We start from the raw sequence: 57,671 nt of genomic DNA on the forward strand, positions 1-57,671 counted from the left end.
TATTTGTAATGGAAACGCTATCAGTCATCCTGCAGGTAGGTTCTTACAAATTACGTGGTCAGCGTATTTTCCGTATGGCACCAATTCACCACCACTACGAATTGAAAGGTTGGCCAGAACCTCGCGTAATCGTGCGCTTCTGGATTATTTCTATGGTTCTTGTTCTGATTGGTCTTGCGACATTGAAAGTGCGTTAATCGCGCTTTCCAAGAACAAGATTTACAGTGTGATCAAATATGGAACGTTGGCAAAACATACATAGTGTTGTCGTCGTAGGGCTCGGTATTACCGGGCTCTCTGTCGTTAAACACCTAAGAAAAAATCAGCCACAACTTGTGGTCAAAGTCATTGATACTCGTGTAAACCCTCCAGGTGCAGAGCGCTTGCCGGAAAGTGTTCAACTGCATAGTGGTGGTTGGAATACGGACTGGCTTTCTGACGCGGATCTTATCGTGACCAACCCTGGTATTGCGCTAGCGACACCAGAGATCCAAGCCGTCTTAGCAAAAGGTACGGCAGTAGTTGGTGATATCGAGTTATTCGCTTGGGCGGTGCAGAAACCCGTAATTGCGATTACGGGCTCAAACGGTAAGAGCACAGTAACCGACCTCACAGGTGTGATGGCTAAGGCTGCAGGTTTGGATGTTGGCGTTGGTGGTAACATCGGTGTGCCTGCTCTGGATTTGTTAGAACAAGACGCAGACCTATATGTACTCGAACTCTCGAGCTTCCAGTTAGAAACGACGTCAAGCTTAAAGCTCAAAGCCGCTGCGTTTCTGAATCTTTCTGAAGATCATATGGATCGTTATCAAGGCATGTCTGACTATCGACAAGCTAAGTTGCGTATTTTTAACCATGCTGCTCTTGCAGTCGTGAACCGTGATGATCAAGAAACCTTCCCAGACGCAGAGATGCCATTGGTGACATTTGGCAGCGACAATCAGGACTTTGGTCTCGAGGTGGATGGCAACCGTACTTGGCTGCTCGATCACGGTCAACGAGTTGTCGCAAGTGATGAGCTTAAGTTGGTTGGTAAGCACAACTTATCTAACGCTCTGGTTGCTTTAGCGCTATTAAAAGCTGCGGACGTAAACTATCACAAAGCATTGAATGCACTTAAAAATTACACGGGACTGACACACCGATGCCAGGTGGTTGCGGATAATCAAGGCGTCAAATGGGTGAATGACTCTAAAGCAACTAATATTGCCAGCACTATGGCTGCGCTATCTGGTTTGGAATCGACAGGCAAGCTCTACTTACTCGTTGGTGGTGTTGGCAAAGGTGCTGACTTCTCGCCATTAAAACCGATCTTCGCGACGCTTAACTTGCAACTGTGTTGCTTTGGCGCTGATGGCGATGAATTTATGCCACTGCATGAATCTGCAATACGTTTCGACACTATGGAAGATGTGATTCAACAAGTATCTTCGCAGTTAAAACCAGGTGATATGGTGATGCTGTCTCCTGCATGTGCTAGCTTTGATCAATTCGACAACTTTATGGCAAGAGGTGATGCTTTCGCTGCTCTTGCTCAGAAATATGCATAATTAAAGGTTACACACTTCGTGGGTTTAGGTAACGTTAAACGCAGTATTGGCAATTGGCTCAAGCATCCAGCCCCAGAGGCGATGTTTGATCGTCAGTTAGTGTGGATTGCACTGGGTTTGATGTTGACTGGTTTGGTCATGGTAACCTCTGCATCATTTCCAATCAGCTCTCGATTAACGGAACAGCCGTTCCACTTTATGTTTCGTCATGCGACGTTTCTCGTGCTGGCGTTAGGGACCTCCGCTGTTATTTTGCAAGTGCCTTTGCAAGAGTGGTTTAAGAAGAGCCATTACTTACTTTGGGCTTCTTTCGCACTGTTGATCATCGTGCTCTTGGCGGGTAAGTCGGTTAATGGTGCGTCTCGTTGGATTCCCCTTGGGCTGTTTAACCTTCAGCCAGCGGAAGTCGCGAAGCTATCGCTGTTTATCTTCATGTCTGGTTACTTAGTTCGAAAGCAAGACGAAGTACGACAAACGTTCTTTGGTGGCTTTATGAAGCCAATCATGGTGTTTGCCTTCTTCGCAGTATTACTACTTGGTCAGCCAGACTTGGGGACGGTCGTCGTGATGCTGGTCACGCTGTTTGGCATGCTTTTTATCGCAGGTGCAAAACTAACCCAGTTTCTCGCCTTGATGGTGGCAGGTATCGGCGCTGTAGTAGGTTTGATTCTCGTCGAGCCATACCGTATGCGACGAGTAACCTCCTTCCTTGACCCGTGGGAAGATCCATTTGGCAGTGGCTATCAGTTGACTCAGTCTTTGATGGCGTTTGGTCGTGGTGAATGGTTCGGACAAGGTCTCGGTAATTCAATTCAAAAACTGGAATATCTACCGGAAGCGCATACCGACTTTGTGTTTGCCGTACTTGCTGAAGAGCTTGGTTTCGTAGGCGTAGTGCTGGTCTTAATGCTGATTTTTAGCTTGGTGCTAAAAGCGGTTTACATCGGCAAGCGTGCATTTGAAGAAGGCGAAATGTTCGGAGGTTATCTGGCTTTCGGAATTGGTATTTGGTTTGCGTTTCAAACCTTGGTTAATGTTGGAGCTGCCGCCGGTATTGTTCCAACTAAAGGTTTAACACTTCCACTCATCAGTTATGGTGGTTCTAGTCTAATAATTATGTCCGTCGCAGTGTCCATACTACTGCGTATCGATTACGAATGCCGCTTGAAACGCGAGCAACAACAATCAGAACAACAAGCTAATGAAACAAAATAAACGTTTGATGGTGATGGCTGGTGGTACTGGCGGTCACGTATTCCCAGGTTTGGCGGTAGCAAAACAGCTTCAAGAGCAAGGTTGGGAGATCCGTTGGTTAGGTACGGCGGATCGAATGGAAGCGGATTTGGTGCCAAAACATGGCATTGAAATCGACTTTATCAAAGTGAAAGGGTTACGAGGTCAAGGCGTTAAACGTCTTCTTGCAGCACCATTTCAAATTATCAATGCCATTATGCAGGCTCGTGCTCACATGAAACGCTGGCAGCCAGACGCAGTGCTTGGTATGGGCGGTTATGTTAGCGGCCCGGGCGGTATTGCCGCTTGGATGAGTGGCATTCCTGTTGTTCTGCATGAACAAAATGCAGTAGCAGGTTTAACGAACCAATGGTTATCGAAAATCGCTAAGAAGGTTTTTCAGGCTTTCCCAGGCGCTTTTCCAAATGCCGAAGTGGTTGGGAACCCAGTTCGTGAAGATGTGACTCAATTAGCAGCGCCAATTGAGCGCATGCAAGAGCGCCAAGGTCCAATTCGCATTTTGGTGATGGGTGGCAGCCAAGGCGCACGTATTCTTAACCAAACTCTGCCAGAAGTGATGTCGAAATTGGGCGAAGATTACTATGTTCGTCATCAAGCGGGCAAAGGTGCCGCCGAAGAAGTGAATGCAGCATACCAAGCTAATGGTGTGGTAAATGCAGAAGTAATGGAATTCATTGATGACGTTGCAGAAGCTTACGCATGGGCTGACCTTTTAGTTTGTCGCTCTGGAGCGTTAACCGTTTCTGAAGTCTCGGCGGCAGGTGTAGGCGCTATTTTTGTTCCATTCATGCACAAAGACCGCCAGCAAGCACTTAATGCAGACCACTTGGTGGATTGCGGCGCGGCGAAAATGATTGAACAACCAGATTTAACCGTTGAGTCTCTGACTCAGCAGATCCAACAATTGGATCGCCAAGCTTTACTTACAATGGCTGAGCAAGCGCGTGGCGCTGCAAAATTGAATGCTGACCGAGTTGTCGCACAAGCCATTGTCGCTTTGACCGAAAAGCGTTAACCGAATTATTGAGAATAGAATTGATGACAATCCAACATACACAAGACTTAGCTCAGATTCGCGCAATGGTGCCAGAGATGCGCCGCGTGAAATCCATCCACTTCATCGGTATTGGTGGTGCGGGCATGAGCGGCATTGCAGAAGTGCTGTTGAACGAAGGCTACCAAATCACAGGTTCTGATCTATCAGAGAACGCTGTGACAGAGCGTTTGGTATCAAAAGGTGCGACGGTATTTATTGGTCATCAAGCCAGTAATGTAGAAAAAGCAAGTGTGGTTGTTGTGTCAACGGCGATCAACGAAGAAAACCCAGAAGTGATGGCGGCACGTGAATTACGCATCCCTATTGTACGCCGCGCAGAGATGTTGGCTGAATTGATGCGATTCCGTCACGGTATTGCCGTTGCGGGTACACACGGTAAAACCACGACGACCGCTCTTGTCACTCAAATCTATTCTGAAGCCGGTCTTGATCCAACGTTTGTGAATGGCGGTTTGGTGAAAAGCGCAGGTACAAATGCGCGTCTAGGCTCGAGTCGTATTCTAATTGCAGAGGCAGATGAAAGTGACGCGTCATTCCTGCACTTGCAACCAATGGTGAGCATTGTTACCAATATCGAGGCCGATCATATGGATACCTATGGTGGTGACTTTGAAACCTTAAAGCAAACCTTCATCGATTTCCTTCATAATCTACCGTTTTACGGCCAAGCAATTGTTTGCATTGATGATCCTGTGGTTCGAGAGTTAATCCCACGTATTAGTCGTCAAGTGATAACTTACGGTTTTTCTGAAGATGCCGACGTACGTATTGAAGATTATCGTCAAGAGGGGCAGCAAGGCAAATTTACGGTAGTACGTAAAGGGCGAGCTAACTTAGATATCACGCTGAATATTCCAGGTCGTCACAATGCATTGAATGCGTCTGCTGCGATTGCGGTTGCTACTGAAGATGACATTGAAGACGATGCGATCCTAAAGGCAATGGCTGGTACGCAAGGTACGGGAAGACGTTTTGATCACCTTGGCGAGTTTGATACTGGCAACGGCCATGCAATGCTTGTTGATGATTACGGCCATCATCCAACAGAAGTGGATGTAACCATTAATGCAGCACGCAGTGGTTGGCAAGACAAGCGTTTGGTGATGATTTTCCAACCGCACCGTTATAGCCGTACTCGTGATTTATACGATGATTTCGCGAATGTGCTTGAACAGGTGGATGTATTGATCATGCTGGATGTTTACGCAGCGGGTGAAAAGCCGATTGCAGGTGCTGATGGGCGCGCTTTATGTCGCACAATTCGCAGCCGAGGCAAGGTAGATCCGATTTTTGTTCCAGAAATCGAGCAATTACCTTCAGTTTTAGCTAACGTTATACAAGACGGCGACCTAATCTTAACGCAAGGTGCGGGTGATATTGGTAAAGTGGCGAAACAGCTGGCAGGTCTTAAATTGAATATAAACAAGATGCTTGGCTGACACATATTGTTGATGCGAAGGACAGATAAAGACTCAGATCTCGATTTTGCGTCAATATCATTGTGATTTATTGCTATCAGTGTTTGATAGTTTACAAGAGCTCAGTATAATCCCAAGGTTAAAGTCAAGACTTTTACCTCTGCGTAATTATATGGGTAAAAAGTACACGACAAAAGTCAGGAAACGAAGACGTTGTTGAATATTGCACTGAATGACGAGCGACCAAACACGGGTAACAACCGTGGTCGCCAAGAAAAAATCTTGGGTGCGTTATTTTTCGTTGTGGTTGTGACTTTAATTAGTTCTGTTTTGTACGCGGCGATCAGTTGGATGTGGGATGACCAAAGGTTACCTCTCTCCAAAATAGTACTTCAGGGGAAACTGGAGTATGTCCAAGCTGACGATGTGCAGGCTGCATTTAGTCGAATTGATCACATCGGTACATTTATGTCTCAGGATATTGATGTATTACAGCAAAGTGTCGAAGCTCTGCCATGGGTAGCGCATGCCGCAATCCGAAAGCAGTGGCCGGATACAGTAAAAGTTTTTTTGACGGAGCATCAACCAGAAGCCATTTGGAATGGCAACGAACTGTTAGATAAAAACGGGTTCGTTTTTGATGGAGATGTTGCTCTGTTGCAAGAAGAAAAAGTGAAGCTGTACGGACCCAAAGATAGCGGACCGGAAGTCTTACAGACTTACCGTGATTTGAGTCCTAAGTTTCAGCAATTGGGTTTAGCGATATCGTCTCTGGTATTAAACGAGCGACGAGCTTGGCAAATCATCCTTGATAACGGTATTCGATTAGAGCTCGGAAAAGAGTCTCTTCTTGAGCGTATAGAGCGCTTTTTTAAGCTCTATAACAAGCTTGGCAGTGACACGCAAAGAATCAGTTATATCGATCTTAGGTACGATACAGGAGCCGCAGTTGGTTGGTTTCCTGAACAAGAGTTAGAAGAGAGTACAGATGACTAAGGCCGCTGATGACAACATTATTGTTGGTCTTGATATAGGCACTGCAACCGTATCGGCTCTAGTGGGTGAGGTTTTACCAGACGGTCAAATTAATATTATTGGCGCAGGTAGTAGCCCCTCACGCGGCATGGATAAAGGTGGCGTGAATGATTTGGAGTCGGTTGTAAAATCAGTACAACGTGCAATTGATCAAGCTGAATTAATGGCAGAGTGCCAGATCAGCCGAGTCTTCATTTCGTTGTCTGGTAAGCATATCGCAAGCCGAATTGAAAAAGGTATGGGCACGATTTCTGATGAAGAGGTGTCTCAAGAAGACATGGATCGCGCTATCCATACCGCAAAATCGATTAAAATCGGTGATGAACAGCGAATTCTTCATGTGATCCCGCAGGAGTTCACCATTGATTACCAAGAAGGAATCAAAAATCCGCTTGGTTTATCTGGGGTAAGAATGGAAGTGAGTGTCCACCTTATCTCATGCCATAATGACATGGCACGCAATATTATTAAGGCGGTAGAACGCTGCGGCCTTAAAGTAGAACAACTCGTATTTTCTGGGCTTGCTGCTAGTAATGCAGTAATCACCGAGGATGAAAGAGAGCTTGGAGTTTGTGTGGTTGATATTGGCGCCGGCACGATGGATGTGGCCATCTGGACTGGCGGTGCGTTACGTCACACAGAAGTATTTTCGTACGCAGGAAATGCTGTAACCAGTGATATTGCTTTTGCTTTTGGTACGCCAGTGAGCGATGCTGAAGAAATAAAAGTCAAATATGGCTGTGCTTTGAGTGAACTGGTCAGTAAGGATGACACGGTTAATGTACCAAGCGTAGGTGGACGACCATCACGTAGCCTGCAACGTCAAACGTTGTCAGAAGTGATTGAGCCACGCTACTCTGAGCTTATGGGACTGGTTAACCAAACTATCGACTCTGTACAAGCAAAATTGCGCGAAGAGGGTATCAAGCACCATCTGGCTGCGGGAGTTGTACTCACCGGCGGTGCTGCGCAAATGGACGGAGTGGTAGAATGTGCGGAACGCGTATTCCGCAATCAAGTAAGGGTCGGCAAACCGCTCGAAGTCAGCGGATTAACTGACTATGTAAAAGAGCCGTACCATTCTACGGCAGTTGGATTACTTCATTACGCAAGAGACATGCAGTCTAGCGACGATAGCGATTATAATGAACCTAAACGCTCATCTGTAACTGGCTTTTTCGATAAATTGCGTAACTGGATACAAAAAGAGTTTTAACCTGAGTTGCAGGATAAACGGAGACAACACATGTTTGAACCGATGATGGAAATGTCTGACGATGCAGTAATCAAGGTCGTTGGGGTTGGTGGCGGCGGTGGTAACGCCGTTGAACACATGGTGCGTGAATCCATCGAAGGTGTGGAATTCATCAGCGTCAACACTGATGCGCAAGCACTTCGTAAGACAAGCGTTGGCAATGTTATTCAGATCGGTGGTGATATCACTAAAGGTCTGGGTGCAGGTGCTAATCCACAGGTTGGCCGTGACGCAGCTCTCGAAGACAGAGATCGAATTAAAGATTCCCTGACTGGCGCCGATATGGTGTTTATCGCAGCTGGTATGGGTGGCGGTACCGGTACTGGTGCAGCGCCTGTTATTGCTGAAGTGGCTAAAGAGCTTGGCATTCTAACAGTAGCGGTAGTAACTAAACCGTTTAGTTTTGAAGGTAAAAAGCGTTTGGCATTTGCTGAGCAAGGTATCGATGAGCTCTCTAAGCATGTTGACTCTTTGATCACGATTCCAAACGAAAAGCTACTTAAAGTACTTGGTCGTGGTGTAACACTACTAGAAGCTTTTGCAAGCGCTAACGATGTTCTTAAGAATGCCGTTCAAGGTATTGCTGAGCTAATTACTCGCCCTGGCATGATCAACGTCGACTTTGCGGACGTAAGAACTGTAATGTCTGAAATGGGTCACGCAATGATGGGTAGCGGCATCGCCAAAGGTGAAGACCGAGCTGAAGAAGCGGCTGAAATGGCAATTTCTAGCCCACTTCTGGAAGACATCGATCTAGCGGGCGCTCGTGGTGTTCTTGTCAATATTACTGCTGGTCTGGATATGCGTCTTGACGAGTTTGAGACGGTTGGTAATACAGTGAAGGCATTCGCTTCTGACAATGCGACTGTTGTTATCGGTACTTCTCTAGACCCTGATATGACTGACGAAATCCGCGTAACAGTTGTAGCGACAGGTATTGGTAATGAGAAAAAGCCAGATATCACGCTAGTTGCGGGTGGTAAAGCGAAAGTGGCACCGACGCCGCAAGCTCAACCACAGCAACAAGCAGCGGCAACGCAAGCTGAAGAAAAACCGGCACAGACCTTGCAAAATAATCAAGTGCAAGAGAAGCCACAGGTAACTCCTCAGCCGACAAACACTGCTTCTTCTTCTCCAGCTTCGTCGAGTCAAAGTTCTGCGGCTCCAAAGCAAGAAAAGGAAAGTGGTTATTTAGATATACCGGCATTTTTGCGTCGTCAGGCTGATTAATCTTTAACCCATAAATTTGACATGGCTCAAAATTATGGTAGCATTCACGGTCGACGTTACAGACGGCCGTGTTTTGTAGCAAATTTTTGAGAGGCAAGCAGATGATCAGACAACGTACTCTGAAAGAAATAGTGAAAACAACTGGTGTGGGTCTCCACTCTGGTCGTAAAGTCACACTTACTCTGCGCCCGGCTGCTGCAAATACAGGTATCATTTACCGTCGTACAGATGTAAATCCACCTGTAGATTTTCCAGCTGATCCAGCTTCGGTTCGTGACACCATGCTTTGTACTGCATTGGTAAACGATGAAGGTGTGCGTATTTCAACTGTTGAGCACTTGAATGCGGCACTTGCTGGTATGGGCATCGATAACATTGTTGTCGAAGTAGACGCACCTGAAATTCCGATCATGGATGGTAGTGCAAGCCCATTTGTATACTTGCTACAACAAGCAGGTATCGAAACGCAAAATGCGCCAAAACGCTTCATCCGTATCAAAAAGCCAGTTCGTTTTGACGATGGTGATAAATGGGCAGAATTTGTACCATTTAACGGCTTCCGTATGGACTTCGAAATTGAGTTTAATCACCCAGCGATTGAATCAGACGAGCAACGTTTGCTGTTTGATTTCTCGTCAAAAGGCTTTGTTCGTGAGATTTCTCGAGCACGTACGTTTGGCTTTATGCGTGATATCGAATATCTACAATCTCAAAACCTAGTTTTGGGTGGTAGTTTTGACAATGCTATCGTTTTGGATGATTACCGTATTCTTAATGAAGAAGGTCTACGCTTTGAAAATGAGTTTGTGACTCACAAAGTGTTGGATGCGATTGGTGACCTTTACATGTGTGGCCACCCAATCATTGGTGAATTCCGTGCCTTTAAATCTGGCCACGGTTTAAATAACCAACTGTTACGTGCTGTTCTTGCAGATCAGGAAGCGTGGGAGTGGACTACATTCGAAGAAGAAGTCGGCTCACCAGTAGCATTCGCAGAACCAAATATGGTGCTTGCGTAAATACTTGGCATTAGAATTAATAAAAAACCAGGCTTATGCCTGGTTTTTTGCTATTTGGCTTTAATCCTGGATTTATCAATAACATTCAAGCTTTCAGCATATTGAAATAACGTTCACTTACGATCTTCCTTTTCTGCCATATCGGCTAATCGTTTTAAACGCTCTTGAATTTTCGGTGGCGCCATGTCGGCAATCGTCATTAATGACTTTGCTGCAGATTCTGTTAGTGGTGGACGCTTAGGTCTGTCGTCTTGTTGAAAGCGGTTTCGATATAGTGAAGGATTGATCCTCACTTCAACGCTCATCAGCTTGGCAAAGCCTTGAGTACGAAGTTTATTTAGGATCATGAGGCGATCGTAATCGATCTTCATTTTGATCGCGGCACTAGAGACATCGATCAATAGATGGCCGTTACGAACATTCGCTACTCGGCAATGATCGGCCGTCCCCGTGGGTAAGACCTCTTGCAAAGCTTGGTTAAGCTGTAAGATTTCTCCAGCATGTTCTTGAATCTGCTTGAACTGTGACTCAGCAATAACATCTTCAGTCGAGGTTGGACGGTGATCACGCATAGGTAAAATCTAATTTTGTTGAGATATAGCTATTCTAGAGCAGCTTTCTATCAAGGTATAGTTTACATTAACGTCTTTAGCTTCAGTTTTACAATGTAGCAAGGTAAAAAGCAAAGTTTGCTCTGGATGGATTACACATATTGCGGTATGCAATATCGGCTAATCAGTCACCACTTTAAGTAAAAACTTCAGAGTGCTTCAAACAAATACGTCTATTTATGGTTGTATCGATTAAAAATCCTTACACTAAGCCACATTGTTTCAAAACTTAGCCTTGAAATATGGATGTTTGAACTCAATATCTTTGATAAATGATTTATCTCAGTATTCTTAGTTCCAAACTGGCAGAGACTGAAGGCATTATGAGTAGATCGGGAACGGTCTGAATAAAGAGAGATTCACGAAAAATGATAACTAAGCTACTGACAAAAGTGATTGGCAGTCGCAACGACCGAACACTGCGCCGCCTTAGAAAAATTGTAAAAGAAATTAATAACTATGAGCCAACATTCGAGGCTCTAAGTGATGAAGAGTTAAAAGCAAAGACGGTTGAATTCCGTGAGCGCCTAGAGAAGGGTGAAACTCTTGATAAACTACTTCCAGAAGCTTTTGCTACGGTTCGTGAAGCATCTAAGCGTGTCTACGGTATGCGCCACTTCGACGTCCAGCTTATCGGCGGTATGGTTCTAAATGCGGGTCAAATCGCGGAAATGCGTACGGGTGAAGGTAAAACGCTGACGGCAACGCTTCCTGCTTACCTAAATGCCCTAGCTGGTAAAGGCGTTCATATTGTAACAGTGAACGATTATCTAGCTAAACGTGATGCAGAGACAAACCGCCCTCTATTTGAATTTTTAGGTATGACTGTTGGCGTAAACGTGCCAAACATGCCTCCTCAAGAGAAAAAAGAAGCGTACCAAGCTGACATCTTGTACGGAACGAACAATGAATTTGGTTTTGACTACCTTCGTGACAATATGGCCTTCCGTAGCGAAGACCGTGTACAGCGTGATCGCTTCTTTGCAGTTGTCGATGAGGTGGACTCAATCCTAATTGATGAAGCTCGTACTCCTTTGATCATTTCTGGTCCTGCTGAAGATAGCTCTGAGCTATACACCCGAATCAACCTTTTGATCCCGCATCTTAAAAAGCAAGACAAAGAAGACTCTGAAGAATATCGTGGTGATGGTCACTACACTGTTGATGAGAAATCAAAGCAAGTATACCTCACAGAAACGGGCCAAGAGTACGTTGAAGAACTGTTGGTGAAAAATGGTCTTATGGAAGAGGGTGACACACTTTACTCTCCGACTAACATCAGCATGTTACATCACGTGAATGCCGCTTTGCGTGCTCATGTGTTGTTTGAGCGCAACGTTGATTACATCGTTACTGACGAAGGTGAAGTAGTAATTGTTGATGAACATACTGGTCGTACAATGCCAGGTCGTCGTTGGTCTGAAGGTCTTCACCAAGCAGTAGAAGCGAAAGAAGGCGTTAAGATTCAAAACGAAAACCAAACTTTGGCTTCGATTACCTTCCAGAACTACTTCCGCTTATACGAAAAACTGTCTGGTATGACAGGTACTGCGGATACTGAAGCGTTTGAGTTCCAATCTATTTATGGCTTGGAAACGGTGGTTATCCCAACCAACAAACCAATGATTCGTAACGATATGCCGGATGTGGTGTACCGTACCGAAGCTGAGAAGTTTGCTGCAATCATTGAAGATATCAAAGAGCGCGTTGCGAAAGGTCAGCCAACATTGGTTGGTACAGTATCGATTGAAAAATCAGAACTTCTTTCTAACGCATTGAAGAAAGCGAAGATCAAACACAACGTACTGAATGCGAAATTCCATGAAAAGGAAGCGGAAATTGTTGCTGAAGCGGGTATGCCTGGTGCGGTAACTATCGCGACCAACATGGCCGGTCGTGGTACGGACATTGTGCTTGGCGGTAGTTGGCAATCAAAAGTGGAAGCTTTGGAGAACCCAACTCAAGAACAAATCGATGCGATTAAAGCAGAGTGGAAAGTGGTACATGATCAAGTACTAGATGCTGGTGGTCTACACATCATTGGTACTGAGCGCCACGAATCTCGCCGTATTGATAACCAGCTACGTGGTCGTTCTGGTCGTCAAGGAGATGCGGGTTCATCTCGCTTCTACCTATCTATGGAAGACTCTTTGTTACGTATTTTCACTTCTGATCGTATGGCGAGCCTTATCCAAAGTGGTATGGAAGAAGGTGAAGCAATTGAATCGAAAATGCTTTCTCGCTCAATTGAAAAAGCACAGCGTAAAGTGGAAGGTCGTAACTTTGATATCCGTAAGCAGCTACTAGAATACGATGATGTGGCGAACGATCAGCGTAAGGTTGTCTACGAGCTGCGCGACGAATTGATGAACGTTGAAGACATCAGCGGTATGATCGAGCAAAACCGTGAAGATGTGCTAACCGCGGTTATTGATGAGTACATCCCGCCACAATCACTAGAAGATATGTGGGACGTTGAAGGTCTGCAAGAGCGCTTGAAAGCAGACTTCGATCTTGATGCGCCAGTGAAGCAATGGCTTGAAGAAGACGATAAGCTTTACGAAGAGGCGCTACGCGAGAAGATCATCAATCTAGCCGTTGAAGTGTACAAAGAGAAAGAGGAAGTGGTGGGTGCGCAAGTGCTTCGTAACTTCGAGAAATCGGTTATGCTTCAAACTCTGGATACGCTTTGGAAAGAGCACTTGGCAGCAATGGATCACTTGCGTCAGGGTATTCACTTACGCGGCTATGCGCAGAAGAACCCGAAACAGGAATACAAGCGTGAATCGTTTGAACTGTTTGAAGGTCTACTAGAAGCGCTGAAAACTGATGTGATTACTGTTCTATCTCGCGTTCGAGTCCAGCAACAAGAAGAAGTTGAACGTATGGAAGAGCAACGTCGTGCGCAAGCTGAAGAGGCCGCTCGTCGTGCTCAAGCGCAACACGCAGCAGCACAAAACCCTCTTTCTGAAGGTGAAGAATCTGAAGAAGGCTCAAGTCAGCCAATGGTACGTGATGAACGTAAAGTAGGTCGCAATGAGCCTTGCCCTTGTGGTAGTGGTAAGAAGTATAAACAGTGCCACGGCAAGATCGACTAACGTATTAGTCAGATAATTTTTTAAAGAGTCGCCTAGGCGGCTCTTTTTTTAAGCAAATTCTGTGGCTGTCGAATTTCATAAGTTTTGATAGCATCGGATAGTTTTAGAGATGCAAAGACCGTTGAAGTGTAACGGCTTGAGAGTTAGGAACCCCTATGAAAAGAATTCACATAGTCGCGGCTATTATTTTTAACCAAGACAAATCAAAAATTTTTATTACAAAGCGTCCAGACGACAAGCATAAAGGCGGGTTTTGGGAGTTTCCCGGCGGGAAAGTCGAGTCAGGAGAAAGTATTGAACATGCTCTAGCAAGAGAACTTGAAGAAGAAGTAGGAATTGAAGTTACTGAGCAAGCCCTTTTCGAGCATTTGGAATATGACTATCCAGACAAATCACTTAAGTTTGATTTTATTACGGTATCTAAGTTCAGTAATGAGCCTTACGGCCGAGAAGGTCAAGAAGGTTGCTGGGTTGAGATAAGAGAATTGGGTAACTATGCCTTTCCTGAAGCGAACGTGCCTATCTTGGAGCGTGTCGTAAAAGAGTTCGCTTAAGCCTGATGAACTTGCTTGTGGTAACCACGGTATGTTGTTAGTTTAAATAGATTAAGCGAAACGAGAGAACGAGAGCAAACCTCGTTATCCAGAGAAGGAGAGAAAGCGCAATGGTTCGTATTGCAATCGCAGGAGCAGCAGGCCGAATGGGCCGTAATTTGGTTAAAGCTTCACACCTTAACCCAGAGGCGACAGTGAGCGCGGGATCAGAACGACCTGAGTCCTCACTTGTCGGTGTCGATATCGGTGAACTTTGTGGTGAAGGCAAATTCGATGTGTTCTTAACGGATGATCTTGCTAAAGACGTCGATAATTTTGATGTAATCATCGATTTTACTGCCCCAGTAAGTACGTTGGCGAATCTTGAACTGTGTAAGAAGCATGGAAAGAGTATTGTGATTGGGACGACTGGTTTCAGTGATGCAGAGCGTGAACTGATTGACGAAGCCGCTAAGCAAGTGCCTGTTGTCATGGCTCCTAACTACTCTGTTGGTGTGAACCTAGTATTTAAGCTTCTTGAGAAAGCAGCCAAAGTGATGGGCGACTACTGTGATGTTGAGATTGTCGAAGCACATCATCGTCATAAAGTTGATGCTCCTTCTGGTACCGCTATCGGGATGGGCGAAGCCATTGCTGGTGCGATGGGCAACAAGCTGAATGATGTAGCTGTCTATGCGCGAGAAGGTATCACAGGTGAACGTACTAAAGATGAGATCGGCTTTGCTACAATTCGCGCTGGCGATATTGTCGGTGAGCACACAGCCATGTTTGCTGATATCGGGGAACGAGTGGAGATAACGCACAAAGCGACCGATCGTATGACGTTTGCTAATGGCGCCGTCAAGGCCGCTGTTTGGTTGAGTGCCAAACCAGCGGGCTTTTATACCATGACAGATGTTTTGGGATTGAATGAACTCTAAATACATAATTATTCGCCGGCGGTAGCCGGCTTTTTTATATCTATAGAATTAGTTGTAAATGAAATGATTCTAACAGAAAGTATTTTGGTGCTTACTTTTGTTGTTGTTTTGGTTGTTTTGTGGGTGTTTTGGGTTTTGATGTCTAAAAACTAATGTCTTTTTTGTTGGGTGAACGTTTGCGTGAAAAACTCATACTTTTTTGTGAACTCTAAAAAGTTCAAATTTGTAAAATTCATTAAACCTCTATGCCTCTCTATGTAATAGCATGTAAAAGTTATCTTTTTGGGCCTTACTGATTCAAAATGACCTTACTCGCTAGAAATTAATCATTTATTTTTGATTGTAGGTTGACAGGTTTCGAGTCCAACTTTAGAATACCGCCAATTTGTCTGAAATACCTATTTATGTAGATTTTATAGGTAAAGGAAGGCATGTTTGCAGTTTGATTTATTTTTTTTGCATTTTTATTCTGGAGGTTGTCTTGGGTAAATTAGCACTGTTGGTCCTAGAAGATGGGACAGTGTTCCGCGGAGTGTCCATAGGGGCAGATGGTCTTTCCGTTGGTGAAGTCGTTTTTAATACCTCGATGACGGGGTATCAAGAAATCCTCACTGATCCTTCCTATTCTCAGCAAATCGTCACTCTCACTTATCCTCATATTGGCAATACCGGAACCACTTCCGAAGATGAAGAATCCTCTTCCATTCATGCACAAGGCCTTGTGATTCGCGATCTTCCTCTAATCGCTTCTAACTTCCGTAACGAACAATCCCTCTCTGATTATCTTAAGTCTCAAAATATCGTTGGCATCGCTGATATCGATACTCGTAAGCTCACTCGTATCCTGCGTGAAAAAGGTGCTCAAAACGGCTGTATTGTTGCGGGCAACAACCTAGACGAAGCTTTGGCACTAGCGAAAGCAAAAGAATTCCCAGGCTTAAAAGGAATGGACCTTGCGAAAGAAGTTACAACAAAAGAAGCGTATCAATGGAAGCAAGGTTCGTGGACGCTTGAAGGTGGACTTCCAGAGGCGAAAGATGACAGCGAGCTGCCATACCACGTTGTCGCTTACGACTTTGGCGCAAAACGCAACATCTTACGAATGTTGGTTGACCGCGGCTGCCGCTTAACGGTTGTACCTGCAGAAACGTCAGCGGAAGAAGTTCTGGCACTAAATCCAGATGGCGTATTCTTATCGAACGGCCCTGGTGACCCAGAACCATGTACTTACGCGATTGAAGCAACCAAAGTGTTCCTAGAAAAAGGCCTGCCAATTTTTGGTATTTGTCTAGGTCACCAAATTCTGGCGCTAGCATCAGGTGCGCAAACGGTGAAAATGAAGTTTGGTCACCACGGTGCAAACCACCCAGTAAAAGATTTAGAGCGTAACGTTGTGATGATCACTTCGCAAAACCACGGCTTTGCGGCAGATGAAGCAACATTACCGGAAAACTTACGTGCTACTCACGTATCGCTATTTGATGGCTCTTTGCAAGGTATCCACCGCACAGACAAGCCAGCATTTAGCTTCCAAGGTCACCCAGAAGCGAGCCCTGGTCCACATGACGCGGCACCGCTATTTGACCACTTTATCGAACTAATCAAAAAACACAGCGCTTAATTCGGAGTAGTAGATAATGCCAAAACGTACTGACATTCAAAGTATTCTAATTCTTGGTGCTGGTCCGATTGTTATCGGTCAGGCATGTGAGTTTGACTACTCTGGCGCACAAGCGTGTAAAGCTCTTCGCGAAGAAGGCTACCGAGTTATCCTGGTTAACTCTAACCCAGCAACCATCATGACTGACCCAGAGATGGCAGATGCGACTTACATCGAGCCGATTCAGTGGGAAGTTGTACGCAAGATCATCGAGAAAGAACGTCCTGATGCAGTTCTGCCAACTATGGGTGGTCAGACAGCACTTAACTGTGCGTTAGATTTAGAGAAGCACGGCGTTCTCGCAGAGTTTGGCGTAGAGATGATTGGTGCAACGGCTGATGCAATCGACAAAGCGGAAGACCGTTCTCGTTTTGATAAAGCGATGAAGTCTATCGGCCTTGAGTGTCCTCGCGCAGATACAGCGAAGAGCATGGAAGAAGCTTACAAAGTTTTAGATATGGTTGGCTTCCCTTGTATCATCCGTCCATCGTTCACCATGGGTGGCACTGGTGGTGGTATCGCGTACAACAAAGAAGAGTTCGAAGAAATCTGTCGTCGTGGTCTGGACTTATCTCCGACCAACGAACTTCTTATCGATGAGTCGCTAATCGGTTGGAAAGAGTACGAAATGGAAGTCGTTCGTGACAAAGCGGACAACTGTATCATCGTATGTTCAATCGAGAACTTTGACCCAATGGGCATCCATACGGGTGACTCAATCACGGTTGCTCCAGCACAAACACTGACTGACAAAGAATACCAGCTTATGCGTAATGCATCGCTAGCTGTTCTGCGTGAAATCGGTGTTGAAACAGGTGGTTCAAACGTACAGTTTGGTATCAACCCGAAAGATGGTCGTATGGTCATCATCGAGATGAACCCGCGTGTATCTCGCTCTTCTGCGCTAGCATCAAAAGCAACAGGCTTCCCAATTGCGAAAATTGCCGCGAAACTGGCTGTTGGCTTTACGCTAGACGAACTACAAAACGACATCACAGGTGGTGCAACACCTGCGTCATTTGAACCAACTATCGACTACGTCGTAACTAAGATCCCTCGCTTTAACTTCGAGAAATTTGCTGGTGCAAACGATCGTCTGACAACTCAGATGAAATCGGTTGGTGAGGTAATGGCGATTGGTCGTAACCAACAAGAATCTCTTCACAAAGCACTGCGTGGCCTAGAAGTTGGCGCAACTGGTTTTGATGAGATGGTCGATCTGGAAGCGCCAGACGCACTGACTAAGATTCGTCACGAACTTAAAGAAGCAGGTGCAGAGCGTATCTGGTACATCGCCGATGCATTCCGAGCGGGTATGTCAGTCGACGGTGTGTTCAACTTGACTCAAATCGACCGCTGGTTCCTGGTTCAAATCGAAGAAATTGTAAAACTCGAAGAACAAGTCAAGGCGGGCGGCTACGCAGGTTTGACCAAAGAAGTGCTTCGTCAGATGAAACGCAAAGGCTTCTCTGATGCTCGCTTGTCTAAATTGCTTGGTGTCGCTGAAAGTGAAATTCGCCGTGCTCGTGAGCAGTTTGATATTCATCCGGTTTACAAACGTGTGGATACATGTGCAGCAGAGTTTTCTTCTGACACGGCTTACATGTACTCATCTTACGATGAAGAATGTGAAGCAAACCCAACAGACAAAGATAAGATCATGGTTCTTGGTGGCGGTCCAAACCGTATCGGCCAAGGTATCGAATTCGATTACTGTTGTGTTCATGCATCACTTGCGCTGCGTGAAGACGGTTACGAAACCATTATGGTTAACTGTAACCCAGAAACGGTATCTACTGACTACGATACGTCTGATCGTCTGTACTTCGAGCCAGTAACTCTGGAAGATGTACTGTCTATCGCTCGCGTTGAAAAACCAAAAGGTGTGATTGTTCAGTACGGTGGTCAAACGCCACTTAAACTGGCTCGTGCTCTAGAAGCGGCTGGTGTGCCAATCATTGGTACTAGCCCAGATGCTATCGACCGTGCGGAAGACCGCGAACGCTTCCAAGCCGCTGTTGACCGTTTAGGTCTACTTCAGCCAGAAAACGCGACAGTAACAACGATGGAGCAAGCGGTTGAGAAATCGAAAGAAATTGGCTTCCCATTAGTTGTTCGTCCATCTTATGTACTCGGTGGTCGTGCGATGGAAATCGTATACGACGAGCAAGACCTGCGTCGCTACTTCAACGAAGCAGTAAGCGTATCGAACGAGTCTCCAGTTCTGCTAGACCGTTTCTTGGATGATGCAACCGAAGTTGATATTGATGCTATCTGTGACGGTGAACGCGTCGTTATCGGCGGTATCATGGAGCACATCGAACAAGCGGGTGTTCACTCTGGTGACTCTGCATGTTCACTGCCTGCATACACGCTAAGTCAGGAAATTCAAGACAAGATGCGTGAGCAAGTTGAGAAGTTAGCATTCGAACTCGGTGTACGCGGTTTGATGAACACGCAGTTTGCTGTGAAAGATAACGACGTTTATCTAATTGAAGTGAACCCTCGTGCTGCTCGTACGGTACCATTCGTATCGAAAGCGACAGGCGCTCCTCTAGCGAAAATCGCTGCACGTGTAATGGCGGGTCAATCTCTAGAGTCACAAGGCTTTACTAAAGAGATTATCCCTCCTTACTACTCAGTGAAAGAAGTGGTTCTGCCGTTCAACAAATTCCCAGGGGTTGACCCTCTATTGGGCCCTGAAATGCGCTCAACAGGTGAAGTAATGGGTGTGGGTGCAACGTTCGCAGAAGCTTACGCGAAAGCAGAGCTAGGTTGTGGTGCGGTTTATCCTGAAGGTGGTCGTGCGCTACTGTCTGTACGTGAAGGTGATAAAGAGCGTGTTGTTGACCTAGCTTCTAAGTTAGTGAAACTGGGTTACCAGTTGGATGCGACACACGGTACTGCTGTAATTCTGGGCGAAGCGGGTATTAACCCACGTTTGGTAAACAAAGTACACGAAGGTCGTCCACACATTCTTGACCGCATCAAGAACAACGAATACACCTACATCGTAAACACGGCTGCTGGTCGTCAAGCGATTGAAGATTCGAAAGTTCTACGACGTGGTGCACTGGCAGAAAAAGTGAACTACACAACGACACTGAATGCAGCGTTCGCAACATGTATGTCTCATACTGCAGACGCAAAAGCGTCAGTAACTTCGGTTCAAGAGTTACACGCTAAAGTGAAAGCGAGTCTAGACGCGTAACAGATAAAAATCAGTAAGCTCATTAATCAGGGCTTACATGACAACCTCATTGCCCGCTCATTTGAGCGGGCTTTTTTGTTTTATTAAGCAACTTGTTCTACTTGTTGATATGTTTCATTCGCCTTCGATGCTCTCTACGACTCTGAGCTAGTTCATAGTAAAAGGTTATGAAGCATTTGTAGGAAGGAGTATTCATCAAATAAAGAGCAATAATGGGGAGAGCAAGGGCTATCAACCAGAATAGGTCTCCTAATTTCGCTTCTGAAACCCCAAAACATATCGCAATGAAAATTTGTATCGTGGCATTGAAAATATTGATTGGATTTAGAAACTTTAAACCATGAATAATGATCATCCCAAATGGAATCGTTACCAAAAGTGCACCAATACCCATCATTACTACCCACAAGTAGAATGGACCGTAAGTGTTTGAAATGTCGGTTAGTTGATCCAGAAAGAAAATATTTAATCCTCCCCCCATTGTTAGCAGTATTATTGCACTTAAAGCTGTAGCGATGCTTTTAGCGGACAGAACGAAGACTTCTTTTTCTCTACCATTCAATGGAAAACTCCTCGTATACACCCACTGCAATAGCACCGACGTTGCCGGAGGTTGCACTACCCACGAAACTGATAGTTGCACCAATGGCATCTTTTAGTTGAAGTTGGATGGCATTGCTGATGTCTTGTGAAGAGAACCTTCGTTTTACGCTTCCTGAACGTACTAGTTGTTTATAGGCTTTTGAAGATAAGTTTGGGATGTTTTGTTTCGAAATTTCTTTAGTGAGCCTTGCTCTTTCGTGTCGATTTAAGCCCTTCAAAACTTCACTTAAGCTTTTTCCTGAGCTCTTCTGTAGATTACTTATGGCTTTTATTGTGGCTGTGCCTGATGCCCCAACACCTACCAGAGATATGTAATCGAGGGCTTTAGACGTATTTTGATACCAAGCTTGCGAGTCCAGTTCATCTAGCTTATCAGGAGCAAAACCCTCAGCTCCACTCCTGCCTATGCCGACCATACATTGGACTGTAGAGGCAGCCGCCGCACTGTATCCCAAATAAGTAACGGCAGCACTCGTGCCTCCCGAAATTGGAATCGCACCAACACTACCAATAACAACCATCCAACCTAAAGCTGCTGAAGCACAGCTTAAGCCTGCTCCAATAAGTTCAGAAGCTAACTTAGACTCTCTATTCGAAGACTTAAGTTCTTTGGCGTAGCTATCGGCGGACATAGGAGATGTCGGCTCTTTTAAAATAATGCTGATAGGGTTGACGCGACAACTGGAGTTGAACTTTCGAAGAGAGATTACTGTTGAATCACCTGCTATATAAATAACCCCTGCCCCCGAAGTTTCAGGTCTAGAGTCTATGACTTTGAAGAGCTGTTTTAGATTTACGGTTTGTTCTATACGAGAGCGTAGCTGTTGCTCTTTTATTGAGGGGCGAGTCCTTAAAACATCCATTATTTTCACTCTTGATAAGGTTGAATTTATCAGATTAAGCCAGTGTTTTTCTTGGCCATCAAAAAAATGAAATACTCTTGAGGTGAGGCTCTATATTTTGATGTAATTGATATTTTTAATGTATCATTTTCTAGATTCATTGATTGATGAAAATTAGGAATAGATTGGTGTCTTGACTTTCCATTGGTAGTTTTGTGAATAAGTGCTACCGTTTCTTCCTCTTTGATACCTCTTCAAAAAGGAAGTGTAGTGGAAATCACGGTTGAGATTTTGTTGGCCTTATTTTTGGTTGCGACTGCCGCAGGCTTTATTGATGCGATGGCTGGTGGGGGAGGGCTCATTACACTCCCTGCGCTTTTGGCTGCGGGGTTAAGTCCGACTCAAGCTCTAGCAACCAATAAGTTACAAAGTTCGTTTGGCAGTTTCTCTGCTAGCTGGTATTTCGTGCGTAACGGTATTGTCAGCCTAAAGGAAATGCGTTTCGCGATACTCTGTACTTTTATTGGTGCAGCGATCGGTGCCGAGGCTGTTCAGTTTATTGATGCTAGCGTACTCACCAGTTTGATCCCTGTTCTTTTGATAGCCATTTCCCTCTATTTTTTACTCGCGCCAAGTACGCGAAAAATCGATGGAGAACCAAAGTTATCTGAAGCGATGTTTGCGCTATACATTGGTGGCGGGATCGGTTTCTATGATGGCTTTTTTGGCCCTGGGACTGGATCTATTTTTACTGTTTGTTTTGTTGCACTAGGTCACTTTTCTTTGGTCGAAGCCACTGCTAGAACCAAAATTCTCAATTTCACGTCAAACATTGCGGCACTACTCTTTTTTATCTTCGCTGGGTTGCCCGTGTGGAAGCTTGGCTTAACCATGGCTGTTGGCGGTTTTCTTGGTGCTCAGTTAGGAGCGAAGGTCGTGGTAAGTAAAGGACAAAAATGGATTCGTCCTCTAGTTATAGTGATGTCGATGCTTATGGCAACGAAACTTCTTTGGCAACAACATCAGCAATGGATTCTGTCAGTGCTTTAACTCGTTCGCTACGATATGTGCTGTGACGTAAGCAGATATGTATTGGTCGAACTAACTGATCTAGCTCTTCAAAGTCATAGCAGAACTTAGATGTGATATTAAGTGTCGTTAGGATAGATTTAGGGATTAAAGCGGGAGCCATACCTCCCAAAGCCAGTTGTGCTGCCGCAGTATACGAATCCATTTCCATCAAAGGTTCGATTCCGTGTTTGGATAAAATAGCTTGTTGATATGTGTTGGCAGGGTTAGTTAGGTCATTGGTCAAAATAGCTTTAGGTAGTTGTGAAAGTGAATGTCGACTGACAATTGAGAAAGGTTCATCGGCGAGGTGAAGGCTCATTAATCCATGATGAGGTGGTAGATAGCCAGCGCAAAATCCCAATGTTGCTTTGCCTGATTTCACATTCTCAATAATGCGTGGCGTATGATTGGTCGATATTCGTATGTACTGATCATGGGCAAAGTGTTCTGCCATGATCATGCTGAGGTATCCAGCGACTAAGGTTTCAGAGCAGTCTATCTTGATCAAAGAAGTATCTTCTATTTGTTGTTGATCATAGATCTGACCTCTTAACTCATTGAACGTTGGCTCGATCGTGTTGATGAGCGCAAGGCCATCGGAGGTCAGCTTTATGTGCCGACCATTTGGCTCTATTAATTTTTTTCCTAACTTCTTCTCTAGATTTGAAATACGTTTACTCACGGCAGATTGACTAATATAGAGTTGACTGCCCGTGCGGCTCATGGTTTTTTCTTTACTGAGGACAAGTAACGTTTCAATACCTTCAAGCAACATAATGATTAATGAAAGTTAGGAATGGTTGAGATAATTTAGCGAATTGCCCAAGAATTGGCGAATCAAATGAGCATAAATGAGAGGAGCCGACACTTGGTCGACTCCATGATGAGTGATGTTGTTGGTGTTTAACGGTTAATGGCGAAAGTTGGCAGGGATAGATGCAACGAATCGCACCGAGACGTATAATGAGCGTTGAGATTACACCAGCGAGTAAAGCCGTTGAGTGGTCATAACCCATGTTTACCGCCATCGTATGGAAGATGCCGCCAATAATACATGCCGTAGCATAGACTTCACTTCTTAATACCATAGGAACTTCGCGAGCCAGCACGTCTCGTATAATGCCACCGCCACAGCCAGTAATAACCCCCATTATCACCGCGACCATCCCAGAAGCATTGTAGGCGAGTGCCTTTTCTACTCCTATTCCTACAAATACAGCGAGACCGATGGCATCACAAACGGGTAATACCCACCATGAGAGTCGCTTGGGTCTTCGAATAACAAGCATGGTTAGTAGACACGTAACAAATATCACCCATAAGTAAGTCGTATCTGTTATCCAAAATACGGGAGTGGCACCAAGCGCCATGTCTCGGATTGTTCCGCCACCTATAGCAGTCACACTGCCGAGCACGATAACGCCGAATGGATCCATTTTTAAACGGCCCGCCAGTAATACGCCAGAGATAGCGAAAACAGCGGTACCGAACAAATCGATCATATAAAGCAGCATGGAGTCCATGTTACTTAGTACCTTTAAATAGTGTGAGAAAAAATGGGCGGAAATTGTACGGTATTTGCCACGAAATCGTTAGCGTTTTTGACGAACGCTTTTAAAGTGCTCACACACTTCCTTGATCGCGTTCAATGTGCGTGGTGTCGGACGGTTAATCCAATTAGAGTTTAGGGACCAGATGTGTTTGTTTTTAAGAGCAAGAAGCTCATTACTCCACTCAGCCCACATACCATCGTTACTCATTGCGTGACGAGAAGTAAAAATAACCTCTGGCTGGCGAGTAATGACTTGCTCGATGCTAACTTGAGGATAAGGCGCGCTAGATGCGGCGAAAATGTTCTCACCACCGCAAAAAGTAAAGACTTCACTTGGCCAGTTCTTTCCAGCGACAGTGATGATAGGCTTTTCACTCAACTGATAAAAGTAACGAACTTTCTCGTTCGTGTTGTACTGTTCTTTTAGTGTACTCAGCTGCGTTCTAAAATCTTCAGCGGCCTTTTTTCCTACTTGTGGAGTTTCGCTGTATTGGCTGAGTTGCTCGATATTATTGGCGATATCTTCTAATGAACCTGTAGTGGAGTAATAGATAGGAATACCGAACTGTTTAATTTTCTCCAACTCTTTAGCGGGGTTTCCGGCTGGCCAAGCAATCACTAAGTCCGGCTGAAGAGCAATAATGCGCTCTAATTTAATTCCTTGATAATTTGAGACTCTTTCTAGCTGCTTTGCCTGTTCTGGATAATCGCTCATTTCGCTGACAGCAACAAGCTGGTCTCCTAGCCCTGCTGCAAAGGCAATTTCGGTGGCATGTGGAGCTAAACTTATAATGCGTTGAGCGGGTTGAGCGAAGGTCGCTGTCGAAACAAACAGCGTTAATGCGAAGCATAATTTATTCATCATAATCCTTGATAAATTATTCCTAAAAGCAAACTTTGGATTGCGATCCAAGCCAAGACGCGCCAAACGAGGAGCGTATGTATTTGTGAAAGGTGAATAGCCGATGGCGCAATGCGCCCACCGATTTTTGCGCGCTCTGCACGCACACCTTGATAGATAGCAGGGCCGCATAAAGACAGTTGTAGTTTGTGTCCGATAGTACATAACACCCAGCTAGGTCCTGGTAAGGGCCAAGACTTCGCTTGCTGTTGTATTCCAGAGAGCACATTACTTGTATTCTTTCCGGCAGCTAAAAGTATGGCAAAGAGACGAAGTGGAATAATATCCAGAGTAGCAACCAGTTGAATCACAGGTTTACCAAACGGCAAATATTGGCGTCGGCTAGGGGACCACACTCGCGCTAATTCTGTTGTGAGTCGATACATTAACGCACCAATGCCACCTGTTAGTGCGTACCAAAATAGCACACCGATCACGTTGCGGCTGTATCCTATAATCAGGGTTTCTGAGCCAGCTTTACCTATGCCAACGATCGAGAGGCTACCAGTATCGCGATTAAGGTATGGTCTCAGTAATGCTCGACACTGAGCTTTGTCTTCCGAAGACATACTAGTTACGAGCTGTTTCGTTAACGTTTCGCTGTTGCGCCAGTCTAGCGCAAGGATCAATAGAACCAGTTCATATAAAGGGATTTGCCAAACAAATGGCTTTACTGCAATCAGTAATATCAAACAAGGAAACAGCATCAAGCCTAGTGCAAGACTGCCTGAGATTACACTCTGTGAGTAATTGTGATTATTGTTCACTTTGTTGGCTAGCTGTTCTGCTAGCTTTCGCCATAAAGTGATGGGGTGCGCTGAATGGGGGATTGGCACTAGAAGGTGCAAGAGCAGTGCGCCCCACATTATAAGGAGCGCACCGTTGGCATAAAATGACTGAAAAACTTCTTCCATGAATGAGTCGTTTACTTAATGAGTTCCAGCATTTTGAATACCATTTCGGAAGAGCTTTTTGCTGCTAGAGGTAGAAACTCATCAAAGCTCATTGGTGATTCTTTATCAGCGACATCAGAGATTGCACGCACAACAACAAACGGTGTGTTGAATTGGTGACAAGTTTGAGCGATAGCAGATGCTTCCATTTCTACAGCGATAACAGACGGAAAGTGTTTACGAATAAACTCTTGACGCTCAGCAGTACAAACAAACGCATCGCCAGTACAAATTAGGCCGCGAACCGCATGAGTGTTTTCCATTTGTGCTAGGGCTTTTTCTGCTAAGTCCATTAGCTTGTCATCTGCTTTGAATGCAGCTGGTTGACCGGCCATTTGGCCAATTTCATAACCAAAAGCGGTTACGTCTGCATCGTGATGACGAACTTCTGTAGAGATAACAACATCGCCAAGGTTTAAGCTTGAATCGAAACCGCCAGCAGAGCCTGTGTTAATCACAACGTCTGGTTGGTATTCATCAAGAAGGATTGTCGTGCCCACTGCCGCTGCAACTTTACCGATGCCCGATTGTAGTACGACGACTTCGACATCGTTAATTTGACCAGAGAAAAACGTACAACCTGCTTTATTTACAGTTTTGCAGTTTGTAATTGCTTGCTTCAGGATGGTCACTTCTTGTTCCATCGCACCGATGATACCAACTTTCATAACACTCTCTTTAGGTAAATATTTTAGTTGGCCGAGAGTATAGCACTCCCCGTTGGCAGTTTTCTATTTGATGAGCTTAGCTTGAGTGAGCTTTTGTCGTAATTGATCGGCGCGCTTTCTGTTTACGCCAAAGTCAGAGTAGCCCACACGAGATTCCGAGCGCACAATCAGTTGGTCTCCTGCTATTTTTAGTTCGAGGTCATCCACGAAGCGCATGATTTTAGATGTGCACTCGATACGAAGGTAGTTGCTTTCTTTCACCGCGGTTTTCGCGCCTGGCAGTTCAAGCGCAACTTGCTCAATAGCGTCGATGTTCGCTGAATCAACTAAGATAAATGGCGTTAGGTTGTATTTTTCTCGCGTGTCTTGGGTGGAGACGCAGTTTGGTTTGTCACCACAAGGTGATTGAGAACGATCCGTCATGGTTTTGACTCCTTGGCTACAAGCGGTTAAGCCGAGCAAAGTAATGGAAAGGAGAGCGGCTTTTTTCATTGTATTTACTCTTATGATTTTGCTTCTAATTATATGGATACAAAAGAAAAAGGATCCAATAATAGGACCCTTTTTGTGAGGTTAACTGAGATTAAACTTCGAGGTAATCGAGAATGCCTTCTGCCGCTTTTCGTCCTTCATCAATTGCGGTTACGACAAGATCAGAACCTCGTACCGCATCGCCACCCGCGAAGATCTTTTCATTGCTGGTCTGGAACTGGAACTCTTGCTTCGCTGGGGCTTTGATACGACCCCATTGATCCAAATCGACATCAAACGGTGCTAACCAGTCCATTTTGTGCGGCTGGAAACCAAACGCCATGATAACAACGTCTGCTGGTAGAACGTGCTCGCTGCCTTCAACGGGCTCTGGACGTCGGCGACCTGCTTCATCAGGTTCACCAAGTGCGGTTTTCACCACTTTGACCCCCGAGACTTTGCCTGACGCATCCACTTCCACTCCCAAAGGCTGAAGGTTGAACATGAACTTCACGCCTTCTTCCTTTGCGTTTTTTACCTCGCGACGAGAGCCTGGCATGTTGGCCTCATCACGACGATAAGCACAAACTACGTTGGAGGCACCTTGGCGAATTGAGGTACGAACGCAGTCCATTGCTGTATCACCACCACCCAGTACGACGACTTTCTTTCCTGCCATATCGATAAAGGGTTGGTTACTCTCAAGATCCATGACTTTGTAGGTGTTCGAAACTAAAAATGGCAGCGCGTCATACACACCCGGCGCATCTTCATTATCTAGACCTGCACGCATGTATTTATAGGTGCCAACGCCCAAGAAAACAGCATCGTATTCATCAAGCAGCTCTTGCATTTGGACATCTTTGCCTACTTCCATGTTCATGCGGAACTCGACGCCCATTTCAGTGAACACACGGCGGCGGTTTTCCATCACGCCTTTTTCAAGCTTGAAGGAAGGAATACCGAAGGTCAGAAGGCCTCCAATTTCAGGGTAGCGGTCAAACACGACTGGCTTAACGCCATTGCGCACTAGGATATCCGCGGCAGCCAAGCCAGCTGGGCCAGCTCCAATGATTGCAACCTTTTTATCGGTCCACTCCACCTTGGACATATCTGGCTTCCAGCCCATTTCAAACGCTTTGTCGGTAATGTACTTTTCTATGTTACCGATGGTGACGGCACCAAAGTCATCATTAAGCGTGCATGAACCTTCACATAGGCGGTCTTGAGGACAAACGCGCCCACATACTTCCGGTAGGCTATTGGTTTGATGCGATAGTTCAACCGCTTCAAGAATACGACCTTCATTGGCAAGTTTTAACCATTGAGGGATGTAGTTGTGGACTGGGCATTTCCATTCACAATATGGGTTGCCACAATCTAAGCAGCGATCCGCTTGTGCAGTCGCCTGTTGTTTAGTGAACGGTTCATAGATTTCAACGAACTCGATCTTACGAACTTTGATAGGCTTTTTCGCAGGATCTACACGCTGCACATCGATAAATTGATAAACGTTCTGGCTCATGATTCAAACATCCTCCATGATTACTGTGCTTGAACACGCAGCTCTGCGGCACTGCGGCTCTGGTGACCAAGTAGCGTGCGAAGATCTGCCGCTTGTGGTTTCACCAAATAGAACTTTGGAATCCATTCATCAAAGTTCGCCAAAATATTTTCAGCATGACTCGACCCTGTTTCTTCAAGGTGTTCCGCAATTAGGCCACGCAAATGTTCTTGGTGGATGTAAAGATCGGACAATGAGATGGCTTCGACAGACTCAGTATTAACTCGACCTTCAAAGCTTTGGTTCTCATCCAGAACATAGGCAAAGCCTCCAGTCATACCCGCGCCAAAGTTCACACCTGTCGCACCAAGAATGGCAACAATACCGCCAGTCATGTACTCACAAGCGTTATCGCCAGCACCTTCAATGACGGCTATCGTACCTGAGTTTCGTACGCCGAAACGCTCACCTGCTTTACCGGCTGCAAATAGTTTACCGCCGGTCGCGCCGTACAGACAGGTGTTACCAATGATGGTTGCTTCATTACACTTAAATGCAGTGCCAAGGTGAGGTTTGATAACCACTTTACCACCCGCCATGCCTTTGCCCACGTAGTCGTTCGCATCGCCCGTGAGGTAAAGCTCTACACCACCTGCGTTCCAAACACCAAAGGACTGGCCTGCGGTGCCGTCAAGATAGATTTTGATAGGGGAAGCCGCCAACCCTTGGTTGCCATAGCGTTTTGCTATTTCGCCAGATAAGCGTGCACCAACAGAACGATCAGTGTTGATGACATTGTAGAAGAAACTTGCCGATTGACTGTTTTCGACCGCATGCATGGCATCATCAACGATCTTTTGGTTGAGCTCAGCTTTATCAAACGGTTTGTTTGGCTCTGTCCAAAATAGCGGATGGCCCTCAGGTGATACTGGAGCTTCTAGAATATTGGATAGATCCAGCTTGGTCTGTTTCGCTGTAAATCCCTCTACTGCCTCAAGTAAATCGGTACGACCAATCAAGTCCGTCAGCTTTTCAACGCCAAGTTCGGCGAGTAATCCGCGCACTTCGTCTGCCAGGCCGATGAAGTAATTCATCACCATTTCTGGTAGACCTTTGAAGTATTCTTTACGCAGTGTCTCGTCTTGAGTCGCAACCCCAGTTGCACAGTTGTTGAGGTGACAAATTCGTAGGAACTTACAACCCATAGCGACCATTGGCGCAGTACCAAAACCGAAGCTTTCTGCACCTAAAATTGCGGCTTTAACTACGTCTAAACCAGTCTTTAGACCACCGTCTACCTGTAGGCGGATCTTATGACGCAGACCATTAGCAACCAGAGCTTGTTGTGTCTCTGCCAACCCCAACTCCCAAGGGCTACCAGCGTATTTTACCGAAGTTAATGGGCTTGCTGCGGTACCACCGTCGTAACCCGAAATGGTAATAAGATCAGCGTAAGCCTTGGCTACGCCCGTTGCGATGGTGCCGACACCTGGCTCGGAGACGAGTTTTACCGAAACCAGCGCATTCGGGTTGACTTGTTTAAGGTCGAAGATCAGTTGGGCCAAATCTTCAATCGAATAGATATCGTGATGCGGAGGAGGGGAGATCAGAGTCACGCCTTGTACCGAATAACGCAGTTTTGCGATTTCTGCGGTGACTTTGTGTCCTGGTAGCTGTCCACCTTCACCCGGTTTCGCACCTTGTGCCACCTTGATTTGCAGTACATCCGCATTAGTCAGGTAATGCGGCGTTACACCAAATCGGCCAGAAGCAATCTGTTTGATACGTGAGTTACGCTCAGTACCGAAACGGCGAGGATCTTCACCGCCTTCACCCGAGTTAGAGTAACCACCAAGACGGTTCATCGCCGTTGCAAGTGCTTCATGCGCTTCTGGGCTAAGTGCGCCAATGGACATTGCCGCTGAGTCAAAGCGTTTGAACAGTTCAGTGCATGGTTCTATTTGCTCAAGTGGCAGCGGTGAGTCTGATTTTTTCAGCGACATTAAGTCACGCAGCATGGCAACAGGGCGTTGGTTTACCTGCTTAGCAAAGCTCTGATAGTCGTTACTTTCGCCAGATTTAACGGCCTGTTGCAGCGTGCCGACGACATCCGGGTTGTAAGCATGATACTCACCTCCATGGACGTACTTTAACAAGCCGCCATGATCAATCGATTTGCGTTTCGCCCATGCTTTACGAGATAAGTTTGTAAGATCTTGCTGGAAGTCGTCAAAATTCGCGCCTTCAATTCGAGTTGTGACGCCTTTAAAACACAGATCGACCACATTTTGGCTCAAGCCAACTGCTTCAAACAGTTGTGAGCAGCGGTAAGAGGCGATGGTTGAGATCCCCATTTTCGACATGATCTTGTACAGGCCTTTGTTGATGCCGTATTGGTAGTTTTGCATCACATCGCGGTAGTCTTTCTCTAGTGCTTTATCATCAATCAGTTTACCTAACGCTTCATAAGCAAGGTATGGGTAAACCGCAGTGGCACCAAAACCAAGTAAGACGGCAAATTGGTGTGGATCACGGGCTGTTGCGGTTTCGACAACAATGTTGGCATCGCAACGTAAGTTCGCGTCAATCAGACGAGTTTGAACGGCGCCGACTGCCATTGCTGCAGGAATTGGCAGCTTGCCTTTGACTAAAGCGCGATCTGAAAGCACGACTAGAACCGTGCCTTCACGCACCACTTGTTCTGCTTGCTCACACAGATCATCAATGGCTTGTTTGAGATCTTTCTGTTGTGGATCGTAGTTGATATCGAGAATGGTATTACGGTAATGATCGTCACTCAGCTCTAGTAGTTGCTGCATGTCTGAATAGAGCAGTACTGGAGAATCAAAGGTTACACGATGCGCGTGGCCATCGGTTTCACAGAAGACGTTCATCTCCTGGCCGATGCTGGTCGCCAGCGACATGACGTGTTTCTCACGCAGTGGATCGATTGGTGGGTTGGTGACCTGCGCGAACTTCTGACGGAAGTAATCAGTCACCAAGCGCTCTTTCGAAGAAAGAACCGCCATCGGGGTGTCATCACCCATCGAACCGACGGCTTCTTGCCCCATATCACCGAGGACACGCAATACTTGATCGACTTCTTCATTGCTCATAGCAAACTGCTTTTGATAAGTCTTAAGCAAGTCTTCATCAAAGCTGCGCTCACCTACTTGATCTTCAGGCAGCTGAGAGAACGGTGTTAGTTTGCGAACGTTGTTCTCCATCCATTCGCGATAAGGGTGACGAGATTTCAGGTCATTATCGATCTCGCTAGATTGCCAAAGCTTACCTTTACGAGTGTCGATGACGAGCAATTCCCCCGGACCTACACGACCTTTTTTGGCAACTTCATCTGGGGCGTAATTCCAAATCCCTACCTCAGACGCCAGAGTGATCAACTTGTCTTTGGTAATTACATAACGCGCAGGACGTAGACCGTTTCGGTCTAGGTTACAAGCAGCATAACGACCATCGGACAGTACGATACCTGCTGGGCCATCCCATGGTTCCATGTGTTTGGAGTTGAAATCGTAAAACGCACGCAAATCCGGATCCATGTCAGGGTGGTTTTGCCATGCTGGCGGCACAAGCATACGCATGGCACGGAAGATATCCATGCCGCCAGCTAAAAAGAGATCTAGCATATTATCTAGGCTAGACGAGTCTGAGCCTGTCTCGTTCACAAACGGTGCTGCAGTTTGTAGGTCAGGCAGCAGTGGTGACGAGAACTTGTAAGCACGAGCGCGTGCCCATTGTCGGTTACCTTCAATGGTATTGATCTCACCATTATGAGCAAGGTAGCGGAACGGTTGAGCTAATGGCCAACGCGGTTGAGTGTTGGTAGAAAAACGCTGGTGGAACAGACAGATAGCAGATTCCATACGTAGATCGGCAAGATCAAGATAAAAGCGCGGTAAGTCCGCAGGCATGCATAGGCCTTTGTACACCAAAACTTGAGTCGATAAGCTACAGATGTAGAAATCCGGATCTTCGGTGATTTGTTTCTCGATGCGACGGCGTGCGATGTAGAGACGACGTTCAATGTCGCGTTCGCGCCAACCTGCCGGTGCAGAGATAAAGACTTGCTGAATATTTGGAAGCGAGTTGGCCGCAATTGGACCGAGTACTTCTGAATTAGTTGGTACTTCACGCCAACCAGCCACAGTTAGCGTCTCTTGCGCCAGTTCTTTGTTGACGATGTCTTTAGCGAGTTGAGCTTTGACTGGATCTTGGTTGAAGAAAATCATCCCTACGGCGTATTGCTTGCCAAGGTTGAAACCATTTTCTTCGGCAATAAGACGTAAATAGGAATCGGGCTTTTGTAATAGAAGACCACAACCATCACCAGTTTTACCATCGGCGGCGATACCACCACGGTGAGTCATGCGGTCAAGTGCAGAAATTGCTGTACGTACCAGCTTGTGGCTTTGTTCGCCTTCCATATGCGCGATCAAGCCAAATCCACAGTTGTCTTTCTCAAGACTTGGATCATAAAGAGCCATTGCAATTCTCCCTTTGCTTATCCGTCATCCCGACAGATATATCAACACTGCTTACGTTGATATCGATGACTAACTATGCGTCATCTTTATAGCTTTATGTATAATTATTCAGTAAAAATTGTGAAATATTTAACATTTTTTGAGTGTTTTATTTTCATCAACTTCACAAGCTATAGCTTATTGTAAAAAAGGTCAAGTTATTAGTGGATCATCACGTGAATATACGATTTACCATTTAATAAGCTAAAATAGTTTAATAATTTCAAATAGATAGAAAATTGATTGTTACAAAAAAGTAACATTTGATTCTGTGGGAGATAAAAAAGACCAGCATAAAATGCTGGTCAAAATAGAAAGATTGGAAGGAATTGTTTTCTTTCTTCACCGATAGCCATCGATATTGCTGATGGCTATTAGGCAATTGAAAGAGAGAAGCATGACTGCTTCGTTAAGCAGAAAGCATCAGTGAATCTGCTTTTGCTTCTAGGTTTGTGCCACCCATTAAGTAATCATCGATAGCACGGGCACATTCACGGCCTTCGTTGATACAACGAACAACCAGAGATTGGCCTGTTCGCATATCACCAGCAGCAAATACGCCTTCTTGGTTAGTAGCAAAATCTTGAGTTGCTACGTTACCGCGATCATCTAGCGCGATATCCAGTTGAGCAAGTACACCTGTTGGTTCTGGGTGTAGGAAGCCCATCGCTAGAAATGCCATATCACATGGAATCACACGCTCGCTGCCTTCTACTTCTTTGAAGCTTGGGCGCTCGCCTGGTTTTGCATCTTGCCAAACGATATCAGCAAGACGAAGGCCTGTGACTTCACCTTTGTCATTTCCGATGAACTCTTTGGTCAGGATGTTCCAGTGACGATCGACACCTTCTTCATGAGAGGTCGAAGTACGTAGGATCATTGGGTATTGAGGCCAAGGCATATTGGCTGGGCGCTTCTCTGGTGGAATCGGCATGATTTCCACTTGAGTTACACTTGCTGCGCCGTGACGGTTTGATGTTCCCACACAGTCTGAACCCGTATCACCACCACCGATAACCACAACATGTTTACCCGCAGCGTGAATTTCTTCCGTTTTCAGGTCCATGTTATTGGCGCGACGGTTGTTTTGACCTAGGAATTCCATCGCGAAGTGAACGCCTTTTAGTTCACGACCCGGAACGGGCAAATCACGTGGAACCGTTGAGCCACCGGTTAGTAGAACCACATCGAACTCTTGACGCAGCTGCTGAGCATTCACATCAACACCAACATGTTGGTTAACTTTGAATTCAATACCCGCTTCTGCCATTAGGTTGATCTTACGATCAATCACATCCATACCCAGTTTGAAATCTGGGATACCAAAACGTAGCAGACCGCCTACTTTCTCGTCTCGCTCGAATACCGTCACAGTATGACCAGCGCTGTTTAGCTGCTCTGCTGCCGCAAGGCCAGCAGGGCCCGAACCGATGATCGCAACGGTTTTGCCAGTTCGAGAGCGTGGTGTTTTTGGTTTGGCGTACCCTTCACGATACGCCGTTTCCACGATGGTTTTCTCGATATTACAGATAGTGATTGGATCTTGGTTGATACCAAGTACACAAGCACTTTCACACGGAGCAGGGCAAACACGACCAGTGAACTCTGGGAAGTTATTGGTTGAGCTTAGAATGTTCCATGCTTCTTCCCAGCTATCACGATAAACCGCGTCGTTAAACTCTGGGATGATGTTACCGATAGGGCAGCCGTTATGACAAAACGGCACACCACAATCCATACAACGAGAAGCTTGAGTATTGATTTTGTCACCAAACTCCTCGTTCAGGACGAACTCTTTGTTGTTCTTGATGCGTTCAGCTGGGTCGATCTTCTGTGGTAGTTCACGACCATGCTCTAAAAATCCAGTAGGCTTACCCATTATACGGCCTCCACTTGAGTTTCGTTTCCTTGAGACTGTGCTTCAGCTTTACGCTTTTGAAGAACCGCTTTGTAGTCACGCGGCATTACCTTAACCATAGAGGCTAGGCTTGCTTCAAAGTTGTCTAGGAAAGACTGAGCGACTTCACTTCCTGTGAATTGAACATGCTTAGTTAGCATGTCGAGTAATAGATCTCTGTCTTCTTGCTCGATTGGATCTAGGTCTACTAGCTCTGGGTTCAGTTTTGACTCAAAGTCACCTGATTTATCCCATACGTAAGCCACGCCGCCACTCATACCTGCGGCAAAGTTACGACCTGTTGAACCAAGGATAATTGCTGCACCGCCAGTCATGTATTCACAACCGTGGTCACCGACGCCTTCTACTACTACTTTCGCGCCTGAGTTACGAACACAGAAACGTTCACCAGCCATACCGCGAATGAAAGACTCACCCGAAGTTGCACCGTAGAAACACACGTTACCAACCACGATGTTGTCTTCCGCGACAATGCTTGATTTCGCATCTGGGTAAAGTACTAACGTACCGCCAGATAAGCCTTTACCCCAGTAGTCGTTCGCGTCGCCTTCTACTTCGAACTTCACGCCCTTAGCGAGGAATGCACCGAATGACTGACCCGCAGAACCTTTGAACTTCACATTCATTGGCTGAGGTAGACCCGCATCTTTGTACACTTTCGAGATTTCGTTCGACAGCATGGTACCTGCAGAGCGGTCCGTATTGACGATAGGGAACTCGGCATTCACCGCTTCGCCTTTCTCGAGTGCAGGAATCGCTGCTTGAATCAGCTTGCGGTCTAGCACTTCTTCTAGGTTGTGGTTCTGCTGAGCTTGGTTGAATACACCATCAGCTTCACGTGGTTGCTCAACGTGGAGAACAGGAGACAGATCTAGGTTCTTGTATTTCCAGTGAGAAACGTCTTGGCGAATCTTCAGCTTCTGACCTTGACCGACCATTTCATCGATAGTGCGGAAGCCAAGTTCAGCCATGATTTCACGTAGACCTTGTGCCATGTATTGGAAGAAGGTTACGACGTCTTCAACGCGACCATCAAAGCGCTCGCGAAGCGTCTTGTTTTGAGTTGCGATACCAACAGGACAAGTGTTCTTATGACACTTACGCATCATGATACAACCTTCAACCACTAATGCTGCGGTTGCCACGCCCCATTCTTCTGCACCAAGTAGTGTTGCCACTGCAAGGTCACGAGGTGTCTTCATCTGACCATCTGCTTGAACCACGATACGGTTACGTAGACCGTTCTTCAGTAGCGTTTGGTGCGTTTCTGCCAAACCAAGTTCCCAAGGAAGACCGGTATGACGGATTGAAGACATTGGTGATGCACCAGTACCACCGTCGAAACCTGCGATTAGTACAACGTCCGCTTTCGCTTTCGCTACACCAGAAGCGATCGTACCTACGCCTGCTTCTGATACCAGCTTCACGTTTACGCGACCCGCGCGGTTCGCGTTCTTCAAGTCGTAGATAAGCTGAGCCAAATCTTCGATTGAGTAGATATCGTGGTGTGGCGGTGGCGAGATAAGGCCTACGCCTGGAGTCGAGTGACGCGTTGCACCGATCCAGTCATCTACTTTATCGCCTGGTAGCTGACCACCTTCACCTGGCTTCGCACCTTGAGCCATTTTGATTTGCAGTTCTTCAGCGTTAGTTAGGTAGTAAGAGGTTACGCCGAAACGACCAGAAGCCACCTGTTTGATTGCAGAGCGTTCCCAATCGCCGTTCTCTTTGCGCTCGAAACGCATTGGATCTTCACCACCTTCACCAGAGTTCGATTTCGCGCCAAGACGGTTCATCGCAACAGCTAGTGTGGAGTGTGCTTCGTAAGAAATAGAACCGAATGACATTGCACCGGTCGCGAAGCGTTTCACGATGCTTTCAATTGGTTCGACTTCGTCGATAGAGATAGAACCTGCTGGGTTCTTAATGAATTCTAGCTGGCTACGCAGAGTTACTGCGTTGTCACCTTGTTTATCTACGGCTGTCGCGTACTGCTTGAACTGATCGTAGTTCTTGTTGCGCGTAGACTCTTGCAGTAGAGAAATGGTTTCTGGGTTGAATAGGTGCTTCTCACCACGCTGTTTCCATTGGTAAACACCACCAACATCCAGCATTTGAATTGGGATTTCGCGTTGTGGGTAACCGATGCGGTGACGGATCAGCACTTCTTTGGCGATATCATCAAGGGTTAGACCTTGGATACGAGAAACTGTACCTGTGAAGTATTTGTCGACCACGGATTTGTGGATACCCAATGCTTCGAAGATTTGCGCACCATGGTACGACTGTAGCGTTGAGATACCCATCTTCGAGAAGATCTTCAGAAGACCGCCATTGATCGCTTTACGGTAGTTGTTGAACAGATCACGAGGGTTCGCTTCTGGATCCAACTTCTTCGTACGTTGAAGTTCAATGATGGTTTCAATCACTAGGTAAGGGTTAACCGCATTCGCACCGTAACCAAGTAGCGTTGCAAAGTGGTGCGTTTCACGCGCGTCACCAGTTTCAACCACGATGTCGCACTTCGCACGTAGACCTTTACGGATCAAGTGGTGGTGCACTGCGCCAACTGCCAGCATTGCTGGGATCGCCGCGTGGTTTGAATTCACTGCGCGGTCAGTGAGTAGGATGATTGAGTAACCATCGATAACCGCGTCTTCTGCGTATTGGCAGATACGTTTTAGTGCGCGCTCAAGCTTGCCTTGATCTTCACTAGCTTGGAATACGATATCCAACGTTTTCGCTTGTAGGTGCTCGTTATCGATCGCACGCAGTTTTTCAAGCTCAGAGTTGGCTAGAACCGGCGATTCTAATTCGACTTTCTGACAGTGAAGTGGTGTTTCAGTCAGAAGGTTTTGGTCTTTACCCAAGTAAGTGTTCAGCGACATAACCATGCGCTCACGGATCGGGTCGATCGGTGGGTTGGTTACCTGTGCGAACAGCTGCTTGAAGTAGTTAGAAAGATGTTGAGACTGATGAGATAGAACCGCAAGAGGCCAGTCGGCACCCATAGCTGATAATGGTTCTTTCGCGTCATTCGCCATTGGAACGATGATTTCGTTCACTTCTTCAGTGCTTACGCCAAACGCTTGTTGGCGGTGTAGAAGGTGTTCTGGCTTAGGTTGGCTGAACTGGTTGCTCGCATCTGGCAGCTTCTTCAAGCTCAGTAGGTTTTCTTCTACCCACTTCTCGTAAGGCTGCGCTGTTGCGATGGTGTCTTTCACTTCTTCATCAGAGATGATTCGACCTTGTTCTAGGTCTGCAACGAAGATACGACCCGGTTGTAGGCGACCACGGAACTCAACGTTTTCTGGTTCTATATCCACAACACCAGATTCAGATGCCATCACTAGGAAGTTGTCTTTGGTCACTGTGTAGCGAGAAGGGCGCAAACCGTTACGGTCTAGTGTCGCACCAACTTGAACACCATCAGTAAAACATACTGAAGCAGGACCATCCCATGGTTCCATGATGTTCGCGTGGTACTGATAGAACGCGCGACGTTTAGGATCCATGTTTTTGTTTTCTTGCCATGCTTCCGGGATCATCATCATCAATGCGTGTGGCAGGCTGCGACCAGAAAGAACTAGGAGCTCAAGTGCCATATCGAAGTTAGATGAATCCGAGCTGCCTTCCTGACAGATGGGAAGAAGCATGTCGATTTCAGCCTGAGTAAACAGGTCTGATTCTAGGATTGCTTCACGGGCTTTCATCCAGTTCAAGTTACCGCGAACTGTATTGATTTCACCGTTGTGGGCAATGTAACGGAAAGGCTGTGCAAGACGCCATTTCGGGAAGGTATTGGTAGAGAAACGAGAGTGTACCAGTGCCAGTGCAGTCACCATGGTCGGGTTTTGTAGATCAAGGAAGTACTGAGGTACTTGCTCGGTAGTTAACTGACCTTTGTACACCAATGTCTTGTAAGACATGGAGTTAATGTAGAAGTCGTCACCAATGTTCGAAACGCTTTCTAGGCAAACACGTACAGTATAGTTACGAAGTACGTACAGTTTGCGCTCTAGCTCTTCAGGTGTGATGCCCGGGCCACCAGAGATAAACACATGCTCAAACTGAGGCTCTGTGCTTAGTGGGTCTGCACCGATCATTGAGTTATCGGTTGGCAATACGCGGTAGCCGATAACTTCAAGATCTAGACGTTGTGCGTTACGTTCTAGAATGTCACGGCATTGCTCGCGTTTGTATTCGTCTTTCGGGAAAAGAACGACACCAACACCATACTTTTCAAACGAAGGCAGTTTAATGCCTAGCTTAACGGCTTCTTCTAATAGGAATTCATGAGGTTTTTGTAGCAAGATACCCGCACCATCACCGCTGCATGGGTCACAACCTTGACCACCACGGTGTTCCATGCGAGCCAGCATATCCAATGCTTGAGTCACTACTTCATGAGATTTACGGTTTTTAAGGTGAGCAACAAAACCGATACCACAAGCGTCATGCTCCAGTTCCGGAGTGTACAGGCCCTGTGGATTTTGCTCTCTATCTACCATAGATACATCCTTCCAGTTCAATGTCGACGCAAAAGTACCGGGCAGCAAATACTACCTAGACTATTGATTACGTCTTGTCCTTTATATTTATTATCGCCACCGATCTAGGTTGACCGGTCTTGATTCCTTTCCGTATCTCGCAGGAAAAGTTTTGCGAGAAAAACAATCCTTGGTGGTATCCCTTTATTTATTATCACTATCTAGTGATTTATATAGGTAGGAGTGGGATAACACCGACAAATCCCGCAGTGTGCTTTGTAATAAAAGTCACAAAAATAACGGGGTTGTGTAAGTATCCTACAATTTTGTCACTTCAGAATGCAATGAAAAACTCGGCGTTGTGACCCAATTTTTTCGTTTAATTATGCATTTTTAGTTTAACATTTACGCAACATGAACGATTTTTGCCTTTAATTATGCAAGTTTATTGATTTTGACCCGCATGATGGGTGTTTGAATTGATTAATATTGTGTGTTTTTTCTTGCAGGGATGTAATTTATTTACACAGATCGTAGTGAGATTGATTACGATTTATTGTTGGTGAGAATTTATGCAGTTACATGAGTTGGTCAATACAATCGGCCAAGATCTTCAGCGTCGATACGGTGAAAAGGTTCATAAGTTAACATTGCACGGTGGATTTAGTTGCCCTAACCGCGATGGCACGATTGGGCGGGGAGGATGTACATTTTGCAATGTGGCTTCGTTTGCAGATGAAGAAGTCCAGATAAAAAGCATTCACGAACAGTTAAAAGATCGCGCAGGTGAAATTCACAGAGCGAAGAAGTATCTCGCTTATTTTCAGGCCTACACCAGTACCTATGCAGAAGTACAAGTTCTCAAAAACATGTATGAGGAAGCACTAAAGGCTGCAGACATGGTTGGTCTTTGTGTGGGGACGCGTCCTGATTGCGTCCCTGATGCGGTATTGGATTTACTGTCGGGCTATGTACAGCAAGGTTATGAAATTTGGCTAGAACTAGGTCTTCAAACCGCCAACAATGACACCCTAAAACGTATCAATCGTGGTCATGACTTTGAGTGTTATGCCGAAATCACTAAGCGTGCGCGAACACTTGGAATCAAGGTTTGTACTCACTTAATTGTGGGTTTACCCAAAGAAACCCGCGCCGAAAATATTGAAACGCTGCAAAAAGTGTTGGCCGTGGGAACGGATGGCATCAAGTTACATGGCTTGCATATTGTCGAAGGTAGCACCATGGCGAAAGCTTGGCGTGCTGGAAAGCTAGAAGCCCCTGAATTAGAAGAATATGTTGCGATCGCCAGTGAAATGATTCGTATGACACCACCAGATGTGATTTATCATCGCGTTTCATCAGCAGCTAGGAGGCCCACGTTATTATCGCCTCTGTGGTGTGAAAACCGTTGGCTAGCGATGACGGAAATTGGTCGAGATCTCAGTGCTCATGGTGCTCAAGGGAGCCTTACGGGGAATGCCTTTATCTATACTAAACCGGAATTAATAGCAGATCGCTCAATAAATAACTGATATATTTTAACCAGTGTTCTTTGAAGGTTTAAACGATGGATCAGTTACTCAATTGGCTTTGGGGTGGTCAAGGCGGTTATGGCTATGTCGTCTTGTTATTAATCGCAGGCGTGTGCGCGTTAGCACTGATCTATTTGCACTTTCAGACGTCACTTAAGCAACTAGTAACGGATTCTCCCTATCCAGTCATAGTGGTGGACACTAGCCATGCTCAGCTCTTGCTATCTAACCAGGCTGCGATGCAGTTATTAGGCATTCGCTCTTTGGGAACGGGGTATTTGTATCCTGCTTTATTCGATATTCATGAGCTTGAGCAGTTTCTCGATCGCTTCTCTAGTCGTCATTTTCGTCAGCAGGCTTTTGACTGGCGACTATCTGATAGTGAATCTATTAAAGTGGAGCTGTCAGGCAGAAAGAGTTTATTGCGCAATCATCGAGTTTGGATTCTTTATGCTCAGCCATATCAAGCCACTCACCAAGAGCAGCAACAAGAACTTGCACAATTAATCATCGCACGTTCGGCATTAGACTCACTTTCAGAGCTGATTTGTACCCAAGACCGCCAAGGCAATCTGTTAACGACCAATCGAGCATTTGATCAATTCTGGCAAGGGCGAAGGGAAGAAGCTTGCGCATCCAAGACCTTGGGTGAGATGACCAGAAAAAGCGAACGTAAATGGACAACGGATCCACAAGGTCGAAGTTGCTTACTGGAAGTCAATCAAAACTCTCTTGTTTCGCCGAGTGGTGAGCTTATCGGTACGCTGTCTATTAGTCATGACGTGACTGAATGGCACAAGATGCAACAGAATCTGCGAGATGAAATGGAGCGTCGCAAAGATACAGAGGTGGCGCTAGCGCAAAGAGATACTATCTTACAAACGATTCTGGATGCCAGTCCGGACTCTATTGGTATTTTCAATGAGAACATGGTCTATCAAGCGTGTAATCAGCCTTTTGTTAAGGCGTTAGGAATTTCAAAAATTTCTGATTTGATAGGTAAGCGCCTCCAAGACGTGATTCCTAAAGAGATGTACGCGCGCTTAGCAGACAGTGACTTAGAAGCATTACGCCAGTTAGAGCCAGTTCGATACATAGATAAAGTCGTGAGTAGTGATGGTAAAAGTACGTGGTTTGATGTGGTGAAATCGCCTTTTAAAGATAAAGCATCAGGAACGAATGGTGTGCTGATCATGGCGCGTGATATTTCTGAGCGTTATCTTGCAGAACAAAAGTTGGAAAAAGCCAACCTAGAGTTAGAAAAATTGAGCTTTATGGATAGCTTAACTCAAGTATCGAACCGACGCCGTTTCGATGAACAACTGCAGGTATTGTGGTACCACCATGCTAGAGAAAAGCTGCCGCTCACCATCATGTTATGTGACATCGACTTTTTCAAAGATTACAACGACTGTTACGGTCACCAACAAGGTGATGAAGCGTTAGTCAGTGTTGCTACCGTGTTTACACAAGTCATCAATCGTTCTTCGGATTGTGTTGCGCGTTATGGTGGCGAGGAGTTTGGTTTTATCTTGCCGAATACCACCACGGAAGGTGCGCGCAACGTAGCACAGCGTATTCATGAGAAAATTCTACAGCTTGATATGGAACACGACAGTTCAGAAGCATCTGAACGCCTTACCGTCAGTATCGGTCTGGTCTCTTACATTCCTCAGCATGGTGATGAACCCGAAATGGGCATCGCTATGGCTGACAGTGCGTTATATCAAGCTAAAGCTGATGGACGTAATCGCACTTGTATTCACCCCAGTTCTTGCTAACGCTTTGTGACCGCTTGCTCTAAGTTGATAGCTGATTGTTTAAATCACCGTATTAAACACGTTAAACTTACACAAGCCTGTGCGCTCGTTGGTTTATCTTTTTATCTCGTATCACAAGAGCAGATCGCACCGTGTGTTTTTCACTAATCAAACAGACCTAAATTGCGTTAGGTCGAGTGCATTTACCTGTTTTTCATCATCGAATGGCGCTATCTAGCCACCACCATGGAGTAGTTAATGAAACCCATGAAAAATCTCGCCCAGTATTATGTCGACTTGCTAGTCAAACTGGGGATTGTTCGCTTCTCTATTTTGCTAGCCCTTGCGCTGGTGGCATTAGCTGTTGTGGTGCAGGTAGGGATTACTTTAGCTCTCAAAGGGCGAGTAGATGATATCGACATTGTCCGTTCGGTGTTTTTTGGTCTATTGATCACCCCTTGGGCGGTTTACTTCCTCTCTGTGGTTGTCGATCAACTAGAAGAGTCTCGCCAGCGTTTAACTAAGCTGGTGTCCAAACTGAAGGACATGCGTTCGCGAGATCAAGAGCTGAATTACCAACTTCAACAAAACATTGAAAAGCTTAACCAAGAAATTGAAGAGCGTATTAAAGCGGAAGAAGCACGTGAAGAGGCGATGCAAGACCTCGAAAATGAGGTGTTCCAACGCGAACGTACTCAATTAGAGTTGGCAGAACGTACCGCATTACTGCGTTCATTTATTGATGCCTCACCAGACTTAATTTACTACCGCAATGCGGATGGTGTTTTCTCTGGCTGTAACCGCGCGATGGAAGAGCTAACGGGCAAGAAAGAGCACCAGTTAGTCGGATTAAGCCCTTGGGATGTGTATAGCAAAGAAATCGCCGAGCATATCGTTGATACTGACCAAAAGGTTTTTGCCGATAATCAAGCAATTACTTACGAGCAATGGCTCGAATACCCAGATGGTCGCAAGCATTACTTTGAGCTGCGTAAAGTGCCATTTTACAGCAAAGATGGCCGCCACCTTGGTCTCGTTGGGTTCGGTCGTGATATCACTGAACGTAAGCGCCATGAAGAGTCGTTAGAGAAAGCAAGCCGCGACAAAACTACCTTCATCTCAACCATCAGTCATGAGCTGCGAACGCCGCTGAATGGCATTGTAGGCTTAAGTCGTATGCTTCTAGATAGTCCGTTGACAGAAGAGCAGCGTAAACACATGCAGACCATCAATGTGAGTGCGATTACTCTAGGTAACATCTTCAACGATATTATCGATATGGATAAATTTGATCGCCGTAAGTTAGAACTATTACCTGCGCCACTTAACTTCGAAGACTTCGTCGCAGAGATTGAGAGTATCTCAGCTCTGATGGCGGAACAAAAAGGGTTACGCTTTGACTTAGAACGTTTAAGCGACTTGCCAAAAGCAATTGAAGTGGATGCAACCCGTCTACGTCAGGTGATTTGGAACTTGGTCAGCAACGCAATGAAGTTCACCAAGGAAGGTGGCGTTGTGATGACAGTGAGCGCGGATGTCGAAGACGATTTTGCGACCATTATTATGGAAGTGGAAGACACAGGTATTGGTATCCCAGACGAAGAGCTAGATAAGATCTTTGCGATGTACTACCAAGTGAAATCAGGCAAAGACAACCTGCATGCGGTCGGTACAGGTATTGGTTTGGCGGTATCTAAGCAACTGATCAATATGATGGATGGTGACATTACGGTTACCAGTGAGGAAGGCTTTGGTAGCACTTTTACTGTATCGATCCACGTTCCGATTGTTGAACTAGCTGAGCCAGTCATTGATGCGAAACGCGACAATGTGCGCCTCAACATATTTATGGTCGAAGACATCGAGCTTAACGTAACTGTGGCTAAATCGTTACTAGAGAGCCTAGGGCACTCTGTCACCGTGGCAATGACGGGCCAAGAAGCGTTAGTGAACTTTGTGCCAGAAAAATACGACTTAGCGTTGTTGGATATCCAACTGCCTGATATGACAGGCTTTGATGTCGCCAATTATTACCGCAAGCATTATAACAATCTTCCTCCATTGGTCGCCTTAACTGCTAATGTAATGAAAGATCGTCGTGAATACTTAGATAACGGCATGGATGATGCGATCAGTAAGCCGCTGGCAGTGAATGCTATTCAGTCAGTGATTGATAAATTCTTCGCTCACCAGTTAGAACAACCTAAGGAAGTGGTGAGCGGTCCCGAAACAGTGGAAGAGCCAGTGCCTTCTCCTGTGATTGAGACACATTTGCTCGATATGGATATGTTAGAGTCTTACGTCGACATTGTTGGTGCAAAACCTGTCTACGACAGCATAAAAATGTTTGAAGATATGATGCCAGACTATATCGATGTCTTAGATTCGAACATGACAGCGAAAGATCAAGATGGGATTGTTTCTGAAGCGCATAAAATCAAAGGTGCTGCAGGTTCAATTGGCCTGAAACGTATCCAAAGTGTGGCGCAAAAAGCGCAATCGCCCGATATGCCAGCATGGTGGGAAAACATTTCAGACTGGGTTGAAGAGATCAAAAATGAATACCAAAACGATATTCAAGTCCTCAAAAGTTGGTTGGAACAAAGGAAATAACATGAAAAGAATCGCACCATTGGCATTAGCCATGGCATTGATGGCAGGCTGTAGTTCCGTTCCAAATGTGAATTGGCAACAAAACAGTCAGATTACGATTAATGAGGTTAATGTTGAGCTCAAAAGTAATTTATGGGTGAACCTCATGCCGAATATTGGGGACGTGGAAGAGCAAAGTATTCAAGGTGCACTTTACCTCGAAGGAGATCAGTTACTTCCTGCAAATCTAACGGCAGAAGCTCTTATTATTAAACAGGGGCAAAAAGAGTGGTTGGTGGACAGTGCGTCTTTAGATACTCGAACGCACAGTGAAAGCCGATGGGAGGTGGCGTTCTCGTCTCACATTGATGTGAACACAGAAAAATCGGTTGATATCGCAGTGCTTCTAGACGATGCGGGTAAACAGCGTTGGTTAGTCGAAAAGTACGTGAAGATTAACAAGGTTTATTAACCGCAATGATGTTGCATTAGTCGTTAGACCTAAAACAAAAAGGGCTTGCTCAATGAGCAAGCCCTTTGCATATTAGCGGTTAAATCTAGTCTTCTAGATCGCCACAGAAGCGGTAACCTTCGCCGTGGATAGTGGCGATGATTTCTGGCGTACCTGAAACAGACTCAAAGTGCTTACGGATACGACGAATCGTTACGTCTACAGTACGGTCGTGTGGCTTAAGTTCACGACCAGTCATCTTCTTAAGAAGATCTGCACGAGTTTGAATCTTACCCGGGTTCTCACAGAAGTGCAGTAATGCGCGGAACTCAGAGCGAGGTAGCTTGTAGCTATCACCAGCAGGGCTTACTAGAGAGCGGCTGTTGATGTCTAGTACCCAACCGTTGAATTCATACTTTTCTACCGAGCGCTTCTCTTCTTGCACCGCGTTAGAGCTCATTGAGCGACTAAGTAGGTTACGTGCACGAATAGTTAGTTCACGTGGGTTGAATGGTTTAGTGATGTAGTCATCTGCACCAATCTCAAGACCTAGGATCTTGTCTACTTCATTGTCACGGCCTGTCAGGAACATTAAAGCAATGTTCGCTTGCTCGCGTAATTCACGCGCTAGTAGAAGGCCATTCTTGCCTGGAAGATTAATGTCCATAATAACCAAGTTGACTGAGTTATCAGACAACACTTGGTGCATCTCTTCACCGTCACTGGCTTCAAAAACAGCGTATCCCTCTGCTTCAAAAATACTCTTAAGAGTGTTACGAGTTACTTGCTCATCTTCAACGATAAGAATCTGCGGGGTTTGCATTGGCGGTACCTAAATTTGTGACAAAATTGTGCTAATAGAATAAATTCTAGGCAAAAATATAACATACAGGTAATGTGATTTTGATAATAAATCAAGTTGATCAAAAAAACACTTCTTTCAGTTATCCGCCCTCCATGGAATTTTGCCAACTCACCAGTATCCAATGGCGACGTTTATTCTAAAGGGCTTGTTTACCTTTCATTTCCTGCTTTCAGTGGGGCCTGAAACGTAAACACCCTAAGATATTGAGCGGATTTTATATTGTTAACAGCATGCTAACAATGCTCAAATGTTAATTCCATTCAGTTTGTTGATTTATATCAATTGATGAAATGTAACTGTTATTAATCGTTTAAGACTTATGATAGAAAAAAGTAATAAGAACATAGACGCATCGTTATGGAATGCTTATTCAGAATCTTTTTTCAGATTCGAAGCCGAGTGGCGTGTTTCAAACTATGCTGTGATAACCGCTTGGAACCCATACAGTAACTTGAGGTCCAAAGAAGAGAACAGCATAAACAATCACGCGTTAGAAAAACAGCTACAGCACGTTAATTACGCGCCTGTCACGGTAGGTGATAGCGCTTTTACATGGTATGAGGAAAGCTTTGCCGTCGAGTTGTCGCCAGAGGTAGCCGTTGAATTGGCGAGTGACTTTCAACAAAACGCGATTTATTACGTCATTAATGACCAACTTTATCTTATTGCGTGCTCGCAGCCGAAAGTTTTTCATACGTTAGGCTCCATTAAACCTCGGCTCGTATAGAAGGTATAGAAAAGGATACTGCTCACTGAAGCACCGCTTGGGTGAGAAAATTCACGGAGGAAATATGAGAGACATTACACCCGATATTTGTGACCAATTTGAAGACCAAGTGAGCTTGCTTACTTTACCATTGCAGAACTTTGGTCAACGTAGCGCTTTTTACGGTGAAATCGTTACGGTGCGCTGCTATCTCGATAACTCGAAAGTGCGTGAAGTACTGGGCGAAGATGGAACGGGTAAAGTATTGATTGTTGACGGACATGGATCGTGTCAGAGAGCATTACTCGGCGATCAATTAGCGATACTCGGAATAGAAAATGGGTGGGAAGGTATCATTGTCTATGGTGCAATACGCGACGTAGCACAAATATCTCAAATGGACATTGGCGTTCAAGCTCTTGGAACTAACCCGTTTAAAACAGAGAAACGCGGGATAGGAGAGGTAAACGTAACCTTAACGATGCAAAACCAAATCGTTCAACCTAAGCACTACGTTTACGCGGACTGGAACGGTGTGTTGATTTCTAAGCAAAAGCTGGACTTCTAAAAACGAAAGCCTAAACCAACCTCAAAGCCTTGTTGCCAATCTTGGTAATCAAGAGTCGCGTGAAGATCCAGTTTATCGGTAATTTTTACGCGACTTGATACTTCAGCCGCGAGGCTACTGTCGTCTTGGCGAATACCTTCCGCTGTTTCATTCTTGTAAGAGCGAACTGTACTTTTCAGCGTGACACGATCATTAAAGTGATAGCTGATCCCACTCAAAAAACCACTTTGATTTTTGGTAGGAGAGTTATTGACTCGCGCACCGACATAAACGTCTACCGAATCAAAAAGTTCGTAAGCGTAACCCGTATCGATATTCCAAACATCAAAACTGTCAGACTGATAACTGTCGCTGGAAATGAATAGTTTATGAGGAGAAGGGGATATTTTACCTGGAAGCGGCGGAAGCTCGTTTGCTAGACAAACACCAGGCACAAAAAACAGCAACAGAAAAAGCCCTCTTTTCATGTTCACCACTCCTTGTGTCAACTTTTTTATTAGTATGCGCCCAAAGCTTCCCACTATTAAAGCATAGAATATGAAAGCTAGCTCACCTATTTTCTAAATAATTCGATCCTATGAACATAAGTCACAGTTAAGTTGTTGTTATGTGTCACAACCCTCTCGAATTATTTGATCGTACGTTTTATGGCAAAGATCAGACTAGTTATTAGATAAAAAACCGAACTGGTGATGATGGTTAAGTCCTTTACAAAAACTAACTGTAGATTTTTAAATGATCAATAATGTGTAATTAACTATAAATATCAATGACATTGCTTAGCAGAATTCTCTGAAAGATGGAAAAACAAACAATTTTTTGTTGACTATGTATCAGAAACTCGGTAAACGTAGAGTTAAGCAAACACAATTAACGTTGAATATTTATTTATGCCATCTAACAGCCTAGTAGTAATGACCACGACCATTATTATTACCGACACGACACATGTTGGGGCAGGCTGCTGAGCGAAAGAAATTCACAAAAAAGGCCTGTATCCAACAAGATACAGGCCTTTTTTTATGCTTTTTTATCCAGAATTTAGACAAATTTAAGAAGATATACCGGAGGAAGGGATGCGAGTATTGAAGTTTGGCGGATCATCACTAGCTGATGCAGATCGCTTTTTGAGAGCGGCAGACATTATTGCCAATAACGCTCAACAAGAAGAAGTGGCGGTTGTTCTTTCCGCTCCTGGTAAAACAACAAACAAATTGGTTGCGGTCATTGAAGGCGCATTGCGCAATGGTGAAGCAGAACTACAAATCAAAGAGTTGGAGGAGTCGTTTAAAACGCTCTTCACTCAAGTCCAAGCAGTACTACCCAATATCGATGGTTCAGCTTTCGATAACCAAGTGAAAACTTCTCTCTCTCAATTACGCCAATTCGTTCATGGCATCAATCTTCTTGGCATGTGCCCAAACAATGTTAATGCACGTATTATTAGCAAAGGCGAACGCGTTTCGATTCAATTGATGAAAGCGGTGTTAGAAGCCAAAGGCCAGCCTGCACATCTTATCGACCCAGTTGAATACCTATACGCAAAAGGTGATCACCTTGAAGCCATGGTCGATGTTGAAGTTTCGACTCAGAACTTCCGCCAGAATCCTCTTCCTCAAGGTCATGTGAACATCATGCCTGGCTTTACCGCAGGTAACGAGAAAGGTGAATTGGTAACACTTGGTCGCAATGGCTCTGATTATTCGGCGGCGGTTCTTGCGGCGTGTCTGCGCGCAGATTGCTGTGAGATCTGGACAGACGTAGATGGTGTGTACAACTGTGACCCTCGCTTAGTCGAAGATGCTCGCCTACTTAAATCTCTTAGCTATCAAGAAGCGATGGAGCTTTCTTACTTCGGTGCTTCCGTTCTGCACCCGAAAACCATCGCCCCAATCGCACAGTTCCACATCCCATGTCTGATCAAAAACAGCTTTAACCCACAAGGTGCAGGAACTTTGATTGGGCAAGACACTGGTGAAGACAATCTGGCGATCAAAGGTATCACGACGCTAAACGACCTAACTATGGTTAACGTCTCCGGCCCAGGTATGAAGGGTATGGTTGGCATGGCAAGCCGCGTATTTGGCGCAATGTCTTCCGCTGGTGTGTCTATTGTTCTTATTACTCAGTCTTCTTCTGAGTACAGCATTAGCTTCTGTATTGAGGCAGAAGATAAAGCAAAAGCGCAACAAGTACTGGCCGATGCGTTTGAGTTGGAACTGAAAGATAGCTTATTAGAGCCGGTCGAGTTTATTGATAATGTTTCAATCATAACGTTGGTTGGTGACGGCATGCGTACATCGCGCGGTGTTGCATCTCGCTTCTTCTCATCTCTTGCTGAAGTGAACGTAAACATTGTAGCCATCGCACAGGGCTCATCTGAGCGTGCTATCTCAGCCGTGATTCCTGAAGATAAAATCTCTGAAGCGATCAAAGCGTGTCACGAAAACCTATTCAACTCTAAGCACTTCTTAGACGTATTCGTGGTTGGTATTGGTGGCGTTGGTGGTGAGCTGGTGGATCAGATCGAGCGTCAACAGGCGAAGCTTGCGGAAAAAGGCATCGTTATTCGCGTGTGTGGCTTGGCAAACAGCAAAGGTCTTCTGCTTGATAGTGAAGGTCTGCCACTCGATCATTGGCGTGATCGTATGTCGGCAGCGACAGAAGAGTTCAGCCTAGCGCGTTTGATTTCTTTGGTTCAACGTAACCACATCATCAACCCAGTATTGGTTGACTGTACATCAAGTGAAGATATTGCGAATCAATACGCTGATTTCCTAGCTGCTGGTTTCCATGTCGTTACACCAAATAAAAAAGCAAATACAGCAAGCATGGCTTACTACCATCAGCTTCGCGATGTTGCGCGCAGCTCTCGTCGCAAGCTGATGTACGAAACAACTGTGGGGGCGGGTCTACCGGTAATCGAAAACCTGCAAAACCTAATCTCAGCGGGTGATGAGCTAGAGCGCTTCAGCGGTATTCTTTCTGGCTCTCTGTCATACATCTTCGGTAAGTTAGATGAAGGTATGAGCCTAAGTGAAGCAACTAATATCGCAAAAGAAAATGGTTTTACTGAACCGGATCCTCGTGATGACCTTTCTGGTATGGATGTCGCGCGTAAGCTTCTGATCCTAGCTCGTGAAGCAGGCATGTCTCTAGAACTAGAAGACGTTGTGGTTGATCAAGCACTGCCACCAGGTTTTGATGATTCTGGTAGCGTTGATGAATTTATGGCGCGTTTACCTGAAGCAGACGCCTACTTTAAAGAATTATCTGCAAAGGCAGCGGAAGAAGGCAAAGTACTGCGCTACGTTGGTGAGATTAATGAGGGCAAGTGCACAGTAAGCATCGCTGCGGTGGATGAAAACGATCCAATGTATAAAATCAAGGACGGTGAAAACGCACTGGCATTTTACAGCCGTTACTATCAGCCAATCCCACTAGTGTTACGTGGCTATGGTGCAGGCACCGAAGTAACGGCTGCGGGTGTATTTTCTGACGTGATGCGTACTTTAGGTTGGAAACTAGGGGTATAACAATAATGAGTTCAAGTGATATGGATGTAGTGGTTTATGCCCCAGCATCAATTGGTAATGTAAGCGTTGGCTTTGATGTGCTGGGGGCTGCCGTGTCTCCAGTGGATGGCACACTATTGGGTGACCGTGTATTGGTGAAATCTGGGGCTGACCCGTTCAGCCTTAAAACGGCGGGTGATTTTGTTGAGAAATTGCCAACTGAACCAAAAGAGAACATCGTCTACGACTGTTGGCTTGTGTTTGCTCGTGAGTTAGACAAAAAAGGCGTTGAGCTAAAACCACTTGAGATGACGCTAGAAAAGAACATGCCAATTGGCTCTGGTTTAGGCTCAAGTGCATGTTCTATCGTTGCTGCATTAGATGCATTGAACCGATTCCATGGACAGCCACTTAACGAGACAGAATTACTAGCGCTGATGGGAGAGATGGAAGGCAAGATCTCTGGTGGTATTCACTACGACAACGTTGCGCCATGTTACCTTGGTGGTGTGCAACTGATGCTTGAAGAGTTGGGTATCATCAGTCAAGAAGTACCTTGCTTTGATGATTGGTACTGGGTGATGGCGTATCCGGGTATCAAGGTATCAACGGCGGAAGCGCGTGAGATCCTACCATCTCAATACCGCCGACAAGATATCATTGCTCATGGTCGCCACCTTGCGGGCTTTATTCATGCGTGTCATTCTGGTCAGCCAGAACTTGCTGCAAAAATGATCAAAGACGTGATCGCAGAACCGTATCGTGAGAAACTGCTTCCAGGTTTTGCGAATGCACGTCAATACGCAGCGTCTGCGGGTGCATTGGCAACCGGTATTTCTGGCAGTGGTCCGACACTGTTCAGTATTTGCAAAGAGAAAGATGTCGCTGAGCGAGTTGCTCGCTGGTTAGAACAAAACTACGTACAAAACGAAGAAGGATTCGTCCACGTTTGTCGTCTAGATAAGCAGGGTTCGAAAGTAACAGGAAGTGAGCTATGAAGCTTTACAATATAAAAGAAAATGATGAACAAGTTTCCTTTGGCCAAGCCGTTCGCCAAGGGTTAGGCCGTAACCAAGGTCTATTCTTTCCATCGGAATTACCAAAATTTGAAGATATCGATGCGCTGCTTGCAGAAGACTTTGTCTCTCGTAGCACTAAGATTCTATCGGCGTTAATTGGAGATGAACTTACAGAGGAGCAAGTGAATGCCCTTGTTGATGCTGCGTTTCAATTCCCTGCGCCTATCAACCAAGTAAAAGACGGTGTTTATGCACTGGAACTGTTCCATGGTCCAACGCTTGCGTTTAAAGACTTTGGTGGTCGCTTTATGGCGCAATCTCTTGCTGCGGTTTCGGACGGCGGCAAGATCACCATTCTGACGGCAACGTCTGGCGATACTGGCGCAGCCGTTGCGCATGCTTTCTACGGTATGGAAGACATCAATGTTGTGATTCTTTACCCGAAAGGAAAAATCAGCCCACTGCAAGAGAAGTTATTCTGTACGCTTGGTAAAAACATTCACACTGTCGCGATCGATGGCGACTTCGATGCGTGTCAGGCACTGGTTAAGCAAGCTTTTGATGATTCAGCACTGCGTGAAGAGATCGGTCTGAACTCTGCAAACTCAATCAACATCAGCCGTTTGATGGCGCAAATCTGTTACTACTTTGAAGCAGCTGCGCAAATGAGCAAGCAAGAGCGTGAAAACCTAGTGGTATCAGTACCAAGTGGTAACTTTGGTAACCTAACTGCTGGTCTACTGGCAAAAGCGCTGGGCTTGCCTATCAAACGCTTTATCGCGGCAACTAATGCCAATGACACTGTTCCTCGCTACCTAGAAACAGGTAAGTGGGAGCCAAAACCAACAGTCGCAACAACATCGAACGCGATGGACGTGAGCCAACCAAACAACTGGCCTCGTATTGAAGAGCTGTGCCGCGTGAAAGAGTGGGGCTTGGAGACGTTAGGTAAAGGCGCAGTATCTGATGAGCAAAGCGCACAGTCAGTGAAAGATTTACATGCTCTAGGCTACCTATGCGAACCGCATGGTGCGATTGCTTACCGAGTGCTTGAAGAACAATTGCAAGACGGTGAAACCGGTCTGTTCCTATGTACTGCTCACCCTGCGAAGTTCAAAGAAGTCGTGGATGATATTCTAGAATCCGATATCGAGCTTCCTGCGCCACTAGCGAAGCACGCTGCGATGGAGCTGCTATCGGAAGAGCTCGACGCAGACTTTGACGCATTGAAACAAGTACTGCGCCGCGTGCAGTAAGCTTCAAAGTATAGTAAGTATCAAAAACAGAAATAACGAGAGGTGAATGAGTAATCATTCACCTTTTTTATTGTCGGTAAGTTTTGACTCTCTTTATGATTGAGAAACGAACTTAACTAAATGAGATGGAAAGAGAAGCATGCATTTTTTGATTTTTCTTGGCTCAGTGAGAGACAGCACGCCACCACGACCAGCCCGTTTAGGAATGCGAGTCAGTAAAGCGTGTGAAAAACTCATCGCGAGTCAACATTCGCAACATACGGTCGAAATCATCGACCCTTTGAATTACGACTTTGGTGATGTGTTTAAGCCCGAGTTTGCTTATCACCGCTCTAAAGTTCCGCAGAACCTAAGTGAGCTGGCAGACAAAATCAAACATGCGGATGGGTATGTGATGGTTAGCCCGGAATATAACCATTCGATGAGTCCTGCTCTGGCGAACACGCTTAACCATTTCGGCAGTTCGCTGTTTTCTTACAAGCCGAGTGCTATCGTGACCTATTCTGCCGGACAATGGGGTGGTGTTAGAGCTGCCGTTTCTATGCGTACCTTCTTATCTGAACTTGGATGTCTACCTGTCTCTGCGATGATCCACATTCCGAAAGCGCAAGAAGTGTTTGATGAACAGGGCGTTGCTGAGGATGAGTCGGAGCAGACGCAGTGGGACAACTATATGAATCGCACTATGCATCAATTGATTTGGTGGGCAGAAGGGGCGTCACTGCAAAGAGATAGGCGTGATCCAACCTCTTTAGCGCAAGCGTTTCAGAAAGATCCTTCGCAAAGAAATGCACCTTAGAGGCGAGTTGCTTTCCATTATAGAAAGGGTTTAGAAGGATTCTGAAACAAAAAAAGCTTGGTCATTGCAGACCAAGCTTTTTAAATTCTAGCGAGCTAGTTTACTGAGAGATTATAGAGTCTCAGTAAAAGTACGAGCGATTACATCACGTTGTTGCTCTGGAGTTAGCGAGTTAAAACGTACTGCGTAACCAGAAACACGAATAGTTAGTTGTGGGTATTTCTCTGGGTGTGCAACTGCATCTTCTAGTGTTTCGCGTTTAAGCACGTTCACGTTTAGGTGTTGGCCGCCTTCGATACGAGGAGCAGTTTCGATTGCAACTTCACGGCTTTCGTATTCACCTAGGTCGCTGATTGCGATAACTTGGTCTGCTTCGTAGCCAGCAGTTGCAGCAACACAACGAGCTTCATTTTTTTCGCTATCTAATAGCCAGATAGAGTTTAGTAGGTCGTCGTTTGCCGCTTTTGTAATTTGGATACCTTGGATCATCACTATCTCCTAGACCACTTACGTGGTGATTATTGGTGTTAATTTTCGAATTTTCGTTGAGCTGAGTATTATATAGCTAATATCCACTATTTTAATATTGATTTAAGTCAATAAACAACCAAAAACATTATTTTTATTAAGGTAATTTTATTGAGTTAAATCAATAAAACCTTTGAAAACAAACTAATTACAATTTATTTGATAATATAAAAAATATTTAATAACTAGTTTTGTTGTAAATTTACTACAAATTGAGATTGAAGTTTAAACTGGTTAACGCAACTATCTGTATTTAGGTAGCAATACTGAAAGTCTAAAGTGATTAAATGACAAACATGAAAAACAAGCTTGGGAATAAACTCATTGGTGCACATGTCTCTGCTGCTGGTGGGGTCGATCAAGCTCCGTTGAGAGCTCGTGAAATTGGCGCGAATGCATTCGCACTATTTACAAAAAACCAACGCCAGTGGGTGGCGAAGCCTTTAGAAGCAAAAACCATCAGTGCGTTTAAAGCGAACTGTAAAATGCTGGGTTTCGGAGCAGAACATATTCTTCCCCATGATTCTTATCTGATTAACTTGGGTGCGTCGGAAGAAGAAAAGCTGAATAAATCCCGCGCGGCATTTATTGATGAAATGGAGCGTTGTAATCAGTTGGGGCTGACTTTGCTTAACTTCCATCCGGGTAGTCACTTAAAGAAAGTCTCTGAACAGGAGTGCCTCGCGACGATCGCCGAGTCGATCAATCTTGCGCATAAAGCGGTGCCGAATGTGATCGCTGTTATCGAGAATACGGCAGGTCAAGGCACTAACTTAGGCTGGAAGTTTGAGCACCTTGCTGAAATCATCGAGCAAGTGGAAGATAAAGATCGTGTCGGCGTTTGTATTGATACCTGCCATACCTTTACGGCTGGTTATGACTTACGTACAAAAGAAGATTGCAAGCGCATCTTTGCAGAGTTCGACCGTATAGTAGGTATGCACTATTTAAGAGCAATGCATCTAAATGATTCAAAAGTAGAGTTTGCCAGCAAAGTAGATCGCCACCATTCTCTTGGTAAAGGAGAGATCGGGTGGGATTGCTTTGAGTACATCGCGAAAGACCCTCGTTTTGATGGTATCCCTCTGATTTTAGAAACAATTGATCCAGATATTTGGCAGCAAGAGATCAACACGTTGCGTCAATTCCATTTAGCGGCCATTGACAGTTAATGGCGTAACCACAAAGTTGGCACCTTTCTTTCTTAGTCATTGAACATCAATCTCTGAATTAGCAAAGAAGGATGCCAACATGTCTCGACCACTCTCTTTTACTCCTTATGCTTACACTCGTCGCGTGCTTCGCTTACCGATTCCTAATCGTCACATTACCGGACAGGGGCATTTTCGAACGCCACAGAAGCATTAGTCTTTTATTGCTTGTCTCAAGTTCGTGGTAAGTTTTTGTTTGTTTGAGTTTCGCTCGTTAGAATAGAAGCAAAATTTAGGACAGGAACTTTCCATGAATCAGTCACCCACTTGGCACGATGTGATCGGCGAAGAGAAAAAGCAGAGCTACTTTGTAGACACCTTGAATTTTGTTGAAGCCGAACGCGCCGCAGGCAAAGCTATTTTTCCTCCCACAAAAGATGTCTTTAACGCGTTTCGTTTTACCGAGTTCAAAGACGTTAAGGTCGTGATTCTAGGACAAGACCCATACCACGGCCCAAATCAGGCGCATGGCCTGTGTTTCTCTGTACTTCCTGGCATTAAAACGCCACCGTCACTGGTTAATATGTATAAAGAGCTGGCGCAAGATATTGAAGGTTTCCAAATCCCTCAACATGGTTTTTTGCAAAGCTGGGCTGAACAAGGCGTATTGTTACTCAATACGGTATTAACGGTGGAGCAAGGTAAAGCGCATTCACATTCAAAGACAGGTTGGGAAACGTTTACTGATCGAGTGATTGAAGCCATTAATCAGCATCAAGAAGGTGTAGTGTTCCTGCTGTGGGGTTCACATGCACAGAAGAAAGGTCGTTTTATCGATCGCAATAAACACCATGTCTTGGCAGCACCGCATCCATCGCCGTTATCGGCACATCGAGGCTTTTTCGGTTGTAAGCATTTCTCTCAAGCAAACCAGTTGCTTACATCACAAGAAAAAGCACCAATTAACTGGCATTTGCCATTAACGGTATAAATGAAGAGACAGCGATCATGGATGCTATGATCGCTGTTTTTTTGAGCACGCTCGAGGCTGATAGTAAATTTCTCATGTACACTTACTAAAAGTAGGTGTTAAGGAGAGACGCTATGATGATCGAAAGAATTCGACGCGAACATGGTTATATGGTTCGTCTGTTGGCGATACTGCGCCATAAGCTTAATGAGATAAAAAAAGAACGTGTAATCAACTATGCGTTAGTAAGCGAGATTGTTGATTACCTCTCTAATCATTCGGAGAAAGTACACCACCCGAAAGAAGATATCCTCTATCACCACTTTCTTGAACACTATGGTAAGCAACAAACCATGGAAAATTTAGAGAAAGAACATCTAGAGTTAGCGAGTAAAACCAGAGAGTTTTCATCCGTGATAGAGATGATCCTTCAGGATGCTGTTGTGCCACAAGACATGTTTGTCGCTCACCTAGAAGATTTCATAGAATCGCAAAGGCACCACTTGGAGCTAGAAGAGCGAAAAATTTTGCCTCTCATTGAAGAGTTATTTACCACAGAAGATTGGCAGC

Annotated in this window: 44 protein-coding genes, 1 pseudogene and 1 other annotated feature (2 of these 46 cut by a window edge); of the genes and pseudogenes, 29 read left to right on the plus strand and 16 right to left on the minus strand. The window is 45.4% G+C overall.

The window, feature by feature from the left end; genetic code table 11:
- The 9 genes from mraY to lpxC form a co-directional block, all read left to right on the plus strand.
- Positions 1–197, plus strand: partial view of a phospho-N-acetylmuramoyl-pentapeptide-transferase gene (gene mraY / locus R7093_RS17470; protein ID WP_047101999.1) — the final stretch only. 886 nt of this gene lie to the left of the window's left edge; the window shows 197 of its 1,083 coding nt (coding positions 887–1,083); its start codon lies beyond the left edge, outside the window; it ends in the stop codon at positions 195–197.
- Between the two features lie 39 nt (positions 198–236).
- Positions 237–1,550 (plus strand): UDP-N-acetylmuramoyl-L-alanine--D-glutamate ligase, encoded by a 1,314-nt coding sequence (gene murD, locus R7093_RS17475; protein WP_017821485.1) that lies wholly within the window; start codon positions 237–239, stop codon positions 1,548–1,550.
- An 18-nt stretch (positions 1,551–1,568) separates the two neighbouring features.
- On the plus strand, positions 1,569–2,765 hold the full coding sequence (gene ftsW / locus R7093_RS17480; protein ID WP_005372933.1) for a cell division protein FtsW: 1,197 nt from the start codon (positions 1,569–1,571) through the stop codon (positions 2,763–2,765).
- Positions 2,752–3,819 carry an undecaprenyldiphospho-muramoylpentapeptide beta-N-acetylglucosaminyltransferase gene (gene murG, locus R7093_RS17485; RefSeq protein ID WP_047102003.1) on the plus strand — a complete coding sequence of 356 codons (1,068 nt, stop codon included), beginning with the start codon at positions 2,752–2,754 and terminating at the stop codon, positions 3,817–3,819. The genes ftsW and murG overlap by 14 nt, the downstream gene beginning before the upstream one ends.
- A 23-nt stretch (positions 3,820–3,842) precedes the next feature.
- Positions 3,843–5,300 (plus strand): UDP-N-acetylmuramate--L-alanine ligase, encoded by a 1,458-nt coding sequence (gene murC / locus R7093_RS17490; protein ID WP_005387395.1) that lies wholly within the window; start codon positions 3,843–3,845, stop codon positions 5,298–5,300.
- Positions 5,301–5,492: 192 nt separating this feature from the next.
- Positions 5,493–6,275 carry a cell division protein FtsQ/DivIB gene (locus R7093_RS17495; RefSeq protein WP_005387393.1) on the plus strand — a complete coding sequence of 261 codons (783 nt, stop codon included), beginning with the start codon at positions 5,493–5,495 and terminating at the stop codon, positions 6,273–6,275.
- On the plus strand, positions 6,268–7,530 hold the full coding sequence (gene ftsA / locus R7093_RS17500) for a cell division protein FtsA (protein WP_005372946.1): 1,263 nt from the start codon (positions 6,268–6,270) through the stop codon (positions 7,528–7,530). Before R7093_RS17495 ends, ftsA begins: the two co-directional genes overlap by 8 nt.
- A gap of 30 nt (positions 7,531–7,560) precedes the next feature.
- The gene (ftsZ, locus tag R7093_RS17505) at positions 7,561–8,799 is read left to right on the plus strand and encodes a cell division protein FtsZ (RefSeq protein WP_005387391.1); all 1,239 of its coding nucleotides are present in this window, start codon (positions 7,561–7,563) and stop codon (positions 8,797–8,799) included.
- A 101-nt stretch (positions 8,800–8,900) separates the two neighbouring features.
- Positions 8,901–9,818, plus strand: coding sequence for a UDP-3-O-acyl-N-acetylglucosamine deacetylase (gene lpxC, locus R7093_RS17510; RefSeq protein WP_047102006.1), 918 nt, complete (start codon positions 8,901–8,903; stop codon positions 9,816–9,818).
- A gap of 113 nt (positions 9,819–9,931) precedes the next feature.
- Here the strand turns inward: lpxC and R7093_RS17515 are convergent, their stop codons facing one another.
- Positions 9,932–10,390, minus strand: a complete 459-nt coding sequence (locus R7093_RS17515; RefSeq protein ID WP_033906094.1) for a DUF721 domain-containing protein — start codon at positions 10,388–10,390, stop codon at positions 9,932–9,934.
- A gap of 407 nt (positions 10,391–10,797) precedes the next feature.
- Here R7093_RS17515 and secA point away from each other — a divergent pair, with 407 nt between their 5' ends.
- The 5 genes from secA (at position 10,798) to carB (ending at position 19,872) form a co-directional block, all read left to right on the plus strand.
- Positions 10,798–13,527, plus strand: coding sequence for a preprotein translocase subunit SecA (secA, locus tag R7093_RS17520; RefSeq protein WP_047102008.1), 2,730 nt, complete (start codon positions 10,798–10,800; stop codon positions 13,525–13,527).
- 155 nt (positions 13,528–13,682) lie between these two features.
- The gene (mutT, locus tag R7093_RS17525) at positions 13,683–14,081 is read left to right on the plus strand and encodes an 8-oxo-dGTP diphosphatase MutT (protein WP_047102010.1); all 399 of its coding nucleotides are present in this window, start codon (positions 13,683–13,685) and stop codon (positions 14,079–14,081) included.
- Between the two features lie 110 nt (positions 14,082–14,191).
- Positions 14,192–15,001, plus strand: a complete 810-nt coding sequence (gene dapB, locus R7093_RS17530) for a 4-hydroxy-tetrahydrodipicolinate reductase (protein ID WP_005381860.1) — start codon at positions 14,192–14,194, stop codon at positions 14,999–15,001.
- 481 nt (positions 15,002–15,482) lie between these two features.
- A complete protein-coding gene (gene carA / locus R7093_RS17535) occupies positions 15,483–16,622 on the plus strand; it encodes a glutamine-hydrolyzing carbamoyl-phosphate synthase small subunit (protein ID WP_017821483.1) in 1,140 nt (379 codons plus the stop codon).
- 16 nt (positions 16,623–16,638) lie between these two features.
- Entirely contained in the window at positions 16,639–19,872 is a 3,234-nt protein-coding gene (carB, locus tag R7093_RS17540; RefSeq protein ID WP_005381854.1) for a carbamoyl-phosphate synthase large subunit, read from the plus strand.
- A gap of 97 nt (positions 19,873–19,969) precedes the next feature.
- On the opposite strand, the gene R7093_RS17545 is transcribed toward carB, so the two are convergent.
- Positions 19,970–20,434, minus strand: a complete 465-nt coding sequence (locus R7093_RS17545) for a hypothetical protein (RefSeq protein ID WP_047102012.1) — start codon at positions 20,432–20,434, stop codon at positions 19,970–19,972.
- Positions 20,424–21,338, minus strand: a complete 915-nt coding sequence (locus R7093_RS17550; RefSeq protein WP_005387382.1) for a hypothetical protein — start codon at positions 21,336–21,338, stop codon at positions 20,424–20,426. The genes R7093_RS17545 and R7093_RS17550 overlap by 11 nt, the downstream gene beginning before the upstream one ends.
- A 249-nt stretch (positions 21,339–21,587) precedes the next feature.
- Here R7093_RS17550 and R7093_RS17555 point away from each other — a divergent pair, with 249 nt between their 5' ends.
- On the plus strand, positions 21,588–22,367 hold the full coding sequence (locus tag R7093_RS17555) for a TSUP family transporter (protein ID WP_047102014.1): 780 nt from the start codon (positions 21,588–21,590) through the stop codon (positions 22,365–22,367).
- Here the strand turns inward: R7093_RS17555 and R7093_RS17560 are convergent.
- The 10 genes and pseudogenes from R7093_RS17560 to gltB (R7093_RS17605) all read right to left on the minus strand — a co-directional run bounded on the left by R7093_RS17560 (position 22,309) and on the right by gltB (R7093_RS17605) (position 39,410).
- Entirely contained in the window at positions 22,309–23,163 is an 855-nt protein-coding gene (locus R7093_RS17560) for a LysR family transcriptional regulator (protein ID WP_017821479.1), read from the minus strand. The two genes, R7093_RS17555 and R7093_RS17560, sit on opposite strands and share 59 nt — an antisense overlap.
- 128 nt (positions 23,164–23,291) lie before the next feature.
- Positions 23,292–23,911, minus strand: a pseudogene (locus R7093_RS17565) (TRIC cation channel family protein).
- Positions 23,912–23,980: 69 nt separating this feature from the next.
- A complete protein-coding gene (gene btuF, locus R7093_RS17570) occupies positions 23,981–24,802 on the minus strand; it encodes a vitamin B12 ABC transporter substrate-binding protein BtuF (protein WP_047102016.1) in 822 nt (273 codons plus the stop codon).
- On the minus strand, positions 24,802–25,755 hold the full coding sequence (locus R7093_RS17575) for a cobalamin biosynthesis family protein (RefSeq protein ID WP_258458305.1): 954 nt from the start codon (positions 25,753–25,755) through the stop codon (positions 24,802–24,804). The genes btuF and R7093_RS17575 overlap by 1 nt, the downstream gene beginning before the upstream one ends.
- Positions 25,756–25,766: 11 nt before the next feature.
- Positions 25,767–26,462 (minus strand): 5'-methylthioadenosine/S-adenosylhomocysteine nucleosidase, encoded by a 696-nt coding sequence (gene mtnN / locus R7093_RS17580; protein WP_005381837.1) that lies wholly within the window; start codon positions 26,460–26,462, stop codon positions 25,767–25,769.
- Between the two features lie 63 nt (positions 26,463–26,525).
- Positions 26,526–26,954 carry a DUF1499 domain-containing protein gene (locus R7093_RS17585; RefSeq protein WP_047102022.1) on the minus strand — a complete coding sequence of 143 codons (429 nt, stop codon included), beginning with the start codon at positions 26,952–26,954 and terminating at the stop codon, positions 26,526–26,528.
- A gap of 91 nt (positions 26,955–27,045) precedes the next feature.
- Entirely contained in the window at positions 27,046–28,458 is a 1,413-nt protein-coding gene (locus tag R7093_RS17590) for an FAD-dependent oxidoreductase (protein WP_005381833.1), read from the minus strand.
- A 20-nt stretch (positions 28,459–28,478) separates the two neighbouring features.
- Positions 28,479–32,942, minus strand: a complete 4,464-nt coding sequence (gene gltB / locus R7093_RS17595) for a glutamate synthase large subunit (protein WP_047102025.1) — start codon at positions 32,940–32,942, stop codon at positions 28,479–28,481.
- Positions 32,943–33,390: 448 nt separating this feature from the next.
- Positions 33,391–34,860 (minus strand): glutamate synthase subunit beta, encoded by a 1,470-nt coding sequence (locus tag R7093_RS17600; RefSeq protein ID WP_047102027.1) that lies wholly within the window; start codon positions 34,858–34,860, stop codon positions 33,391–33,393.
- A complete protein-coding gene (gltB, locus tag R7093_RS17605) occupies positions 34,860–39,410 on the minus strand; it encodes a glutamate synthase large subunit (protein ID WP_047102029.1) in 4,551 nt (1,516 codons plus the stop codon). Before gltB (R7093_RS17605) ends, R7093_RS17600 begins: the two co-directional genes overlap by 1 nt.
- Positions 39,411–39,961: 551 nt before the next feature.
- On the opposite strand from gltB (R7093_RS17605), the gene R7093_RS17610 reads away from it, so the two are divergent.
- The 4 genes from R7093_RS17610 (at position 39,962) to R7093_RS17625 (ending at position 45,745) form a co-directional block, all read left to right on the plus strand.
- Entirely contained in the window at positions 39,962–40,921 is a 960-nt protein-coding gene (locus R7093_RS17610; RefSeq protein WP_005381829.1) for a TIGR01212 family radical SAM protein, read from the plus strand.
- Positions 40,922–40,956: 35 nt separating this feature from the next.
- Positions 40,957–42,702, plus strand: coding sequence for a GGDEF domain-containing protein (locus tag R7093_RS17615; RefSeq protein WP_033906101.1), 1,746 nt, complete (start codon positions 40,957–40,959; stop codon positions 42,700–42,702).
- Positions 42,703–42,939: 237 nt separating this feature from the next.
- Positions 42,940–45,294 (plus strand): aerobic respiration two-component sensor histidine kinase ArcB, encoded by a 2,355-nt coding sequence (arcB, locus tag R7093_RS17620; protein ID WP_005381826.1) that lies wholly within the window; start codon positions 42,940–42,942, stop codon positions 45,292–45,294.
- A 1-nt stretch (position 45,295) separates the two neighbouring features.
- Positions 45,296–45,745, plus strand: coding sequence for a hypothetical protein (locus R7093_RS17625; protein WP_005381825.1), 450 nt, complete (start codon positions 45,296–45,298; stop codon positions 45,743–45,745).
- 85 nt (positions 45,746–45,830) lie between these two features.
- On the opposite strand, the gene arcA is transcribed toward R7093_RS17625, so the two are convergent.
- Positions 45,831–46,547 carry a two-component system response regulator ArcA gene (gene arcA, locus R7093_RS17630; RefSeq protein WP_005381824.1) on the minus strand — a complete coding sequence of 239 codons (717 nt, stop codon included), beginning with the start codon at positions 46,545–46,547 and terminating at the stop codon, positions 45,831–45,833.
- Between the two features lie 361 nt (positions 46,548–46,908).
- Here arcA and R7093_RS17635 point away from each other — a divergent pair, with 361 nt between their 5' ends.
- A complete protein-coding gene (locus tag R7093_RS17635; protein WP_005381823.1) occupies positions 46,909–47,316 on the plus strand; it encodes a DUF3293 domain-containing protein in 408 nt (135 codons plus the stop codon).
- Positions 47,317–47,380: 64 nt separating this feature from the next.
- Entirely contained in the window at positions 47,381–47,863 is a 483-nt protein-coding gene (locus R7093_RS17640; RefSeq protein ID WP_258458303.1) for a putative 4-hydroxy-4-methyl-2-oxoglutarate aldolase, read from the plus strand.
- Here R7093_RS17640 and R7093_RS17645 read toward each other — a convergent pair.
- On the minus strand, positions 47,860–48,330 hold the full coding sequence (locus tag R7093_RS17645; RefSeq protein WP_017821468.1) for a hypothetical protein: 471 nt from the start codon (positions 48,328–48,330) through the stop codon (positions 47,860–47,862). The two genes, R7093_RS17640 and R7093_RS17645, sit on opposite strands and share 4 nt — an antisense overlap.
- Before the next feature lie 423 nt (positions 48,331–48,753).
- Here R7093_RS17645 and thrL point away from each other — a divergent pair, with 423 nt between their 5' ends.
- The 5 genes from thrL to R7093_RS17670 all read left to right on the plus strand — a co-directional run bounded on the left by thrL (position 48,754) and on the right by R7093_RS17670 (position 54,452).
- Entirely contained in the window at positions 48,754–48,831 is a 78-nt protein-coding gene (thrL, locus tag R7093_RS17650) for a thr operon leader peptide (RefSeq protein WP_074192076.1), read from the plus strand.
- Positions 48,767–48,886, plus strand: a sequence feature (Thr leader region). It overlaps the preceding gene by 65 nt.
- A gap of 53 nt (positions 48,887–48,939) precedes the next feature.
- Positions 48,940–51,399, plus strand: a complete 2,460-nt coding sequence (thrA, locus tag R7093_RS17655; protein WP_017821509.1) for a bifunctional aspartate kinase/homoserine dehydrogenase I — start codon at positions 48,940–48,942, stop codon at positions 51,397–51,399.
- A 20-nt stretch (positions 51,400–51,419) separates the two neighbouring features.
- Positions 51,420–52,376, plus strand: coding sequence for a homoserine kinase (gene thrB / locus R7093_RS17660; RefSeq protein ID WP_017635074.1), 957 nt, complete (start codon positions 51,420–51,422; stop codon positions 52,374–52,376).
- The gene (gene thrC, locus R7093_RS17665) at positions 52,373–53,653 is read left to right on the plus strand and encodes a threonine synthase (protein WP_005381818.1); all 1,281 of its coding nucleotides are present in this window, start codon (positions 52,373–52,375) and stop codon (positions 53,651–53,653) included. Before thrB ends, thrC begins: the two co-directional genes overlap by 4 nt.
- A gap of 139 nt (positions 53,654–53,792) precedes the next feature.
- Entirely contained in the window at positions 53,793–54,452 is a 660-nt protein-coding gene (locus R7093_RS17670) for an NADPH-dependent FMN reductase (RefSeq protein ID WP_053350217.1), read from the plus strand.
- Positions 54,453–54,563: 111 nt separating this feature from the next.
- Here the strand turns inward: R7093_RS17670 and grcA are convergent, their stop codons facing one another.
- Positions 54,564–54,941, minus strand: a complete 378-nt coding sequence (gene grcA, locus R7093_RS17675) for an autonomous glycyl radical cofactor GrcA (protein ID WP_005381814.1) — start codon at positions 54,939–54,941, stop codon at positions 54,564–54,566.
- A 326-nt stretch (positions 54,942–55,267) separates the two neighbouring features.
- Here grcA and nfo point away from each other — a divergent pair, with 326 nt between their 5' ends.
- From nfo to R7093_RS17690, 3 genes are all read left to right on the plus strand, one after another.
- Positions 55,268–56,152 carry a deoxyribonuclease IV gene (gene nfo / locus R7093_RS17680; RefSeq protein ID WP_318146759.1) on the plus strand — a complete coding sequence of 295 codons (885 nt, stop codon included), beginning with the start codon at positions 55,268–55,270 and terminating at the stop codon, positions 56,150–56,152.
- Between the two features lie 289 nt (positions 56,153–56,441).
- Positions 56,442–57,122, plus strand: coding sequence for a uracil-DNA glycosylase (gene ung, locus R7093_RS17685; RefSeq protein ID WP_149192034.1), 681 nt, complete (start codon positions 56,442–56,444; stop codon positions 57,120–57,122).
- Positions 57,123–57,235: 113 nt separating this feature from the next.
- Positions 57,236–57,671: the 5' portion of a hemerythrin domain-containing protein gene (locus R7093_RS17690; protein ID WP_005381807.1), read on the plus strand. The gene runs 116 nt beyond the window's last position; only the first 436 of its 552 coding nucleotides appear in the window; the start codon lies at positions 57,236–57,238; the stop codon falls past the right edge of the window.

The sequence above is a fragment of the Vibrio sp. 1580 genome (assembly GCF_033340055.1).

Coding starts and splice junctions, on each gene's coding strand:
- R7093_RS17560 (WP_017821479.1), bottom strand. CDS start 23,163: ATGTTGCTTGAAGGTATTGAAACGTTACTTGTCCTCAGTAAAGAAAAA.
- R7093_RS17640 (WP_258458303.1), top strand. CDS start 47,381: ATGAGAGACATTACACCCGATATTTGTGACCAATTTGAAGACCAAGTG.
- R7093_RS17610 (WP_005381829.1), top strand. CDS start 39,962: ATGCAGTTACATGAGTTGGTCAATACAATCGGCCAAGATCTTCAGCGT.
- R7093_RS17585 (WP_047102022.1), bottom strand. CDS start 26,954: ATGAAAAAAGCCGCTCTCCTTTCCATTACTTTGCTCGGCTTAACCGCT.
- arcA (WP_005381824.1), bottom strand. CDS start 46,547: ATGCAAACCCCGCAGATTCTTATCGTTGAAGATGAGCAAGTAACTCGT.
- R7093_RS17515 (WP_033906094.1), bottom strand. CDS start 10,390: ATGCGTGATCACCGTCCAACCTCGACTGAAGATGTTATTGCTGAGTCA.
- mutT (WP_047102010.1), top strand. CDS start 13,683: ATGAAAAGAATTCACATAGTCGCGGCTATTATTTTTAACCAAGACAAA.
- dapB (WP_005381860.1), top strand. CDS start 14,192: ATGGTTCGTATTGCAATCGCAGGAGCAGCAGGCCGAATGGGCCGTAAT.
- lpxC (WP_047102006.1), top strand. CDS start 8,901: ATGATCAGACAACGTACTCTGAAAGAAATAGTGAAAACAACTGGTGTG.
- gltB (WP_047102029.1), bottom strand. CDS start 39,410: ATGGTAGATAGAGAGCAAAATCCACAGGGCCTGTACACTCCGGAACTG.
- thrB (WP_017635074.1), top strand. CDS start 51,420: ATGGATGTAGTGGTTTATGCCCCAGCATCAATTGGTAATGTAAGCGTT.
- murC (WP_005387395.1), top strand. CDS start 3,843: ATGACAATCCAACATACACAAGACTTAGCTCAGATTCGCGCAATGGTG.
- carB (WP_005381854.1), top strand. CDS start 16,639: ATGCCAAAACGTACTGACATTCAAAGTATTCTAATTCTTGGTGCTGGT.
- murG (WP_047102003.1), top strand. CDS start 2,752: ATGAAACAAAATAAACGTTTGATGGTGATGGCTGGTGGTACTGGCGGT.
- murD (WP_017821485.1), top strand. CDS start 237: ATGGAACGTTGGCAAAACATACATAGTGTTGTCGTCGTAGGGCTCGGT.
- R7093_RS17670 (WP_053350217.1), top strand. CDS start 53,793: ATGCATTTTTTGATTTTTCTTGGCTCAGTGAGAGACAGCACGCCACCA.
- R7093_RS17625 (WP_005381825.1), top strand. CDS start 45,296: ATGAAAAGAATCGCACCATTGGCATTAGCCATGGCATTGATGGCAGGC.
- R7093_RS17615 (WP_033906101.1), top strand. CDS start 40,957: ATGGATCAGTTACTCAATTGGCTTTGGGGTGGTCAAGGCGGTTATGGC.
- thrL (WP_074192076.1), top strand. CDS start 48,754: ATGCCATCTAACAGCCTAGTAGTAATGACCACGACCATTATTATTACC.
- R7093_RS17645 (WP_017821468.1), bottom strand. CDS start 48,330: ATGAAAAGAGGGCTTTTTCTGTTGCTGTTTTTTGTGCCTGGTGTTTGT.
- arcB (WP_005381826.1), top strand. CDS start 42,940: ATGAAACCCATGAAAAATCTCGCCCAGTATTATGTCGACTTGCTAGTC.
- R7093_RS17635 (WP_005381823.1), top strand. CDS start 46,909: ATGATAGAAAAAAGTAATAAGAACATAGACGCATCGTTATGGAATGCT.
- gltB (WP_047102025.1), bottom strand. CDS start 32,942: ATGGCTCTTTATGATCCAAGTCTTGAGAAAGACAACTGTGGATTTGGC.
- ftsA (WP_005372946.1), top strand. CDS start 6,268: ATGACTAAGGCCGCTGATGACAACATTATTGTTGGTCTTGATATAGGC.
- mtnN (WP_005381837.1), bottom strand. CDS start 26,462: ATGAAAGTTGGTATCATCGGTGCGATGGAACAAGAAGTGACCATCCTG.
- nfo (WP_318146759.1), top strand. CDS start 55,268: ATGACAAACATGAAAAACAAGCTTGGGAATAAACTCATTGGTGCACAT.
- ftsZ (WP_005387391.1), top strand. CDS start 7,561: ATGTTTGAACCGATGATGGAAATGTCTGACGATGCAGTAATCAAGGTC.
- ung (WP_149192034.1), top strand. CDS start 56,442: ATGAATCAGTCACCCACTTGGCACGATGTGATCGGCGAAGAGAAAAAG.
- grcA (WP_005381814.1), bottom strand. CDS start 54,941: ATGATCCAAGGTATCCAAATTACAAAAGCGGCAAACGACGACCTACTA.
- R7093_RS17575 (WP_258458305.1), bottom strand. CDS start 25,755: ATGGAAGAAGTTTTTCAGTCATTTTATGCCAACGGTGCGCTCCTTATA.
- R7093_RS17600 (WP_047102027.1), bottom strand. CDS start 34,860: ATGGGTAAGCCTACTGGATTTTTAGAGCATGGTCGTGAACTACCACAG.
- R7093_RS17550 (WP_005387382.1), bottom strand. CDS start 21,338: ATGGATGTTTTAAGGACTCGCCCCTCAATAAAAGAGCAACAGCTACGC.
- btuF (WP_047102016.1), bottom strand. CDS start 24,802: ATGAATAAATTATGCTTCGCATTAACGCTGTTTGTTTCGACAGCGACC.
- secA (WP_047102008.1), top strand. CDS start 10,798: ATGATAACTAAGCTACTGACAAAAGTGATTGGCAGTCGCAACGACCGA.
- thrA (WP_017821509.1), top strand. CDS start 48,940: ATGCGAGTATTGAAGTTTGGCGGATCATCACTAGCTGATGCAGATCGC.
- thrC (WP_005381818.1), top strand. CDS start 52,373: ATGAAGCTTTACAATATAAAAGAAAATGATGAACAAGTTTCCTTTGGC.
- R7093_RS17590 (WP_005381833.1), bottom strand. CDS start 28,458: ATGAGCCAGAACGTTTATCAATTTATCGATGTGCAGCGTGTAGATCCT.